Origin of the sequence: Pantoea leporis (assembly GCF_028048155.1) — a bacterium.
In the GTDB taxonomy this organism is placed as follows: Bacteria; Pseudomonadota; Gammaproteobacteria; order Enterobacterales; family Enterobacteriaceae; genus Pantoea; species Pantoea leporis.
Window position 1 is genome coordinate 632,583 of the sequence record NZ_JALMEU010000002.1, and the last position, 57,671, is coordinate 690,253.

Consider the following 57,671-nt stretch of genomic DNA (forward strand, 5'->3'; position numbering starts at 1 on the left):
CCCTCTCCCGCAGGCGGGAGAGGGAATAATTAGGTGGAGAGAATGGTTAGGTGGGCGCAATCGGCTCCCTCTCCCGCGCGTGGGAGAGGGCTGGGGTGAGGGATAAACCTCACCAACTTACAACGAATAACGCGCCATCGGCGCCACAGCCTTAATCACACCATTACCCTTCATATACTCACCAAACGCCTGATAGCGCGTACGATCAAACGCCGCACTGTGCGCGGCAAAATATGGCAGCGTGGCCTGCCACGCCTCGTGATTGAGCGGCGTATTCAGCTCGGGATATTTTTCGATAAACGCCTGCCACGCTTCCTGCGGGTGAGCGCGTAGCCACGCCACGCCGGCATCCAGGCCACGTAAAAACGCCGGAATGCGCTTGTCCTGCGCGGCAGTTTTCTGGTTTGCCAGGATGATCAACTCATCATAAGCAGGCACGCCGTAATCTTCCGGCTTGAACACCGTTGGCTTTGCGCCTTTGTCTTTCAGATCCAGCAGCTCATAGTTGCGAAAGATGGTCATCGCGCCATCAATCTTGTGCGTTAGCAACGCGGAGGTGCCATCCATATTCAGGTTGATAAGCTTCACCGAGTCGGCATCAACGCCCTGCACTTTTAGCATATTGCGGATCGCCACGTCTTCGGTGCCCGGCACCGCGTAGCCGATGGTTTTGCCAGCGAAATCCTTCAGCGAGTGAATATCGTCTGACACCGTGGTCAGCGTATTCAGCGGCTGATTAATCAACGTGCCGACGCGGATTACTGGCACCTCTTTATCCACCAGCGTGTAGAGCTGCGGCTGGTAGCTGACGGCGAGATCGACTTTGCCCGCCGCCAGCAGCAGCGGCACGGACGCCGAATCGGCGGGCGCGATCATCTCCACATCCAGCCCCTCTTTCTTAAACGCGCCGCTGTGCTGGGCAGCAAAAATCGCCGCGTGATTGGGGTTGATAAACCAGTCAAGCAGCAGGCGAACTTTCTCCGCCGCCTGCACGTTAGCGGTCGCCAGCAGCAGCAACGCGGTCAATGCCATTCGTAGGGTTTTCACGGTATTTCCTTATGTAGATTGCCAGAGGATTTTCTTGCGCATCAGCGCCACGCTGCCCGAAAGCAGCAGCGCCAGAACCAATAACAGCAGCAGCGCCGCGAAGCTGGTGGCGGTTTCGAGTCGTGCGTTGGATTGCATCATCAGATAGCCGAGCCCTTCGCTGGCGCCGACCCATTCGCCAATCACCACGCCAATCGGGGCCAACACCACCGCCATCTGCAGGCCGGAGAAAAACTGCGGTAACGCGGCAGGCCAGCGCACGCGCCAGAAGATGCGGAAACGCGACGACGTGGAGGTTTGCGCCAGCTCCAGCCAACCGACCGGCGTACGGCACAGCCCATCAAACAGTGACAAGCACAGCGGGAAGAACAGGATCAAAGCCGCTACCACCACTTTTGAGGCGATGCCAAAGCCGAGCCACAGCACCAGCAGCGGCGCGAGGGCAAACACCGGGATTGCCTGGCTGGCGGTGACCAGCGGAAACAGCACGCGACGCAGCAGCGTACTGGCGGCCATCAGCACCGCCAGCGTCACGCCCGCGCCGACGCCCAGCAACAGCGCCAGCACAATTTCCGCCAGCGTATAGAGCGCGTGATGCCACAGCAGTTGACGATGCAGCCACAGCGCCTCCAGCACCGCCTGTGGCGCGGGCAGCAGGAAACTCGGCACGCCGCTGTGACGCGCCAGTAACCAGCCGCACAGCAGCACCACGATCAGGTAGATCGCGCTAAACACTGTTTTCATGGGTATTCAGTCGGGAGAAGAGTTGCGCCTGCGCCTGCAGGACGTCGGGATGATCAAACGGACGCGGCGCGTCACCGCCAGCAACCGGCCAGCTTTCGATAGCCAGCGGCTGGCCTTGCAGCAGCAGAATGTCATCGGCCATGCGGCACGCTTCCAGCGGATCGTGCGTCACCAGCAGCACAGTTTTGCCCCGCAGTAATCCGGCGGTCAGCGTTTGCAAACTGAGTTTGGTCATCACATCCAGCGTGGCGAAGGGTTCATCCATCAGCACCACGTCGCGCTGCGCATAAAGCGTGCGTGCCAGCGCCACGCGTTGCCGCATGCCGCCGGAGAGTTGATGCGGGGGTGCATGCGCCACGTCGCTGAGTTTTACCTGCTCGAGCAGCGCTAGCGCACGTGGGCTATCCGGCTTGTCGCCGCTGAGCCGCGCCGACAGCATCACGTTGTCGAGCACTGTCAGCCACGGATACAGCAGATCCTGCTGGCCCATCCACGCCACGTTGCCGCTTACGCGCTGCACCGCGCCCTGCTGCGGCTGAAGTAAGCCGGCCACCAACCGCAGCAGCGTACTTTTGCCGATGCCGCTGCGTCCCAGCATTACCGTGGTTTTGCCACCGCGCAGGTGCAGATTCAGCCGCTGACACAGCGGTTTATCGCCCCAGCTAAAGCTCACATCGTTGAACAGAATGTCCTGATTCATGGACGATTGGCCGCCAGAATCGCCAGCTGGTGAAATCCGCGCTGCGCCAGCGCGTTAGCGGCCTGCGCGGCACGGATGCCGCTGGCGCACACCAGCACGATGCGCTGCTGGGCGGGCGGCTGCCACGCGGCGATCGCCTGCGGCAAGATGCGCTCAACGCCATCCGCCACGCTGACCGGCGCTTCTTCACAGCTGCGCAGTTCGACAATGCAGTCATCGACGGCCAGCATTTGCAGGTCGATAAACGGCACCGCATGTTCCGGCTCTTCAGCATCATCAAAGCGGAACTGGCGGAAGTGCCAGTTCACAAAATCGCAATTCACCAGACAACCGAGCGGTGAAGGCTGTAATTCCAGCAGTACGCTGAGCGCCATCTGCGCCTGCATCGCGCCGAGCGCTGCCACCGCCGGGCCCATCACGCCTGCGGTGTTGCAGTTCGCTGCCGAGGACGGCAAGCGTGGGAACAGCGCGCGATAGCTCGGCGCGCCGCCACAGAATCCGCCGACGTAACCATGCCGCCCCAGCACCGAGGCGCTGATCAGCGGCATGCCCGCTTGCATGCAAGCATCGGAAAGTTGGTAGGTGACGGCAAAGTTATCGGCGGCATCGATCACCAGATCGCATCCCGCCAGCGCCTGCTGCAGATTGCTGGCGCTCAGCGACTGCTGCAGCGCCTCGATTTGCACCTGCGGATTGCGCTGCTGCAAGGCGTGCTGCGCGCGCAGCACTTTGGGCTGGTCAATATCCTGCTCAGTAAACAACGTTTGCCGATGCAGGTTATGCAGCGCCACCACATCGTCGTCATACAGCCGAATATAGCCGACCCCCGCGCCCACCAGCTGCGGCAGGAGCGTGGCGCCTAATCCGCCCGCGCCCGCCACCAGCACACGCGCGTTAAGTAACTTTTGCTGCCCAGCTTCGCCGATTTCCGCCAGCATCATCTGGCGTTGATAACGTTGCATAGTTGCCGTCCTTAACTCAGATTTGCAAGACCGAAGATCGGCGTGGACGCGGCTGCCATATCGCGCTTCTCCATCAGTCCGGCAGCGCGCGCGGCTTGTCCGGCTTCAATCGCCAGCCGGAAGGCGTTGGCCATGCCGATTGGATCGCCGGCTTTGGCGACGGCGGTGTTGAGCAAAATGCCATCGAAGCCCATTTCCATCGCCTGCGCCGCCTGCGACGGCGCGCCAATGCCCGCATCAATGATTAGCGGGATGTCGCTGAACCACGCGCGCATGGCGCGCAGGCCATCGATGTTGCGCAAACCCTGGCCGGAACCAATCGGCGCGCCCCACGGCATCAACAGTTCGCAACCCGCTGCCAGCAGCTTTTCGCCGACGATCAGATCTTCGGTGGTGTACGGAAACACCTGAAAACCCTCTGCGCTGAGGATGCGCGCGGCTTCCACCAGCGCGAAAGGATCGGGCTGCAGCGTGTCGGCATGGCCGATTACTTCCAGTTTGATCCACGCGGTGTTGAACAGTTCGCGCGCCATGTGCGCGGTGGTGACGGCCTCTTTTACCGTGTGACAACCGGCGGTATTCGGTAACACGCGGATATTGAGGCTGGTCAGCAGTTCGCGGAATGCCGCGCCTGCCGCGCCTTCGCGCCGCAAACTGACGGTGATGATGTCGGTGCCGGAGGCGGCAATCGCCTGCTGCAAAATAGCGGGTGAAGGATAACCGGCAGTGCCGAGCAGGAAGCGTGATTGCGGTTCAAAATCGTAAAACATCGCTTAACCTCCCTGCATCGGTGACAGCACTTCGAGCTGGCAACCTTCATCCAGCCGCTGCGTGTCGTACTGACTTTTTGGCACAAACGCACCGTTATAGGCGGTGGCGACGCAGGCCACATCAATTTGCTGCTCGATCAGCAATTCGCTCAGGTTTGTTGCCTGCGTGCTGATGGCGCGACCGTTAAGCTGAATATTCATTGTTGAGTTCCCCAGAAATGCGTTGCATCAGCTGCTCTGCCAGCATTGGCGCCAGCAGAAAACCGTGGCGATACATGCCGTTGAGATAAAAGGTGTGATTGTGATAGTCGATTTCCGGCAGATTCGCCGGATAGGCCGGACGCAGCCCGCTGCCGCTCTCAATCACGCGCGCTTCGGCTAAGGCGGGATGGATGGCATAGGCGGCGCTAAGTAACTCCATCATGGCGCGCGCGCTGATGGCGCTGGCATCGTCGCTCTCAATCATGGTGGCGCCGAGCATAAAGTGGCCGCCGCGACGCGGCACCAGATAGCAGGGAAAACGCGGATGCAGCAGACGAATCGGGCGGGAAAACTGCACTTCATCGCTGTGCAAAATCAGCATCTCGCCGCGCACCGCACGCAGGCGCGGCAGTTGCGGCGCGGCGTGGATGCCGCGACAATCGATAATTTGGCCGCTCGGCGCGTGATTGCTGAATGACACGCCGCGCGCGATCAGCGCGTCACGCATCTCCTGCAACGCCAGACGCGGATCGAGATGCGCTTCCCCGGCGAAAAACAGACCGCGCGCAAAGCGCCCTTCCAGCGCCGGTTCAATGTTGGCGGGATCGACCCATTGATGCTGCTCGGTCATGCGGGCGAAACGGTTGAGTTCCTGGCTGTCGCGCGGCGGCGCAACCACCAACGTGCCCTGATGCTCGACGCTGCTGACGCGCTGTTGCCACCACGCGGCGGCGTGTTGCCCAAGAGTGATAACATCGCGCGGCGCGCTTTCGGCTTCACACCAGGGCGCCAGCATGCCGCCAGCAAACCACGATGCCGGGCGGCGCGCGTCATCGCCCATCACCTCAACGTCTTCACCGCGTTCCGCCAGCAAAGTGGCTACGCATAGGCCCGCCACGCCGCAGCCAAGCACGCTCCAGCGGCTCACAGCGCCGGTTCCAGGATGTTCAAACAGGGGGAATTCACATCGGCCTCTCAGTGTTAGCTGAGACCCGCAGATACAGGAGAAGGGAAATGGCGCATCCATCGAGCTTGCCTGAGCGCCAGACAGCCAAATGAAAAAGACTGTCAGTCTTCCTACGCCAGTATCAACTGGGTCAGGTTCAAAGGGTCGCTAAACCGCGCAGTGCGCTATTAGCCTCTCAGTCTCTTTGGTGAGACTCCCCCGACGCGTCTATTTGTATTGCAGCCGATGGTCGCCGTCAAGCGCGGAATAACCGGATGCTTTACGTGGCATTTAGCATCACGGCATTTATCGCTACTTAGGCTTTGTGGATCACAAACGTAACATATGGTATACAAACACATTATTTTATGCGCAAGAACAGATTACAGGTGATGTCGGAATAACCATGAACAATATTAAAATTGCATTTATTAAAGCCGGCTGGCACAAAGAAATTGTCCATAATGCCCTGGTGGGTTTTGAAAAAGAATTAGCCGATCAATCCGTAGAAGCGGAATTAAAAGTGCTGGAAGTGCCTGGCGCATTTGAAATGCCGCTGCTGGCTAAGCGTCTGGCCGAAACCGGCAAATACGATGCGATCGTATGCGCTGCGCTGGTGGTTGACGGCGGTATCTATCGCCATGATTTCGTTGCCGCTGCGGTAGTTGATGGCTTGATGAATGTGCAGCTGACCACCAACGTACCGGTATTTTCCGTTTCATTAACGCCACATAATTTCCAGCCGGTTGATGTGATTGAAAACTTCTATACCGAGCATTTTATTAAGAAAGGCAAAGAAGCGGCGCGCGCGGTGTTAGCGATCCATAATTTGTCGATTGATTGATGCATTAAAAAGGGAGCACCTCTTCAGGCGCTCCCTTTTTATTTATGATGTCCTTCAACGGCTCATTTTCAGAATAGTGCTAATCATCTCGTAAAATAGTCTAACGAGTAAAGTATCATCTATTCGTCATTAACGCTGTGGATGATTCACTTCCAGCGGACGCAAATCAAACACTAGCACTTCCGCATCATCACCGTTAGCGAACTGCAGCGCGCTTTCGTTGCGAACGCGTGCACCGTCGCCCTCTTTGAACTTCACGCCGTTCACTTCGATGCTGCCGCGAGCCACGTGAATATAGGCGTAACGATCGGCATCCAACGCGAAGGTTTGCTGCTCGACACCGTCGAACAGTCCGGCATAAACGCGAATATCCTGACGCACGCTGAGTGAACCGTTATCCCCTTCCGGCGAAATAATCAGGCGCAGCTGACCGCGTTTGTCACGTTCCGCCACTGAAATCTGCTGATAACCGGGAGGCGAATTACGTTCGCCAGGCACAATCCAGATCTGCAGGAAGTGCACGTTGTCCGTTTTCGAGTGGTTAAACTCGCTGTGCGTGACGCCGCTGCCGGCGCTCATTAGCTGCACATCACCCGGCACAATCACCGAACCGGTGCCCATGGAATCTTTATGCTCCAGCGCGCCTTCCAGCACGTAGGAGATGATCTCCATGTTGTTGTGCGGATGCGCACCAAAACCGCGACCCGGTGCAACGCGGTCATCATTGATCACCAGCAAATCTGAGAAGCCGGTTTGTTTTGGATCCCAGTAACTGGCGAAAGAGAACGTATGATGCGAATTCAACCAACCGTGGTCACCCACTCCGCGTTGTTCTGACAGGCGTTGTTCAATCATGGTCTGCTCCTCAAATTTGCTGTTGGGGGGCGATTGCCCTTCCCGTTGCAAACAAGTATACGTAAACTGATTTGCCTAACAATGCGTCAAAATGACAATGACTGTCACCGATAAGTGGACAATATGCAGATTGAAGATCTCCGTATTTATGTAGCCGTCATCAAAGCCGGCAACTTCACCGCTGCCGCCGAACAGCTGATGCTGTCGAAGCAGTATGTCAGCCGCCGCATCGCCGCGCTGGAGGAGTCACTTGGCGCGCGGCTGCTGAATCGCAACACGCGGAAGTTGTCGGTAACCGATAACGGCCAGCTGTTTGCGCAGCACGCGCAGCGCATTCTGGATGATGTGCAGGAAGCCGAGCTAGCGGTATCGGGGCGTCGTCAGGTGCTGCAGGGCAGCTTCCGCCTGAGCGTGCCGATGTCGTTTGGTATCAGCCATTTGTCGCCGTTTATTGCCGAGTTTCTCAGCCAGCATCCGGGGTTGCAGTTTCAGGTTGAACTGGCGGATCGGCATGTCGATATGGTGGGTGAAGGATTTGATATGGCGATTCGCATCGGTACGCTGCCAGATTCGAGTTTGATCGCCAGGCGACTGGGCGAGTTCCGCCGCGTGATCTGCGGCAGCCCGTCCTACCTGCAGGGCGCAGGCGCACCGCGAACGCCGGAGGAGCTGAGCGAGCATTTGTGTCTGCGCTACGGGCGCGAAAGCCAGACCGGCTGGGAACTGTTTAACGGCGACCAGCGCAAAGTGATTAGCGTGCATGGGCCGATGGTGAGTAATAACGGGGAAATGCTGCGCGACGCAGCAGTGGCCGGATTGGGTCTGATTATGCTGCCAGAGTTTATTGTGGCGCCAGCGCTGGCGAGCGGTGAGCTGGTGAAGGTGCTGGAAGAGTGGCAGCCGACCTCGCTCCATCTCAATGCGCTCTATCCGCAGCACCGTCAGCGCAGTGAGATCAATCGGGTGTTTATGACATTTTTGCAGCAGAAGTTGGCGTAAAAATTAAGTCCCCGTTGCGGCGCGATCTAATGCGCATATCAAGGGCGGCAATGTGCCCATCCCGGCAATACGTAATATATCGCGCCGCTACGGTAGGTAGGGTGTTAATGACTTTCGTGTGCAAAGGTAATCGATTTACGGCGCGCATCGCGCATCGCCACCGCATGGATCAGCAGACCCAACACCGCCAGAATCGCGCCTACCCAACCGGTGGATTGCCATCCCAGACCAGCGGAAATGGTCACGCCGCCCAGCCATGCACCGAGCGCGTTAGCGAGGTTAAACGCCGAATGGTTCATTGCCGCCGCCATGGTTTGCGCATCACCGGCAACATCCATCAAACGGATCTGCAACACCGCCGCCAGCGCTACCATGGTGCCCACCAGCATGACGTTGATGGCACCTGCCAGCGCATAATGCGCGGCAAACACGAAGGCGCTGAGCACCAAAAATGACCAGATCAGCAAAATGCGGATGGTCTTTTCAATGCCGCGATCGGCCAGACGACCGCCGGCGATGTTACCGATGATCATGCCTAGACCAAACAACGCCAGCACCGCCGGGATCCAGCTCACCGGCATCTGCGCCAGTTCGGTCATGGTCGGCTTCACGTAGCTAAACACCGAAAACAAACCGCCGCTGCCCACCGCTCCAATCGCCAGCGTCAGCAGAACCTGTTTGCGCGTCAGCGCCGACAATTCGCGCAGCGGGCTGGCATTTTTATCGCCTGCCACGTTTGGCACCCACAGCCAGATCAGCAGCAAGGTCACCAGCGCCAGACCGCCGACGATGGCAAAGGCATCGCGCCAGCCAAACCATTGGCCGATAGCGGTGACGGCGGGCACGCCGAGTAAGTTGGCAATGGTCAGGCCGAACAGCACCATCGAGACCGCTTGCGCGCGTTTGCGCCGTTCAACCAAACCGGCTGCGACCAGCGCCGCCACGCCGAAGAAGGTGCCATGTGGGAAACCGGCGAGGAAACGCGCCAGCAGCATCGAGTAGTATCCCGGCGCTATGGCGCTCAGCAGGTTGCCGGCGGCAAACAGGCCCATTAGCGTCATCAGGAAATTACGACGTGAAGCGCGCGCGCCCAGCACCGCCAGCAGCGGCGCACCAATCACCACGCCCAGCGCATAGATGCTGATGAGATGCCCGGCCGAGGGGATCGATACGTTGAGACCTTTGGCTGCATCGGGCAGTAGTCCCATAATGACGAATTCGCCGGTACCAATGGCAAAGCCGCCGGTGCCGAGCGCGAACAAAGCTTTTAGCACGCTCTGACGCGGCAGCGATGCCTCATCCGGCAGCTGAGTAAGTTGGGGTTGTACTGATGACATGAGTTTTCCGAACCGCAAGTGAAGAACTCAGTCAGGATCGTGATTGCCTGAAACAATCATCGTCAGGACTGAGCAGAGTGAGCGGCTTATGATAGCGCAAAATCCCGCTTCCGTAGCGGCGCAATTCATTGCGCGATAAATCGCCCCACTACAGAGAGTGCGTATTCTGCAGCGCCAACAGCGCTGCGCCCATCATGCCGCCGTGATGCGCGAACTCACCTGGCACCACCAGACGATGTGCGGTGCGGCGTAATACGTAACCCTGCACCACCTCATCTAACGCCGCGATCAGCGGAGCCACCGATGCCAATCCGCCGCCCACCGCCACGCGCGACGCGCCGGTGATATTGATGGTGTATGCCAGCGGCTGACCGACAATTTGCAGCCATGCCTGAACGGTTTGCTGCGCCAGCGCATCCTGCTGCTGCCAGCATTCGATGATCTCAACGCTGCTCGCCGTGCGGTCATGTAACGTCTGATGCAGATTTTCCAGCCCGCGCGCACCGCCGTAGCTGTCGAGACAGCCCTTTTGCCCGCATGGACACGCCTTTCGCGGCAGCCGCCGCACGACGCCACCAATCTCCACTTCGGTTAACGTGATCGGCCCATGTCCCCATTCGCCGGTCAATCCGTTTTGCCCGGTAATGATGCGGCCATCTGCCACCAATCCGCCGCCAACGCCCGAACCCAGAATCGCGCCAAACACCACTTTGTGACCTTTTCCCGCGCCCGCCAGCGCTTCCGCCAGCGTGAAGCAGTCGGCATCGTTATGCACAATCACCTGGCGTTGCAGCAGCGCGCCCAGCTCGTTCGCCAAACTGTGCTGGTGAAACGCAGGGATATTGCTGGCAAATATCTCGCCAGTTTCGGGTGCCACAATGCCCGCGGTGGAGATCGCTACCGCACTGCTGGCGGTAAACTGCAGGTGATGCTGGGCTATCATGCGACGTACCAGCGCGGTGAAATCGTCCCAGCTGGTAGCCGGAATTTTATGCTGATCGAGCAGGATTAATTGATCCTGCGCATTCATCACGCCTAGCTTGATAAAAGAGCCGCCCAGATCGAGGCAAATCACCGCAGATTGTCTTCTCATAAACGTTTATCCATCACATCACGCAAACCGTCGCCCAGCACATTGAAGCCCAGCACGGTAATCAAAATCGCCAATCCGGGGAAGAGTGACACATAAATATTCAGGCCGAGGAAGTTGCGCCCATCGCTCATCATGGTGCCCCACTCCGGCATCGGTGGCTGCACGCCTAAACCGAGGAAGGACAAACTGGCGGCGGACAGCACCACCGCGCCCGCCGTCAGCGTGGATTGCACAATCAGCGGTCCAATTGAGTTGCGCAGAATGTAGTGCGTAATGATGCGCGGATAGCGCACCCCGAGCATATGCGCCGCTTCGATGTACTCCATGTTCTTCAGGCCCAGCGTCAGGTTGCGGCTCAGACGCGCATACACCGGAATCGAAAACAGCGAAATGGCGATCAGCATATTGGTCAGTCCTTCGCCGAGCACGCTAACGATCAAAATCGCCAGCACGATGCCGGGAAAGGCGAAGATGATATCCATTACCCACATGATCAGCGCATCCATCTTGCGTCCCGCTAAGCCGGAAATGATGCCGAGCGGAATACCGATCACCATGGAGATTGCGACGCTAAGGCTCACTTCAAACAGCGTGATACGCGCGCCGTAAATCACGCGTGAAAAAATATCGCGGCCATAATCGTCGGTGCCAAACCAGTGCGTGGTCGACGGCGCTTGCAAGGTGTTGAGCAGATCCTGCTCCACCGGGTCCCAATGGGTAATTAGCGGGGCCAGCGCGGCGGCGAGCACCACCAGCAGCACTAACGCACCGCCGATGGCAATGGACGGATTTGCCAGTAAAGTGCTGATCAGGTGTCGGCTGCGCGAACGCGGCGGCAGCACGGAAGTATCAATGCTGTTCATCAGTCGAACCTTATTTTTGGATTGAGCAAGCCAATCAGGATTTCGCCCACCAGATTCATCAGCACCACGCCAGTCACGGCCACCAGCGTCACGCCCTGAATCACCGGATAATCGCGGTAGCGCACCGAATCCACCAGTAAGCGGCCAATGCCCGGCCAATTGAACACCGATTCAGTGACCACCGCGCCGCCAATCAGGCTGCCGAAGTTGAGCGCCACAATGGTGACAATCGGGATCAGTGCATTTCGCAGCGCATGCTTCCAGTTAATGCTGGCGGAGGATAATCCCTTGGCTTTGGCGGTACGGATGTAATCCTGACTCAGCACATCCAGCATGCTGGAACGCGTCATGCGGGCGATCATCGCCATCGGCAGGATTGCCAGCGTAACCGTGGGCATGATGTAATTTTTCCACGAATCGGCGCCCAGCAGCGGTAACCAGCCCAACTCGACGGCGAAGTAATTCATCGCCAGTAGCGCTAGCCAGAAGTTGGCAATCGACGCACCGGCAATGGTCAGCACCATCACGATTTGATCCGGAATCCGCTGGCGATAAATGGCGCCGGTCATGCCCGCCGGAACACCTATCGCAATCGCCAGCAGATACGCCAGCGCCGCCAGCGATAAGGTGTACGGCAAACGCTCGCTGATCTCCGTCATCACCGGACGCTGCGACTGCAACGACAAGCCAAGGTTGCCGTGCAGCGCTTCCGCCGCGAACCTGACGTATTGCAGCGGCAGCGGCTGATCGAGCCCCAGCCGCACGCGCATACTGTCCACCGCTTCCTGCGGTGCTTCCGGTCCCGCCATCAGCCGCGCCGGATCGCCCGGCAGCGCGCGGATGGCGATAAACACGATAATCGACACGCCGAAAATGATTAACGGCAGCGAAAGCACCTTTTTTGCGACGTAAGCTTTCATATCACATCAGCCATGAGGTTATTGCTTCACTGCGTCGCGCACGACGATTTGTCCGCCCGGCTGCATAACCACGCCGCTGATATTTTTACGTGCGGCATAGAGATCGTCCTGATAGAACAGCAGCACCTGCGGCGCTAATCCGCTGATCTGTTTTTGCGCCTGGAAATAGAGATCTTTGCGTTTGGCATCGTCGAGTGTGGATGCGGCGGTATCGATCAGATCATCGGTTTGCTTGTCGCTGAAGAAGCCCAGATTAGCCCCGCCCGGCGCAAAGCTGCTGGTGTGATACAGCGGACGCAATTGCAGATCCGAGCCATATAAACCGGAAGACCAGGACGCCAGCACCGCATCGGTGCCCTGCGCGGCTTTCTCTTTGCCATCAGCAAATGCTGCTTTGGTCCACACGCCGCTCTCCATCTGGCGCACGTTAAGTTTCACGCCGATTTTGCTCCACATGCCCTGCAGCACTTGTGCGGTACGCGCATCCGGCGCCTGCACCGCAATCGACATCGGGAAACCGTCGGCATAGCCCGCCGCTTTCAGCAAATCTTTGGCTTTTTGCAGATCGTACGGATAGTCATGCAAGCTTTTGTCGTAGTTGGGATCGACCGGTGCCAACGCGGAGTTTGCCGGTTGCGCATAACCAAACATGATGGCTTTCACCAGCGCCTGCTGGTCGGTGGCGAAATTCAGCGCCTGACGCACGCGCACATCGCTCAGCGCTTTGCTTTGGGTATTGAGATCGACCCAGAACACCGCCGCGCCCGGCGACTGTTTAAGATTTACGTTGGCGTTGTTTTTTAACATGCCGGCAAACTGCGGCGGCACCGGGTTAATAATATCAACCTGACCCGATTGCAGCGCCATATTCATCACTGAAGGCTCGCTGCTCCACGTCCATTTAATTTCATCCGGACCGGAAGATTTCCCCCAATAGTCGGGATTCTTTTGTTCAAGTACATATTCACCGGATTTGTACTGCACCAGTTTATAAGGCCCGGTGCCGTCGGCTTTATTGTTAATACTGCCCGCCTTGTCCGCTTTTGGGCTTACCATTAATCCTGGGCCGGAGGCTAAAACAGTTAAAAAAGCCGGATTAATTTTTTTCAGCTGAAACGTGACGGTAAGTTCGTCTTTTTTCTTCACGTCCTGAACAAAGGTGCGAATTTTCCCACTACCCGCTAAACCGCGCTGCGTATTTAAATGACGCTGGAAGTTTTCCACTACCGCATCGGCATTAAAGGGCGTGCCGTCGTGGAATTTCACATTGGGTCGCAGGGTAAAGGTCCAGTTAAGTCCGCTGTCATCGGATGTCCAGGATAATGCCAGTGCCGGAATGATTTTGCCGTCATCACCGAGCCGCGTCAGGCCTTCATACATTGGGTCCAGCACCGTACCGGTAAAGGTCGCGGTTTGGTTGCCGGGATCCATGCTGCGCGGCGGTTCGTTCTGCATGATCACCAACTGGCTGGCAAAAACGGAGGCGCTCGCCATCGACGCCAGTAAACAGCCAGCCAGCGTCAGTACCTTGAAATGCTTATTTTTGCTTTCCATGAAGGCCCTCAATGAATCATTGAAATGATCGATGAAATATCCACGCTATATAAGCCACACTCACTAAACAAAAGCCAATAGGTTGGTTCATATAATTTACTTATAATCAGATCTGCATTCAGAAATTTAACTAAATAGCGTTGTATTTGTTTTCTGTCCTTATTATTGTCAGCGCATAGTGCTAACGCTGTGAGAACCTCAATGCTCAATGCCCACCAGCAACAAATTCTGCGCTTACTTATTGCGTCGCATGGCATGAGCCGCACCGTGCTTGCGGAAAAAATGAAATTAAGCAAAGCCGCAATTAGCACGCTGGTGAAAGAGATGCTGCAGGCCGGATTGCTGGAAGAGAGTATTCCGGAATCCAGCGGCCAGGGTCGCCCATCGGTGTTATTAATAATGCGTGCCGACAGCGCCTATTTTCTCGGTGCCTCGCTGCTGAACGAACGCGTGGTATTAGTGCTGATTGATATGCACGGCCGCACGCTGGCCGCCACCCAGATGCCGTTGAATCTCGATCCACCGCAGCTGGCCAAAACCATTGCAGCGGCAATCCCGGATCTGATTGGGCAGAAATCAATTACGCAGGATCAGCTGATTGGCCTGGGCGTGACGCTTTCCGGCTTTGTCGATGAACATCAGGCGATTTGCGTGCAGTCGGCGCTGCTGGGCTGGAAGAACGTGCCGCTGGCGGAACTGCTAAAACAGCAAACCGGGCTGGAAGTGTCGTTAGAGAACGATGCCAAAGCGCTGGCGGTGAGCGAGAAGATTTTCGGCGTGGCAAAAAAGACGCGCAACTTCACCCTGATCTCGCACGGTGACGGCATTGGGTCGGCGCACTTCTTTCAGGGCCAACTACATCGGGGCGCACACGGCGCTGCCGGTGAAATCGCCCACTGCACCATCGAGCCCGGCGGACGTCCCTGCCGCTGCGGCAAACGCGGCTGCCTCGATACGCTGGCCTCGTTAACCGCCATCCGCGAAAGCGTGCGTGATAAAGCGCTAGAGTGTGAATCGATTACCGAATTGGAAGCGCTGGCGGTGAAAGGTAACAGCGCGGCGATTGCCATTTTGCATCAGGCCGGTCATGCGCTGGGCTTATCCATCGCCAATATTATCCAGATGAACGATCCCGAGTTGATTGTGATTGCGCATCAGCCCAATGCGTTTGATGGATTGCTAAAAACCGTGGTGATGCAGGCCATCGACAGCCATGTGCTGCCGTCGATTATCGGCAAAACACCGATCGCCAGCATGGTGATCAACGAAGAGAGCTGGGCCAGAGCCGCAGCAAGTGTGGCGGCGTATCGTTTTATCATTCACTTACCCGACTAGCGGAGGCTGCTATGCGCATTGCTTTTGGTGGCATTCATACTGAGTGCAGTACTTATAATCCGGTGCTGAATTATGCCGACGACTTCCGCATCGTGCGCGGGGATGAACTGACCACCAATCCTTATTTCGCCTTTTTGCAGGATTATGATGCCGAGTTTCTGCCGACCTTCCACGCGCGCGCCATCGCCGGTGGTCCGGTGGCGCGCGTCACCTACGACGATTTTAAGCAGGATTTCCTGACGCGCCTCGCGGCACATTTGCCGGTGGATGGCGTTTATCTCGCGATGCACGGTGCGGTTTATGTTGAAGGTATGGAAGATGCCGAAGGCGACTGGATCAGCGCCACGCGCGAGCTGGTCGGCGCGGAGTGCCCGATCACTGTTAGCTACGACCTGCACGGCAACGTTACGCAACGCATCATCGATGCCATTGATATGTTCTCGACCTATCGCACTGCGCCGCACATTGATGTGGAAGAGACTATGCGCCGCTCGGTATCGATGCTGGTGAAAAGCCTGCAAACCGGCGTCAAACCCGGCGTGGTGTGGGCGCCGATTCCGGTGGTGTTACCCGGTGAACGCACCAGCACCCAAGATGAACCGGCGAAAAGTTTGTATGCGCGTTTGCCCGCGATAAACCAGCTGGAGCACATCTGGGATGCGTCGCTGATGGTCGGTTACGTCTGGGCCGATGAACCGCGCGCTACCGCCGCCGCGATCATGACCGGCACCGATGCCGATGTGCTGGCGGAACAGGCGGCTAAACTGGCGCTGGCTTACTGGCAGGCGCGCGATGAATTCAGTTTTGGCTGCGTCACCGGCAGCATTGAAGAGTGCGTCAGCATGGCCATCGCCAGCGAAACTGCGCCGGTGATTCTGGCTGATTCTGGGGATAATCCCACCGGCGGTGGCGTCGGCGATCGCGCGGATGTGTTGGCGGAACTGATTCGCCAGAGCGCGCAGCAGGTGATCGTCGCAGGTATTACCGATAAACCGGCCACTGACGCGGCCTTTGCTGCTGGCGTTGGCGCAAGCGTAACGCTGACCGTTGGCGCATCACTCGATCCGGCCGGCGGCAAAGTGCAGGCCGAATTTGTGGTGAAACATCTCAGCGATGATGCGCGTTCGCTGGCGAAACAGGCGCTGCTGCAAACCGGCGGCATTACGCTGGTGGTCGCCGACCGTCGCCGTCCTTATCACAACCTGGCGGATTTCGCCCTGCTCGGCCTCGATCCCGCAGCGGCCAAAATCGTGGTAGTGAAGTCCGGTTATCTGTCGCCGGAGCTGGCACCCCTGGCCAATCCCAACCTTATGGCGCTGTCGGAAGGCGTGGTTGATCAATATGTGGAACGCTTAACTCGCAAGCGCAAATTGCAGCCCGCCTATCCGTTCGATACCGATTTCACTTATCTGCCGGTTAGCCACTTATCGGCACGCTTTATGGCAGCGAAATGAACGCGCCCGCTTCAGCAGTCGAACCGGTGCTGCGCATCGAAAATCTGACCGTCGCCTTTCGCGTTGAGGATCACTGGCGCGAGGTGGTCAAGAACCTGTCGCTCACCGTTAATGCCGGTGAAACGCTGGCGATTGTCGGTGAATCCGGTTCGGGGAAAAGCGTCACCTCGATGGCGATCATGCGCTTACTCAACATGCGCCACGCGCGCGTCAGCGGCAAAGTGCTGCTGAACGGCGTCGATCTGCTGACGCTGAGCGAATCCGCCATGCGTGACATTCGCGGCAATGCGGTGGCGATGATTTTTCAGGAGCCGATGACCAGCCTGAATCCGTCGTTCACCATCGGCAATCAAATTGCTGAGGCGCTGATCAATCACCGCAAAATCAGTAAACGCGTCGCGCGTGAAGAGACCATTCGGCTGCTGGAGAAAGTGCGTATTCCCAACGCGGCGAAACGCTTCAATGATTATCCGCACCACTTTTCCGGTGGCATGCGCCAGCGCGTGATGATTGCGATGGCGCTGGCGCTGCGGCCAAAACTGCTGATTGCCGATGAACCGACCACCGCGCTGGACGTCACCATTCAGGGGCAGATTCTTGACCTGATTAAGACGTTGCAGGAAGAGGAAGGCACGGCGGTGCTGTTTATCACCCACGATATGGGCGTGGTGGCAGAGGTGTCGGATCGCACGCTGGTGATGTATCAAGGCGATGTGATGGAAACCGGCACCACCGCCGCGATTTTTTCCGCGCCCGTTGCGGATTACACCCGCACGCTGATTGCGACCGTGCCGCAGCTTGGTGCGATGCGCGGCATTACTGGACCGCGTAAGTTTTCCTTTGACCAGCGCGACGCATCTGAGACCAACGCTGTATCGACATCGCAGCAGCCGCTGCTGTCGGTTAAAAATCTCAGCACCCGCTTCAGCATCCACGAAGGCGTATTCAGCCGCAAAACCGGCGCGGTACATGCGGTGGAGAACATCTCGTTTGATCTAATGCCGGGCGAAACCTTGTCGCTGGTTGGTGAATCGGGCTGTGGAAAATCCACCACCGGACGTTCACTGACGCGCCTCGTCACACCCGACGCGGGTGAAGTGGCCTTTGATGGTTACGACGTACTGAATCTTTCTGTTCATGAGCTGCGCACTTTGCGCCGCGCCATGCAGATGATTTTTCAGGATCCGTTTGCCAGCCTCAATCCGCGCATGTCGGTGCTGGAAGCGCTGACCGAGCCTTTTCTGCAACATCGTTTAGGCAGCAAAACCGAGGCGCGCACGAAAGCCGCCTCGCTGATGGAGCGCGTCGGGTTATCCGCTGACATGATGAAACGCTATCCGCACGAATTTTCCGGCGGCCAGCGCCAGCGTATCTGCATCGCTCGCGCGCTGATGCTCGATCCGAAAATGATCATCGCCGATGAATCGGTGTCGGCGCTGGATGTCACGGTGAAAGCGCAAATCATCAATTTGCTGCTCGACCTGCAACAGAGCCTCGGCTTGTCGTATCTGTTTATTTCCCACGATATGGCGGTGGTTGAGCGCATCAGTCATCGCGTGGCGGTGATGCTGCTGGGTGAAATCGTCGAGATCGGCCCGCGCGCGGCAATATTTGAAAATCCGCAGCATGATTACACGCGTAAATTGCTGTCGTCGGTGCCGGTGCCCGATCCGGCGCGCCGTCATGTGAAGCGCCAGATTGACATCAGCGAGCTGAAAAGCCCGGTGCGTGCATTGGGATTTGTGCCCGAAGCGCGACGTTATCGTGAGGTGAGTGAGGGGCATTGGGTAATGGAATAAGCGCTTTTTACAAAGCGTACACGCTGTAGCGGCGCGATTTATTGCGCATGAAGTTTATGCACCAATGCGCGATATATCGCGCCGCTACGATTTGTGCGGCTCTAAACTATCATCCCCAAATCCAACATCTTCCCGCCGCTAAAACTCCAGTCTTCGGGCTGGGTTTGCTGGATGATGATCATTAAATCATTGGGATCGAGATTGAGCCGCTGTTGCAGCCGTTCACTCAACACCCGATAGGTTGCCCGCTTCTGTTCCGCGCTGCGCGGTTTGCCTGCCACGATGTTCAGCAAAACATAGCGATCGCTACGACCACCGCTGAGATAATGGCGATCGTAGATAAAGCGCGGCGCCGCCAGCGATTCAATCACCTGAATGCGTTGCTGCCCGCGGCGGGAAATATGGGCATCGCACTGTGTCAGCACAATGCAGCAGATGGTGCGCAGCAGATGCTGGCGCAGCTTACGCGGCGTGCGGTGGCAGGCTATATTCATCACAGTGAGGTTGGAACGGCTTAGATGCGTTGTGCTAGCGGGTAAAACATCCATTGCTGGCCAGTTTCTGTCCTGCTCGTTAAAGTTAAATACAACCTTCTGCCGCTATTTTTCAGGCAGAAGGTTTTTCACACATTATTCTTTCATGCATAACAAGCAAAATACCGCTCGGCTGTTGGGATAATGCGTGTGGAAATATTGCCAGGCATGATCAGGAGAATAAAATGATCCCATGAACACACGATTATCATAGGCAGGAGCCAGGCGGCAACTATCGCGGTGTAGATTGCAGCACCCTTCTGTATCTGCCTGACTAAAGACATAAAAATCCGTGATGCTTAAGTTCATCCGCTACTCCTCATGGGCAGAGATAAATACTAATTAATAAAAATCTTTAAAATCGCCCGTTGCGGATACTATTTGTACACTTTTTAGTAATCAGCCCAAAATGGGCCATAAAATAATTATAGTCTGCGTGGAGTCGGCTGTCTTTAATTAAAAATAAACTTATTTAAGCCGAACGTAATAAAAGAGTAATTTAATAACTATTATTTAACCCTTTTTGTCGCTGCGCTTAATAGGGCCAACATTTACTGTTAACGGCGGTCATCACTTATAAATTCGCGCTAAGATTTATCTTAAAAAAATGAAATTCATTTCTGGTCAATTAAACTTAAGTAAACTTAAATTAAGCCACCGGAGATAATATCATGCTCAGTTATACTATCCGTATCGAATTGAAAGAACCCACCGCTGGCGCGCAAATTGAATTGCTCTATGCGATGCTTGAGAATGGTTTCGCGCGTAGCTTGGTGTGCGAGAAAGGCTACACTTATGTGTTACCCACCAATGAATACGTTTATGTAGGCAGCGAGAATATAAGGAGTTTAACCGACCGGGTGGTGACTTTGGTGAGCGAGTTCAGTGAGGATCCTTCGGTGATGATTACTCAATCCGCCGCAAGGTGCTGGTCAGGTTTACGCGGCGTAAACCTTGCTTAATAGCGAAGATAAACGCCCTCTGCCCACTATGAAGGCGTTTATCCTTTGATTTAAATAAACTTAAAATATAATTAATTAGCCCGGATAAATACCGCGATCTTTACGTGCCAGTAAAATACGTTCGCAGGCAACGATATAAGCGGCAGTGCGCAGCGAGCAGCGCTTTTCGGCGGCCTTGTCCCAAACGTGAACCATGGCTTCGGTCATAATGCGGTCCATACGCTGGTTAATCTCATCTTCGCTCCAGAAGAAACTCGCCATATCCTGCACCCATTCGAAGTAACTCACCGTTACCCCGCCAGCGTTACAGATTACGTCTGGCACCACCTGCACGCCGCGACTCGCGAGCATATCATCTGCATCCGGATAAGTTGGGCCGTTTGCCCCTTCCAGTACCAGTTTGGCACTAATAACTTCTGCGCGCTCGCGGGTAATTTGTCCTTCCAGCGCCGCCGGGATCAGAATATCCATGGCGGTGGTCCAGAACTGCTCTCTGTCGATCTCACGCGCGCCAGGGAAACCGGCAATCTGTTTATGTTCGATCTGCCATGCAGTCAACGCGGCTAAATCAATACCGCCTTCGTTGAATAAGGTTGCGGTGTGATCCTGAATCACCACCACACGCGCACCGGCTTCGGCGAACAGACGCGCGGCTTCGCTACCGACATTACCAAAGCCCTGCAGCGCCACGCGTGCGCCTTCAATGGTGATATTGGAGCGTTGTGCCACTTCCCGACCGGTAATAAATACGCCACGCCCCGTCGCTTTCTCACGCCCTAACGAGCCGCCCAGATGGATCGGTTTACCAGTGACCACCCCGGTAATGGTGGTGCCGTGATTCATGGAGTAGGTATCCATCATCCACGCCATCACTTTGCCATTGGTGCCGACATCGGGTGCGGGAATATCTTTCTGCGGGCCAATAATCAGGCCGATTTCACTGGTGTAGCGGCGGGTTAATCGCTCCAGTTCACCTTCAGACAGCGAGTGCGGATCGACACGGATGCCGCCTTTGGCACCGCCATAAGGCAGGTTAACCGCCGCACACTTGATGGTCATCCAGGCGGATAGCGCCATCACTTCATTCAAATCGACAGCAGGATGGTAACGCACGCCCCCTTTGCCCGGCCCGCGTGAGAGATTGTGCTGTACGCGATAGCCTTCGAAGTGGCGAATCGAGCCGTCATCCATCTGCACCGGGATGTCGACAATCAGTGCTCTTTTGGGGTGACGCAGGGTTTCTATCCAGCGAGACAATTCACCAAGATGAGGCGCAACACGGTCAATTTGGCTCAGGTAGGTAGTCCAGGGAGATGTACTGCTTTCAGAAGCGTAAGATAACTTTTCCATGAGAAGCCTGTAGGTTCAGAGTTATTTATATTGAAAAGACGTGGAAAGGTAATGCATTGCACTAGACGGAAAGTAATTTAACACCTTTTCAGACAAGCGGGTCAGGCCAAATAAGAGGGGTTTAACTTTTTCGACACAAAAATGCCTGAATAAATGAATAACTAAGCATTAAAAAAGAGCCACATATGGCGCATATCCATGCATTGATTATGCACTTAATTGCATAAATTTTGATTTTATCCCTATTTTTCAGTTCTTTGATGGTCATCAAAAAGTGAATAAACTGTTATTTTTCCGCATTGACTTTGTTAACACACGCCACCACGATGAGTAAAACCCAGCTGGAAACCTCCATCATGAATTAGCGTTTTATTAATTTCGTTTTTCTTTCATCTATTTAAACGTGCCTCTTTAAGGTTTAACCCATATTTGCCATTAATGCTTGCGGGCAGGCATCGTCATGCGTCTTTTCGCCAGACTGAAGGAATCATTGTGTCTAACAAACCTACACAAGGGCAGATTCAGCCTGCTCGGGCTCACGACGCCCCGCAAAAACTGCAGCGAGGGCTGAGCGAACGCCATATTCAGATGATCGCGCTGGGCGGATCGATCGGTACCGGGCTGTTTATGGGCGCGGGACGCAATATTGCGGTAGCCGGAACCTCGATATTAATCATCTACCTATTGGTGGGTTTTTTTAGCTATATGGTGATGCGGGCAATGGGGGAAGTGCTGCTTAGTCGGCTCGACTATCGCTCGTTTGCCGATTTTGTCAGTGATTATCTCGGCCCCAAAGCCAGCTTCTTTCTCGGTTGGTCGTACTGGCTAAGTTGGGTGGTGACCTGCATCGCCGATGTGGTGGTATGCGGCGCGTATATGCAGTATTGGTTCCCGGAAATGTCGGCGTGGATACCCGCGTTATTTACCCTCGGTATTTTGTGTCTGTTTAACATGTTGTCGGTGAAGGCTTTTGGTGAAGCTGAATTCTGGTTTGCGCTGATCAAAGTGATCACCATCATCGCGCTGATCATCACCGGCGGATGGATGGTATTTACCGGCTGGACCTCGCCGGATGGCGTTAAAGCCTCGGTGCACAACCTCACCGATCCTGCGGTGTTCATGCCGCATGGCATCACCGGTTTTCTGGCTGGTTTTCAGATCGCGATTTTCTCTTACACCGGCATTGAGCTGCTCGGCACCATGACGGCAGAAACGCGCGAACCCGAGAAAATTTTGCCGCGCGCGATCAACTCTCTGCCGCTGCGGATTGTGATTTTCTACTTGCTCTCGATGATGGTGATCATCGCGGTGACGTCCTGGCAAGGGGTATCGCCGGATACCAGCCCGTTCGTGACGCTGTTTGCCAAAGCCGGCTTGCCTGCGGCGGCAGCGATCATTAATTTCGTCGCACTCACCTCGGCGATGTCTTCCGCCAATAGCGGCGTCTACTCCAGCACCCGCATGTTATACGGCTTATCGATCGAGAAGCATGCGCACTGGCAGTTTCGTATTCTTTCACGCACCACGCGTATCCCGCTGCGAAGCCTGATGTTCTCCTGCTTCTGCATGCTGAGCGGCACCTTGCTGCTGTTCCTGGTGCCGAATGTGACAACACTGTTCACCATCGTTTCGACGCTGGCCGCCATTCTGGTGATCTATTGCTGGGGTATGATTCTGGTCTCTTATCTGGTGTACCGCCGGCAGCGTCCGGATCTGCATCAAAAATCCAAATTTAAGATGCCCGGCGGCAGGATGATGGCGTGGGCGACGCTGATGTTCTTCCTGTTTTCGGTAGTGATCATGATATTTGATTCCGACACGCTCGCCGCGCTAGCCGCTTCGCCGGTGTGGTTCATTGCGCTGTGGCTGTGCTGGAAGATGAAGGAGAAGCGGAAAACGACAGTGAAGGTAGCGGCATGATCAGGCCGCTACTTCATCAACACGTTAAACTGTGGATTGAACTCGTCGAAAATCGGCAGCGCGGCGGCACCCAGCGCGGCGGTATCGCTGCCGGTCATACCGATCTTTACGCGTGTTCCGGTGAGGTACCGACCGCGCACCGACTGATAGAGCGGCGGCAGTCGACGCATGATTTTATCCAGCAGCACCGCAGGCATCATGCCGCCGATTATCACGCTTTCGGCATCGAAGATGCATTCCAGCAGGTTAATCGCCTGACGCAGCGGCGTTAACACGGTATCGATCCATTTATCGAACAGCGCCGGATCGACTTCCAGCAAATCTTCCGGCAAAGCGGTCATCGGATCGAGCCCGCAAAACTCGTACGCCGCCTGCAGTGAAACATAGCGTTCTAAACAGCCGTGGTTGCCGCAGTAACATTCGCGTCCGCCCGGCTCCACCACCACATGCCCGACTTCGCCGGCGTTATGCGCATGGCCGCTATAGACGTGGCCATCCATGATGATGCCAGCGCCCAAACCGGTGCCGATGTAGAGATAGACAAACGAATTGAGCTGACGCGCGACGCCATGAAAGCGCTCACCAATTGCTGCCACCGTGGCATCGTTTTCCAACGTCACCGGCACGCCGCTCATCGCGGCGAGTTTGGCTTCGATGTCCACCTGTTCCCAGCCGTGCAGCGTGGTCGGCCCCATTGAAGAGATGCCCTCAACACCAAACGGACCGGGCATCACCACGCCAATGCCCAGCACTTTCTGCCAGCGATCGCCCAGCTGCGTTTTAATTTCGCTGAGCACATCGGCGATGCGCGCTAATGTGGCATCCGGCTGGGGTTTTTGTACCAGAATCAGGCGGCGGAAATGAATTTCGCCGGTGAGATCCACCAGCACAATCAGCAACGTTTGATGATCAAGATGGATGCCGATCGAAAAGGCGCTGGCGGGATTAAGCGTCACCGGAATTGCCGGTTGCCCGCGTCCTTGTTTGCGCGGCGCGCGACTGGTGAGCAGTTCGGCCTGCTCCAGCTCCGCCACAATATTCGACACGGTTTGCGGCGTCAGCGCCGTGAGACGAGCCAGCTCGGCGCGGGTCAATTCGCCGTGCAGGCGAATGGCTTCAATGATCACGCGGCGATTGTGCGCCCGTGCGTGTTCCAGATTGGTTCCCGACGTTTTCACCTTGCTCCCTTCCCTTTCGTCACCTGCGCTGCGAATAGCCGCATCAATATCCCTGATCGCACACACATTTTACAACCCTTTCGGGCAGGTGAATGGTTGAGGCGGGGATGTCGATAATTCTAACTCTTGGTGACCATCCCAACGGTTATTTGATAAAAAGCCAACCCGCCACGGCTACCAGGCCGGTTAACAACGATGCGAAAACCGCGCCTGTTACGAATGAATGAGTTGTCGTCTGAAATAATTAATGAACGGGCATGGCTCTGTATTTGTATTTGGTTAATCCCAGCAGTGGATGTTGCTGGTACAGCTATTTTTCCGTTTAATAGCCCACTTCATAATTTAAACATATCCATCCGGGGAGCTTGCAGGAGACAGAGTTGAAGCAAAACGCTTCTGCCGCCCCTAAGTCTTGACCGCTCCACCCTTGCAGTTCAGAGCCGTCACGCTAAATTAATGTTTTATCAGCATGTCAGTATGTTTCTATGGATAAAATCGTCGATATCTTCCTTCGCCTGCTCTACTAAGCCTTTAGATGGCAGGGTTAAGATCTGCTCACTATAACCAAACAGCATTGCATCCAACTGGCGCGCTACGCGGTGCACATCAACACTTCGGAACGACTGCTCGTCCATGCCTGTCTGAATAATGTTTGCCAGCACCTCATGCCACTCATCCAGAAAGGTTTGCATCAGACTCGCGTAAGCTTCGTCATGAGTAGAGAGTAACCATAAGGAACCATATAATTTACGGGTCGGGTCGGGGGCATCGGTAATCATCCCGTTAATAAATTCCTGCAATTTTTGCCTGGCGGATAAAGGCTGAATGATGAAACGAAATTCCTTGATTTCTGCATTGATAAAACTTGTTACTGCCGCGAGACTCAGCGACTGCCAGTCTTTAAAATAATGGTAAATATGGCTTCGTGACAGGCCCAGATACTCTGTCACATCTCGCGTTTTAACCTTATCAATACCCTTCTCTGTAAATAACTCAATAACCGCATTGAGAATTTTCTCTTTCATTAGCTCAGATTTAGCGTTCATCTCTTACCTCAGTTGACTTTGAGCAGTTGCTCAAATAACATATAACATTATTGAGCACTTGCTCTATTTTAACAGAAGTACCACTCATGAACACTGAAAATATAAAGGCTATCTCCCCGACCACAAGCGCCTCCGGCACGCTGAAATCACTGGCTAACCGCTACCGCAAAAAGCTGTTCTTTACTTTTTTATTGGTCGTTGCCGAAAACGTCACTTATCTGTTGTATCCGATCCTGGCTGGCGTCTCCATAAACGCCATCATGTCCGGGCAGACGATAAATGCGATGCTCTATGGCGTATTGATCTTATTTATCTGGTGCTTGGGTGCAGCGCGCAGAAGCGTTGATACCCGCACTTTTGCCAGGATTTATGCGGCCCTGGCCGTATCCGTGATTAAGACTCAACGTAAAAATAACTTAAATCATTCAACCGTTGCAGCACGGGTTGTGTTGTCGAGAGAGTTTGTTGATTTTTTTGAACTGCATTTTCCTATGCTCATCACTTCGCTGTTTTCGATGATGGGTGCCGCAGTGATGTTGCTGATTATCGAATTCTGGGCGGGTATTGCCTGTTTGGTCATCCTGGCTTTACTGGCCTGTTTCCTGCCTGGTTTTGCCCGTAAAAATGAAGTGCTCTATAACAAACTCAATAATCGGCTGGAAAAAGAGGTTGATTTTGTTAGCAGGGCGACATCGTTATCTTTACAGCGACATTACTCCACGCTCGCCAGATTACGCATACGCCTCTCCGATCGCGAGGCAATGGGATATCTGTCAATCGGCGTGCTTGTCGCCATGCTATTTAGTCTGACCATTATCTGGATGACGCAGACAACGGGGATCAGTGCCGGGCACATTTATTCGGTCATGACCTATATGTGGATGTTCGCTACCAGCCTGGATAATGGCCCTCAACTGCTGGAGAAATACTCCCAGCTGAGTGATATCGGCCGCCGCGTCCATACGGAACAAATCTGATCCTAACGCACACTGCAAATTTTACTGCTTAATTCCCGGATATTCCGATGCCGCAATTTTTTATTGAAAGGCCTGTTTTTGCATGGGTTATCGCCCTGTTTATTGTACTGGCAGGCATAATTGCTATTCCGCAGTTGCCCGTGGCGCAGTACCCCGCTGTGGCTCCTCCGAGCGTCAGCATTACGGTGACCTATCCCGGCGCCACGCCAGCAACGATGAATGAGTCGGTAATCTCGTTGATCGAGAGAGAAATCTCCAGCGTTGACGACATCCTCTACTTCGAGTCTTCAAGTGATACGTCAGGCACTGCCAGCATTACAGTGACCTTTAAACCCGGAACGGACATCAAGCTCGCTCAGGTTGATGTGCAGAACAAAATCAAGGTGGTTGAATCCCGGCTGCCGCTGACCGTACGTCAGAACGGTCTGAACGTGGAGGCGGCCAACGCGGGATTTCTGATGATCGTCGGGTTGCGCTCGCCCTCGGGTCGATTCAGCGAACAGGACCTGAGCGACTATTTTGCGCGTAACGTTTCTGAGGAACTACGCCGCGTGCCAGGCGTTGGCAAAGTACAGCTGTTCGGCGCTGAGAAAGCAATGCGCGTATGGCTGGACCCGGTCAAACTATTTAACTATAAGCTCTCGGTCAGCGACGTTACCACCGCGCTAAGCCAGCAGAACGCCCAGGTCTCGCCGGGCAGAATCGGCGATGAACCGGCGCAGCCCGGACAAGCTGTGACCTACCCGCTTAACGTACGAGGGCAGCTCAGTTCTGAGGAAGAGTTCCGCAACATTACGCTTAAGGCGCTAAGTAACGGTTCGCGCGTCCGGCTGGCTGACGTGGCGCGCGTGGAACAGGGTCTACAGAGCTACGCGTACGCGATTCGTGAAAACGGCCATGCGGCTACTGCCGCAGCGATCCAGCTGATGCCGGGTGCCAATGCCGTCAGCACAGCGGAGGGCGTGCGTTCTCGGCTAAATGAACTCTCAACGGTGCTGCCGCAGGGCATGGCGTTCTCGGTGCCGTTTGATACCGCGCCGTTTGTGAAGCTGTCGATTGAGAAAGTCATCCACACTTTTATTGAAGCCATGGTGCTGGTATTCCTGGTGATGCTGCTATTTCTGCAGAATCTGCGCTACACCTTTATTCCGGCAATTGTCGCGCCGGTGGCGCTGCTCGGCACTTTTACCGTAATGCTGATGAGCGGGTTTTCCATTAATGTGCTGACCATGTTTGGCATGGTGCTGGCTATCGGCATCATTGTTGACGATGCGATTGTGGTAGTGGAGAGCGTTGAGCGCCTGATGGCTGAAAAAGGCCTGTCGCCAAAAGAAGCAACACATGAGTCAATGCGCGAGATTACACCAGCGATTATCGGTATTACGCTGGTGCTTACCGCCGTATTTATTCCCATGGGATTCGCCACCGGCTCGGTTGGCGTCATCTATCGGCAGTTCACACTTTCGATGGCTGTTTCCATTTTGGTCTCGGCTTTTCTTGCGCTGACGATGACCCCTGCACTGTGTGCTTCCCTGCTGAAGCCGATTGCGCAGCACGGCGAAGAAAAGAAAGGCTTCGCAGGGGTGTTTAACCGCCGCTTCAGTGCCCTAACGACAAGCTATGAGCGGGCATTGCACGTCACGCTGCGCCGTGGTGGCCGCGTCATGCTGATTTATGCCATGCTGAGTGCGGTGATTTTTGCTGCCTATCTGGCGCTGCCTTCATCCTTTATCCCTGAAGACGATCAGGGCTACTTTATGACGTCGATCCAGTTGCCGTCAGATGCCACACAAGAAAGAACCCGTCATGTGGTTGATCGGCTTGAAAAAACGATCATGGAAAGGCCCGGCATTGCCAGTAATATCTCCATCTTTGGCTTTGGTTTTTCCGGATCCGGTCCGAACACCGCGATGGCCTTTACCACCCTGAAAGAATGGGGCGAACGGCAAGGCGCGACCGCTGATGGTGAAGCAAAATTTGTCCAGACGAGGATGAATGACGATCCCGCCGCCACGGTAATGAGCCTGATGCCGCCCGCGATTTCTGATATGGGGACTTCATCGGGTTTTGACCTCTACCTCGAAGATCGTGCCGGCCGCGGTTTTACAGCATTGTTGCAGACAGCCTCAGAGCTAACGGAGAAAGCCAATAACAGTGGCGTGGTCAGTGATGTCTACATTGAGGGTTTACCTGCGGGTGTAAGTGCCACTCTTGAGGTAGATAGAGAAAAAGCGCAGGCAATGGGCGTCAGCTTTGACGACATTAATCAGATGCTGTCAGTCGCGATTGGCTCAAACTACGTCAATGACTACGTAGATAACGGGCGAGTACAACAGGTTATTGTGCAGGCGGACTCCCGTTACCGTATGCAGCTGGCAGATTTACTCAAGCTTTACGTCAGGAATGCCTCGGGTGAGATGGTGCCGCTGTCGGCCTTTATCTCGACGGACTGGACCCAGTCGCCGCAGCAGCTCAGTCGTTATCAGGGCTATCCGGCGATTAAAATCACTGGCAGCGCCGCTGCTGGCTACTCCAGCGGGGCAGCGATGGCTGAAATGGACCGACTTGCCGCTTCTCTTCCAGCAGGCTATTACGCCGAGTGGACTGGCACCTCGCTGCAGGAACGTAGCTCAGCGGCTCAAATGCCGCTGTTGATCGCCTTATCCGTTCTTATTGTTTTCCTGGTGCTTGCCGCGCTGTATGAGAGCTGGTCAGTACCGCTTTCAGTAATACTTGTCGTTCCGCTGGGTATGGCTGGCGCTCTACTGGCGGTATTTCTCGCAGGTATGTCTAACGATGTTTTTTTCAAAGTCGGTATGATCACACTAATCGGACTTTCAACCAAAAACGCCATCCTCATTGTAGAGTTTGCGCGACAACTTTATGCGCAGGGTGAGCCGCTGCTTGAGGCAACGAAGCAAGCAGCCCGACTACGCCTGCGGCCAATTATCATGACGTCACTGGCTTTTACTCTTGGTGTGGTTCCCCTGATGATGGCAAACGGTGCCAGTAAGAGCACCCAGAATGCGATTGGCACAGGCGTGTTCGGCGGGATGCTTAGCGGTACGCTGCTGGCCATCTTCTTTGTGCCCGTATTTTTTGTGATTATCACATCGGCTGTGCAAAAGCTTAGCGGCTTGCTGAAAAGGGTAAATAAAGGCTGAATGCTAAGCCCAGGCAATCCTGAGTTGATTGCATTGCCATCCATCGACAATGTTAATAAACCCTGCTTTAAACGCGAAGACCCACTTTTCGCTCATAGTGGACGCTGTCATGCACAGCGTCCACTATGGCAGGAGCGGACATTGTTGGCATCGTGATTATTGTTCACTGAGCAGTTCATATTTCGGTAATACCCGGCCATCGTCACTGACAACGTATTTAGCGCCATCTCAGCGACCCATCCTTAACAGGAAGAGCCACAGAGTAAGCTTGCCTAAGGCTGTTTTCACACGGAGTCGAACGAAAAGAATTCAAACAATGCGGGGCCCAGATTAAATAAGAGCCCCAATGTAAATGAAAATATTAAACCTGGAACGCTTCAACCATGCCTCGTAACGCATGTGCCTGAGCAGAAAGCTCTTGCGACGCAGAGGAGGACTCTTCAACCAACGCAGCATTGTTCTGCGTTACGCCATCCATTTGGCTGACGGCAATGCTGACCTGTGAAATTCCCTGCATTTGTTCAGAAGAAGCCAGAGATATCTCGTCCATCGCATCCGCAAGCTCACCTACCATGCTGACGATTTTCATGATGCTCTGCCCGGTTCCTGTCGCCACGTTCACACCACTTTCCACCTGCCCTACGGCCTGCTCAATGAGTTGTTTGATATCCCGTGCAGCAGTCGCACTTCGTTGTGCTAACGTTCTGACTTCACCGGCAACCACGGCAAATCCCCTTCCTTCTTCACCGGCGCGAGCAGCTTCAACGGCGGCATTGAGTGCAAGAATATTGGTCTGGAAGGCAATGCTTTCAATGACGGAAGTAATATCCCTCACTTTTGTCGCGCTGAGAGAAATCTCGTTCATCGTATCCGACATTTTCTGCACATCCGCCTCGCCAGCTCGCGCCAGCTCTGCTGTCCCACGTGCAACTTGTGCCGTCTGCTGTGCACCTGCAGTATTACTTTTCACCGTTGCCGTGAGTTGCTCCATACTCGCGGCCGTTTCCTGAAGCGCAGCGGCCTGCTGTTCAGTACGCGATGAAAGTTCAGTGTTGCCTTTTGATATCTCATCAGCGGCTAAAGCAACGGATCCAGACGAGTCTTTAATTTGTGATACCAGTCCACGTAGACTCTCCTGCATACGATCTAACGATGCCAGTAGGCTGTGCTTATCGTTACGGCGCAAGGTTATTGAGGTTGTCAGATTCCCCGCGGCGATGGCTGCCGCCAGTGCCTGTGCCTGGGCGGGCTCGCCGCCTAGCTGACGCATCAGTACACGTACGATTAAATAACCGGTCACCACAGAAATAATCACCGAGAGCGCCGCCATTATTAATAAAATAAACGCTGTACGTGTCGTGGATGCACTATTCTCAGCCATCGTATCCTTGCTGAGTGTCATTTCGATGTTTGTTAGCGCATCCAGCGATCCCATTAATGCCTGTTGCGCCGGTCGCGCAGTTTTCATGAGGTAAAGCGTTGCTTCTTGCTGACGGTTATCGAGTCCCATTTGACCTGCGATCATTAACGTCTCCATCGCGGCGCTCTCAGAGGCAACGACTTTTTCAAGAGCCTCCTTCCCGTGAGAGGAAACATTGATCCTCATGCTATCCACCAGCTCACGGCGCTTCTCGATATAATTTTTCTGCTGCGAGATTAATCTTTGCCATTCAGGCTGCATTTCTACGGGATCGCTCAGTAAAGCCAGGTTGCGAACGGCAATGGCCATATCTCGAGCAATTCCCCGCATATCCTGAACCAGCGTAAAGCGCTTCATCTTGTTATTGACCGTATCTTCCATCCCATCCCGCGCCTGCCATAATGCGTTCAGAGCAATCCCCGTGCACAATACGAAAAGAATAATGAGCAGACTGAAACCCGCAGCCAGACGTGTAGATATTTTCATTTATAATTCTCTTAAAGTTCAAGATGCTTTGCCGAAGAAAAGGAATTATAGACAGTGAAATTAACCCTGCCTGCGCGACAAATTAATAAGGGCTTCACTCAAATTCATCACGCACGGAAAATATAAGAACTGCTTGAGTTATCACGGATTACTTAAGTTAAATTTGGCATTTTTAAATGCTTTGGATTAATTTAACTCCGTAAATAACTCAATTTAAATTAACCTTTATTTTAGGGAAAATATTTTATATTTTTTTAGTTACATTATTTTAAAAACGAAGCGTGTTTTAAAAACACGCTTACTTCGAGAAAATTTAACTTATGTTACGCTCTTACCATTACTCAGATTGGATTGAAAAGGAAACGACAGCTTCCTGTAATACCAGCAAACGCCATAATCATACTGAAAGTCTGGTCTATTTTGCCCTAACCGTGGTAACGGCGACCGGCATGCCCTCCTCTGGCCAACTTCATCACATACTTGAAGATCATGCTAAATGGAAAAGAAGTTGAGCGCCGAAGAGAGCATGTGAAACGGGCTGGCTTAATCTCACATTGGCAGCGTATCAGGTTGGAAAAATTGATATGACCCATCACGTCGTGCTTTAGCCTGATACATCGCTGTATCGGCATTTTCAAATAAGGTTTTTACCGTTTTTGTCCCAAATCGTGCCAGGCTGATGCCAATCGATGCGCCGATCTTTACTTCTACGCCATTGATAGCAAAAGGATCTTTCAGGCCGTCTATGAGGCGCAGTGCAATACCGGCTGCAGCATCATGACTACTGCACGTTGCTGCCACGACAAACTCGTCTCCTCCCTGGCGTGCTAACGAGTCGCCCTGGCGCATGCAACTTTGTAGCCGTTCGCTTACCTGCTGCAGCAACATATCCCCTGTTGCGTGCCCCATCGAATCGTTAACTGCTTTGAATCCATTCAGATCGATAAACAGGACAGTCGTATACGCAGGATCTTCTACGTGCGTAAGCATGGATTGCACTTTGTCGTTGATCCAGGCTCGGTTTGGCAGTCCGGTTAAGGTGTCGCGGGTCGCGAGCAGCTCAAGCATCAACATCTTTTCTTTATCCCGGGTGATGTCACGCGAAACCAGCACTGCTCCGATATTTTTACCTGTAGAGGGATCGCTTACGCCACAGGCCTTAGTGCCAAGTGTAATGTAGTGACCGTTACGATGCCGCTTGCGCACCTCGACGACGTCTGGTAACTCAGCACCGTTGAAGATATTTGCCAGAACTGCCGCAGCAGGCTTTTGATCGTCGATATGCAGGAAATCCACCACCAGCTGGCCCACCATTTCATCGGCTGACCAGCCTATCATTTCGCTATACGAAGGAGAGATCGAAACGTACCGACCATCCGCATCACAGTGGGCGATCAGATCAGTACTGTTTTCTATCAACAGACGATATTCTGTCGCCGTACGCAGCGCGTCCTGAAGGGCTTTGCGCTGTCCGGTAACATCTAAAACGAAGCCGCTAAACTGTGTATGAGAATCACCTGGTTGGCATGCCGGCAGACCTGAAACAATCACATGGCGCATCGTTCCATCCAGACACTTGATCGGCACCTCTATATTAAATGGCGTCTTAAACTCTAATGCCGCTGTCAGCTGCATCGCGATTTTTGCATCTTCCTCTACCAGCGCAAGGCTAAGCCACTCACCAAGCGTTATGCCTTTGAGTAGTGGCAATAAGCCTTCAGGGCTTTCCTGGCTGGCAATGCAAATGCCCCGTGCATCCGTCGACCAAACGGCAGAAAGTGTGGGTTTGATCGCGATATTCATGCTGGTGATTCCGTTGTTTGCCGATGATGCTGAACACATTTATTTCTGCTGCTAAAACCCATCAGGTGCTAAAAAAGTGCCTGATAATGATAACATCAAGTTTTCCATCGCAGAGCTGCCAGAGCCTGTTATGAGGCATCTTAGGGCCGCAAAAGCTGATCTCTATTTATCGGCTGATGAGTTCAGGATCTTTAGTGACCCGCATTAAACATCGCCGACCTCGACACGGCGTTTCGCTTCGTGCTTTTTATCGAGCAGGTATTATCCAGCGACATCTGATGCTCATGCCATACGCGTGGGCGCGACTGAAAATGCCTGGGCAATATTCACCGCTCCGTCTTCAGTCGGGCAATTATAGGTGAGTATTGAGTAATCACACTTTGCTTTCTTCTCATCGCTCTCAGAGCTGTAAACACATGACCTGCTTCGCGGTTAAAGTGGATCGTACAGTGCGCATGTCGGCTTTGTGCTGTGAGTTCAACTGATAGATGCAACACATTGGTTAAAACGCTCTGCGGGTGATTCATAGTCTAGCGTTTTTCTTGGCCTCTCGTTGAGCTGCCTGGCAACACTGTCTAGTCTTTGCTGGCTGTGAACCGATAAGTCAGTTCCTTTTGGAAAATACTGCCTGAGCAATCTGTTTGTATTTTCATTGGAGCCGCGTTGCCAGGGAGATTGAGGATCGCAGAAGTAAACCTGGATATCTGTGGCTACAGTAAACCGGGTGTGGCTGGTCATTTCAGCGCCCCGGTCCCATGTTAATGTTTTATAAAGCTCAGCAGGTAATTCCCGGGCTTGTTTGATGAGTGCAGATATAACCGTTATGGTCTTGTTGTCCCTGATCTTGGCCAGCATAACAAAACGGGAATGACGTTCTACGAGGGTGACGATATAGGAGTTTTTAGAGCCCTGGATCAGGTCACCTTCCCAGTGACCGGGTATGGCTCTGTCAGCGGCTTCAGGCGGTCTTTCGCTGATAGAGATCGTATCCCGGATTGACCCTAATCCTTTCCCTTTAAGCGATGATGTTCTGGATCTACGCACGACTCTTCCGCTTCTGAGGCATTGCTGCAGTTCTTTTTTTAATGCACCCCGGGTTTGTATAAAAAGCGTTTTATATATCGTTTCGTGTGACACATGCATTTCCTGATTATCCGGATAACAGCGTTTCAGCCAACCGGTGATTTGTTCCGGCGACCAGTCCTGATGCATCTTCTCTGCGATGATTTTACACAGTGTTGGTCTTTCAATTAGCTTGCAAGGTTTTGGTCTCAGAGCATTTTCCCACGCAGCAGTATCCGCTTTTGATGCACGGTATTGTTTTGCACCACCGTGCCTCTTGATCTCCCGGCTAATCGTTGGGGGGGCTCTCGAGAGTTTGTTTGCGATCGCCCTGATGCTGATTTTTGCTACCAGCGCTCTGGATATTTCCTCTCTTTCATAAAGTGAAAGCGCTAACGGATGACGCTTTCGGACAGGGGGGCGGTATCCAGCAGTCTGGTGGATAGTGGGCATAATAGAAGAATGATATCTGTCGAACATTCTGGCGATATCATGCAAGGAATCACCTTGCTTATATCTGTCCCAGATAATCGCTTTCTGTTCCGGCGTGTAGTTAATACGCGTTCTTCGTTTCATGGCAACGTCCCCCTTCGATTAAGGATAGCGTTGCATCGACCCATTGAACTCACAGCTCATAGCGGACCTGACATACCGGTCCGCTTGATGCCAGAAACCGACACAACTATTATTTTAGTGCCCACGCCTAAAACTATCTTTTGGCTACAATCCGCATTTCCACAAGGGCACTCTCAGGAATGAACTCTGACACGCCTATAGCTGACCAAGCTGGATATGGCGCCTTTACATACTCATCTTTTACTCTGGAAAAAACGTCGATATGTTTTTTGAGGTCAATGTGAAAAGTGGTCATCTCAAGTATGTGTTCATAGTTTAAACCAGCGGCATTTAAATAAACGCCAAGCTTATAAAAGGCATCATGAAATTGTTCTTCAGGATGCTTACTTATAGGTTTATCTCTTCGTGCTGCGGTAACACCGGAAAGATATACTGTGCCATCTGCTTCGATAACGGGGGAAAAGTGCCAATCATCGAAATAGTGTTGAAATTCTTCAGGGACGATAGATTTTTTCATAATTTCATCACCAGTTGATGAGTTAATAAATGTCAGCATTTACAACATTAAATGCTCTCAGCGCTCAGGATGTTCAACCTATCCACCCATTGCTCATTGCTCATTGCTCATTGCTCATTGCTCATTGCTCATTGCTCAATGCTCATTGCTCATTGCTCATTGCTCATTGAGCATAGAAGATATTGCCATGCGCGCATGTCCTTATCGTGCCAGTAGTGGACGACTATGATGTCACGATTTATTCATTAATACCGAATAAACCTCTGATACGATAAAACAAATAATCTGCCTGAAGTACGTGCAAAACAAAGAATTATCGTTGTGCATACTTCCTGCAGAAACTGCGCAGCCTGTCAGGAAACTAAAAATAAAAAAAAGTTCTCAGCTTGCTGCCTAATTATATGGCGCTTACCGTCAGCTGAGAACTGTCGCGTTACCTTTGAGATAAGCCATCCGGAGTCATGGAGCGATCAAAGGAGCGCCGAATTAGCCTGATACTTAACCCTGTCCCTACAGCCAGGCAGATAGCCATCGTCAGAAGCGCGACGATAAAAGCATGGGTAATGATTGCGACGCTGTTACCGTTCCCCAGCATGCTGTAAAAAATGCCGCCGATAACCGCGACACTTAGCGCAGTGCTAATTTGTAATGTCGAGCTGGTTACGCCAGCAATCATACCTGAAAACTGTGGCGCGACCCGGCCTGTCACCATCCGCACCAGAGTTGGCATTGCCAGCCCCTGCCCCAGCCCAGTCAGGAAAAGTAGCATGGCGAGCGGCAGCATCGCGGGAGAGTGACCGGGCATCGTCGTAGCGATCAATCCTGCCATACCTGCCAAACCTGCGGTTTCACATCCCATTCCGATGGCGCTAAGGTAATTTCCGGCATACTGCCTCAGATACGGTGTCAGTAACGGACCAATGAGAAATCCGACACCAAAGGGTAGAAAAAGCGTGCCTGCAACCAAGGCATTTAAATGTAAGGCACTCTGCAGATAGACAGAAAACAGAAGAAAGAACGCGCCGATTGAATAAAACAATAAAACAATCATAAGTCCCTGGCCTAGCCCTGGCGCACGTAACACGCTCGGGTTGAGCAGTGGCGATCCCCCTTTGCGACTGAGGTTGTGCTCATATCGCCATAACAGTGAGGCCAGCAGCGGGAAAGCAGAAAATAACAGCCACGTCCACCAGGGCCACCCCGCCTCACGCCCTTCGATTAGCGGCACAATCAGTGTACTCAGCGTTAATGTGGCCAGCAGTGTGCCAACGGGGTCAAGTCGCTGAGCAGCTCGCGGCCGTTTTTCTTGCAGCAGTGGCAGGCCAAAGAGAATCACCAGCAGCGTCACAGGCAGATTAATGAGAAAAATTGTCCGCCATCCAAGGTGGAAGAGATCGGCTGATATCAGAATGCCGCCCAGAACCTGTCCAATAACGGAGGCCAGACCAAACACGGCTCCATATATACTGAGCGCTAAGGGTCGCTCCGCTTCGGGGAAAATGGACTGCACGGCGGCGAGCGCCTGAGGAGCCATAATGGCGGCCGTGGCGCCCTGTAATATGCGTCCAGCAATCAGTATCCAGGATGACCAGGCAAAACCACACAGCAATGATGCCGCGGTAAAACCAATCAGCCCAAGAAAAAACATTTTTCCCCGACCATAAATATCGCCCAGACGACCTCCGGTGATTAATGTCACGGCATACACAGCGGCGTACGATGAAATGACCAGCTGTTCTGCTGAGGAAGATGTGCTCAATTCATTATGAATAGCAGGCAGTGCCACATTAACGATAAAAAAATCGAGCGGTGGCAAAAATGCACCTACCAATAAAATGACAAACATAGCCCAACGGCGTGGCTCGGCTTGCAGGATGCTATGTGCCGACATAGATCACTCCTTATGGAACGGTACGGTCCCTGTTAGGGATGTGTGGTCATCGCAGAATGCGCAGTTGACCAATCAGTGTAGGTGACGCCGCCTCCGGGAAGCGCAACACCGCTCCGATCAGCGCATGCCGCCGGAAGCCAAAATAATCTCCCCAGTGATCCATCTGGCCTCATCGGAGGCGAGAAATGAGACGATTGGGGCGACGTCCTCCACCTGACCTATACGGCCAAGCGGCGTTTGCTCTTCATTCCAGGTTTGGAAGTCCGAGCCTATAGCGCCTGCGCTATGGCTTCCTTCCGTTTCGATCAGGCCCGGGTTGACCGCATTCACGCGAATTCCCCTGGGACCGAGCTCAAGTGAAAGCACACCGGTAATGGCATCAATCGCCCCCTTAGCACCGCTGTAGATGGCACTTTCAGCAATAAAGACTCGGGTGACGAATGAACTGATATTGATGATGCTGCTGCCGTGACCCAGGTGCGGTGCGGCCGCGGCGCTTACTAACAAGGGTCCAAGCACATTGATATCAAATTGCCTGCGGTACAGCGCTTCAGTGCTCTCTTCAATTTTGGCGAACTGGTAAACACCGGCGTTGTTCACCACGATGTCGAGCCGCCCGAAAAGAGCAATGCTGGTATTAATTAGTGCCTCGACCTCAGTCTGACTGGTGACATCCGCTGCGACTGCCACAGCCTCACCCTTGGTGGCTTTAATATCGACAACAACCTTTTCAGCAGCGTCTCTATCTGAGACGTAATTGACGATAACCCTGGCGCCATCAGCTGCCAGCTGACGGGATATACCTGCTCCGATACCTTTTGAACCTCCGGTAACCAGAGCAACTTTGTCTTTTAATTTATGCATAATCTCAGCTTCCTGTTCGTGTCACCTGAGGCGACGAATTAAAGAAGCCATGGTGATGCCTGCAAAGTTGTTTGAGAACTGACACTTTTGTATATTGGATGTTCATTTTTGAACGGTGGAATCGAAGCATGGATTGGGGGGATGTTCAGGTATTGCTTGCGGTCATGCGTAACGGCTCTTTCGGGAAAGCAGCCCTGAGTCTGGGCGTAAGTCATCCTACAGTAGGACGCCGTATCAAGGCGCTTGAGGATGAAGCGCAGCAGGCGCTGTTTCGCCGGACAACGGAGGGATTGGTGCTGACAGATGCCGGAGACGGGATCATGAAGCTAGCAGAAGCGATGGAAAATTCCGCGCTTGCCATGGAACGTCGTCTGGCAGGCAATCACGATCGCCTTGAAGGAATACTGAGAATATCATCAGCAGAATGGTTCACTAACTATGTGCTGGCCCCCGTGCTGAGTGAATTGACACGTCGTCATCCGGCGATTGTGCCGGAAATTATTGCAGGTTACCGCCTGCTCGATCTGTCGCGTCGTGATGCCGACATCGCGTTTCGCATCGTACCTTTTACCGATCCGAATATTGTTCAGCGCCGTTTGATGCGTGTGCCCTACGCACTTTATGGCACGCCACAGAATGCACAGGCACTGCTCACAGCCCCCTCTTCGGTGGGGCTGATCCTGATGAATACTGGGCAGTCACATTTTCCTGACGTCTCATGGCTTCTTGATCATTTCCCGCAGTCAAAACCTGCCTTTAAAAGCACAAGCCGCGCGGTTCAGGCGCAGATGTGTCTGCGGGGGATGGGCGTAGCCGTGCTGCCACGGCCTTTGGGTGATGCCACCACCGGGCTGCAGCGTATTGAAATGCCTGACATTCCGCCTTCAAGAGACATCTGGGTCGGCTACCATCAGGATCTTCGTCATATGGATCGCCTGCGCGCATTGCTGGATATCGCAGATAGTATGCTGGCTTCACAACAGGAATAGCCTGACGTGGCGGGGCATCCTGGTGAAACCAGCGTGCAAAAGCGCTTCAGGTATGTTTGTGCGTTTCCTCACGAACACTCATCTGAGCAAAGACATGGCTAACTTACGACGAATTGATAATAATCAAAATGTCGACCAGATGGATTCTCCTACATGCCGGGTTATCAAGTTCGCCCTAAGCAGCCCGTTAAATACTGACAGTCACACCATTTTTCTGAACACTCAGTAGGCAGCTTTGTCTTTACGCCCATTCTTAATGGTCAGCGTGATGGCTGAAATCAGGAAATAGAGAACACCAAAAGCGGCGTAGGGTGCAACCGTGGTGACATCCAGAGCAGCATTACTACTCGCCTGTTTAAACATAAACACACCCGCCAATGCAGATTGTGCTCCACTCAAGACCATAGCCCATTGTCCATTTGAATTTTTCCAGCGACGGATGGAAGCAGAAAGCTGCAATACACCAGAAAAAATCGCCCATATTCCAAAGACTTTAATGGTTGTATTAATGCTGATAGAAAGAGCCCAGATAATAGCCGCTGCGACCACCAGGCTAACGATAAAGTTAAATTTTTGGGGTGGGTTTAGTGCTAAGCCCCCTGACTGTCTTGCATCAAGATAATTGGCGAATGCGTCCCATGTAGGATACAAAACAAGCAGAATGGCACCAACTATGGGATTGTGTTTGCCAATGAATAGCGCAAGTGCAATCCAGACAATTGAACCTGCAGCACGGATATAATAATAAGCTTGAAGCCATTGATTTTGAATGTAGGTAGATGTAGCGAAATTGGATTTCATTATGATTCTCCGAAATAGGTTGGACTTCACAGAATATTCCAGACGATTGATGGCCGAATTAGAGTCGGCAATTAATCAGTCGTAGGATTAACAAAATGTGTAAAGCTTATAAAAACACGCTTTTTAAGGAAAAACAGAGCGTATAAAAATGTTGCTCGATAAAAAAACGACACTGTGTCAAAAAATTAATCTTAATTTTTTATACAGTCTTGGATTAACGATATAGGTTTAGGTCGCAAGCATTCTGGCGGTAACCTGTTCTGTCTAACCTACGTAGTCTGCGTAAACGCAAGGGCTGCCTTATGTAACCTGACACAGAGCTCCGGACTAAGTCAGGAAAAATCCCGATAAAAAAGTAGGTTAAAGGCGCCATCACAGCAACCGGAATCGTTTGCTGACATTCATATTTGAAATCGGTATTAAGTGAATAACTGCAGGGATCTCTGCGTACTTCAGGATGTTTTTTGTTCATTATCACACACGAATCAGAAAAGGATTCAGGAACATATTCCGCCTTACTGACGTCAGCTATCTCCCTGCAAAAACCGCCAGTTACGCTACGTTGTCTAAGGTGTTCACAATACTGTTTTCCTGAAAAAGAAACTGACCTGAATGGCTGTAATAACATCTTCCTGCTAGCGAGTAGTTGAGCAACCAGCGAGTCGATGTCTGCCAGGTGAGGTGGCATACTGATCGATTGCTTTAATACGGCTGACTCATTCAATCCAGAATTTCCGGAGAGTTTGAGCTGAGTCTGTAAAAAGGGCTGAAAACCTGACGCAGTGGTAACAGAAGATCGGGAATTCATTCTTTCTATGTTTAATGCTGCCAGGTCCGGCATTGAATGCAAAGCGCGGATAGTGTTCATTAATAATTTCTCCATCAAAGTAAAGTCACATTGAAATAGCCTCAATCAAAGTCTTCGCTGGCTATATCACTTCCTCCAAATCATGCTTACATTAGTACGGACAAACACTGCATTACATACCTACTAGAAGATAGGCTGAGTTACTACAATGCCACTTGCAGTTATTCTTTCTATGATCCGGATATTTCATTCAACATCACGAAATCCAGTCAACTAAATCGCTCTAATGTTTAAATATCTAACCGGTACAAAGACTGCCCATCAACTATTTCAGCCCGAGTAGCCGAACACTTGAAGAGTTCGGCTAGTAACGTTTTATTGTCTGAGTTACTTCAGCTGGTTTTCGTTAATCTTTTAATCACTGGCTCGACAATTTGCTGAAATACATCAGCGTTATTAAAGGCACGCGAAGATATAATTGCACCATGCACCGTAGCCATCAGCGATTTGGCCTCTGTAGCTGCACTTTCCCGTAGAATAAAAACGCCATTTTTTTCACCTCTGCTCAGTACATCAGTGAGCCAGTTAGTGAGATCGTTGAAATGCCCACTGACTTCCTTAGCCACTTCTTTAGGTAAAATCGTTAATTCAACAGCCAGCATCACGCAAATGCAGAAAGGAGAATTGTTCTCACGGATGCAGGTCGCCCAGAAATTCACGTAGCTGTTAATTTCACCTAATGCATCACCGGAGAAATGCTGGCTGGTTGCCGCCATTCCTGCTTGTGCCTGCTGTCGATAATCACTCACGACTGCCTGAACCAGATCCGCTTTGCCAGGGAAATGGTGGTGAATACTCGACTTACGAATCTGCACCCGCTCGGCTAAATCAGCATAACTGAAGCTGTTATAACCGCCTGCTGTCAGCAGAATTCTGGTGTGGTGCATAATCTCTTCGGCTTTCTGTGAACGTTCTGTACTCATGCTTGCTCCAGCAGCAACGGTAAAATAACTGCGAATCGATAAACGGCCACGAACCTACTCAGCGTCAGCCGGATTGTCAAGCGCACCGCGCGTCAAGCGTTTGCGTTTATATGCACCCGCCATACTGCTGAATACGCCATCGCGCAGAATCAAAGCGTGGTACAAAGCTGCGGCAAGATGCAACATAACAGTGATGAAAAGCGCCATGGCTACCAGGCTGTGGAGCGGACGTAAAATGGCATAAGCGTTGTTGCTGATCGGAACAATGGGCGGCAGCACAAAATGACCCAGTGTGACGGGATACCCCGCCGCCGACAGCATCGCCCAACCGATCAGGGGCTGAGCCAGCATCATGGCATACAGTGCCCAATGAGACAGATGCGCTAAGAATTTCTGCCAGGCAGGCAGCGTGGCTGGAAGTGCTGGCTTAGCAGTGCTGAATCTCAGCCAAAGCCGCACAATGACCAGCATTAAAATCATCAAACCCAGCGGCTTATGAATCGCAACCAGCAGGCCGTGCAATGATGAAACCGTGGATACCATTGCGACACCAATAAATAACATGGCCATAATAGCCGCAGCCATCACCCAGTGAAGTACGCGCAGTGCCGGGTGAAAAGTGTTGTTATGTTTCATCAGTGGGCTCCGGCCTGTTCATGAGTGCGTGCATTATAGGATTTAGCGTAAGCGGATGAGCGGGCATTAAGAAGCGGGTCATCCGAAGCCGTAATACCCTCAGGTAAAATCAGCGGGTCATAGTTAATGTCGTTACAAACGCCCTGCTGTTGTGCAGTTGTCTTATTAATTGTCAGCGTTCCGGCATTGATCACCTGACGATCGGCAGGCCATCCAATCGATGCGTCATTGCCTTTATCACCAGAGCCCGCCACTGTAACCATCAGATCCCATTTCTGCGGCCCGTTCGCTAGCCGCTGCTGTAAATCACGCTGCAAGAAATTGGCGTCGTTTTTCTCATTTTCATCCATCGCCTGATAATCAGCGTGCGGCACCATACTCCAGCGCACCAGGTGGGAATGGCCCTCTTTATCAATGAAATTAAAGGCATTCAGACTGTTAAATTGATCGCGGACCCAGCTGGAAGAGGGAACATATTGCTTTGCCCAGGCAAAGAAAGGTTTGATCTCTGGATGCTGACGTACAAAAGCCTGCATTCTGGCTGGATCAGGTTTACCGGTTTTTGTATCCGGTAGCGTGGCGGTTTGCAGGTCATAGAAGCCCTGCACGCTTTGTACCGGAAAAAAAGGCATTGCATTCATGCCTGTGCGCCACTGTTCACCATTTTTCTGATAGAAAGCCAGCGCCATACTGCGTATCGGTACTGCATAATCAGGCGCATTCGGATTTCCGCCTGCGATAGCTAAACGGCCCACCACGGGCGTAACGCCTGAGGCAAACAGTGCCGCACGTGACAAGGCGCTGGCGTTACCGTTGGCAGAAAAATCCCCCAGGATACAGACGCCCTTTGCATGATTACGGCGATAACCCGGGTGATTGCCATTAGATTTTTCTAAGGCAGTAATCAGCTTATCCGATGTCAGCCTGCCAGTATCCAGCCACCCGCCCGCCCACACGAACAAGGCGATCACCAGTAATGGGATCACAATTATTATCGCCAAGCGCACTATTTTATGACCGACAGAAAGAAAAGGTTTATTCATGAAAACACTCAACATTGCAGAATTTAGTTCACTGTTCATCCGGGCGTAATCATTAAGATTTTGCTTTTAATAACTGGATGACATTCAGAAGTCATGTAAGACGCTCTATAAATCTACTAGTAGGTAGGCTGCGCTGTCAAACAATTATTCCTCCTTTCATAAGTCGCTGTCACCTCCATGTCATACCGGCTTGTTCACATTCTGGAGTGGCCCCGTTCCCGCAAACAATTGCTGTCCTTACAATGAGGGCTCTGCTCCTCACTCATAGCAGACCTCAAGACATTGCAAACTGGAGCCTCTTTTGCCACGGTTGTGGCAATCAGAAGGCAGGCAAGCCTGCCTTATTTTCACTTTAATGGGATTCAACAGCCTGCGGAGTGACAACGTCGCGTGACCGCAGCGTGATACGTACCGGCGCAGATTTATACGATGGCGTACCGCTCTCCTTGTCGATGTAATCCAGCGGGATCAGGACGTTAGCCTCCGGATAATAGGCTCCAATCGATCCTTGTGAAATGGCATAGCGAATCACCGTCATGGATTCCAGACGCATACGGTATCCCGGCACTGCTGACTCCAGATCCACAACATCCCCGTGCTCAAGCCCCAGACGTTCCAGATCAAAGTCACACATAAACAGGACGTCACGGCGGCCAAATACTCCGCGGTAGCGATCATCCATGGCGTAAATCGTCGTGTTGTATTGATCGTGACTGCGAAGCGTAATCAGGCGTAGCACGTCGTCGCCCGGCACCGTCAAGTCTTCATGCGTGCCTTGATAAAGCGAAAACATCGCTTTACCGCTCGGGGTCGGCCAGATGCGATCCCGCGGCGGCAGTGGCATCTGAAAACCACCGGGTTGGCGAATGCGGGCATTGTAATCATCGAATCCGGGTATGGTTTTTTCGATCAGGTCGCGGATGAGATCGTAATCGGCTATCAACTCATTCCAGTTAACCCGCGTTCTCGGCAGAGCCGCGCTGGCCATCCCGGCAACAATGGCCGGTTCAGAACGCAGCAGCGGCGACGCTGGCTTCAACTTTCCGGAAGAGGCGTGCACCATCGACATGGAATCTTCGACAGTGATCGACTGGCGATTGCCAGACTGCTCATCCAGTTCGGTACGGCCGAGGCACGGCAACAGCAGTGTCTCTTTCCCGGTCAGAAGATGAGTACGGTTCAACTTGGTCGCGATGTGAACACTGAGTTCAAGTTCACGCATCGCCGGAAAGGTCACGTCTGAATCGGGCAGCGCCACGGCAAAATTTCCTCCGAGGCAAATGAGCGCCTTCGACTGCTTATCGACTATCGCTTTCATCGCCTGCACCGCATCATGACCATGATGCGACGGTGGTGTAAATCCAAACACGTTTTCCAGCTTATTGAGAAAATCGGACGACGGTTTCTCAGTTATCCCCACGGTACGGTTACCCTGAACGTTGGAGTGGCCTCGTAACGGACAAACGCCTGCGCCGGGTTTACCTATATTGCCTCGCATTAGCAGCAGATTGACCAACAGGCGCACATTATCCGTACCGCGGTTGTGCTGTGTAATGCCCATACCATACGTCAGGATAGTGGCATTCGATTTGACGTAAGCTTCAGCGACGCGCCTGAGATCTGCCTGCTTCAGGCCAGAGTCTTGCTCGATTAATGCCCAGGATGTGGCTTCGATGTCCGCCGCGAAGCGCTCAAACCCTTCTGTGTGCTCGCGGATAAAGGCATGATCCAGTGCCGTACCGGTTTCAGCCTCAATCGCCAGCACCGCTTTGGCGATACCTTTAAGCGCAGCCGAATCGCCACCGGCACGGACCAAATAATACGTTGACGCGATATCGGTTGAGCTGTTGGTTGCCATCTCCATGACATTCTGCGGGTCGGCAAAACGCTCAAGCGCGCGTTCGCGCAGCGGATTAAACACGATAATCGGTACGTTACGGCGCGCCAGCTCGTGCAGCGTTCCCATCATGCGCGGATGATTGGTTCCTGGATTATGACCCATTGAGAGAATAAGCTCTGCGCTATCGAAATCGTCCAGTGATACGGTGCCCTTACCAATCCCAATCGACTGAGGCAAACCTACGCTGGTTGCCTCGTGGCACATATTTGAACAATCAGGAAAATTGTTAGTGCCATACTCCCGGGCAAAAAGCTGGAACAAATAGGCCGCCTCGTTTGATGCGCGACCGGAGGTATAGAACTCAACCTCATCTGGCGGCAGTGCAGCTAACTTATTGGCAATACGCGTAAAAGCCTCTTCCCAGCTCACTTCGATGAAGGTGTCGGTTGCTGCATCATAGCGCAGCGGCGTGGTTAACCTGCCGTATCCCTCCAGCTCATAATCGGAACGCTGTAGCAGCGACGTAATAGTGTTTTCGGCAAGAAATGCCGGCGTAACGCGCTTGGTGGTCGCTTCCCATGTGACCGCCTTAGCGCCATTTTCACAGAACTGGAAGGTTGAACCATGATCCTTATCCGGCCAGGCACATCCGGGGCAATCAAACCCATCGGGCTGATTAGTGCGCATCAGCGTAGGCGGCGCTTTTAAGGTATCCATTTGGTTTTTAACGGCTATTGCGGTTGCCTTAAGTGCTCCCCAGCCGCCTGCCGGGCCATCATAGGGGTGTACGCCTGGTACTGTGCGATGATTTTTTTTGCTCATACAAATTCGGCTCACGTGAATGTAATTTATGATGCTGCAGCCCCTGCGGAGGTTGCTTAACGTAACAGCGATATGTGCAGGTGTTACCTGAGCCTGAATATCCCTTCATCCACTGATGTTATGGATAGTTTGAAGGTAGCAAAAAAAAACAGATCTCCCACGCTGGTTATCAATTGGTTACTTTTTAAATTCATTCCTCTATGTGGCTAGCAAAGAGTAACGACCGGAATTTCGATCTATCCACTCAGTGGAAGTGTATTGCCGCTTAAGGAAGGCGTACCTGACTGATTATTCTGGAACGTAAAGAGTGTCCCATCGGGAAAGCAGCCATTTGTACTTTCTTTAACGAAATAATTATCTAATGACGATACATTTATTTCATCGTGCAAACGTTTTACTTTTTCCAGCTAACTGTCACAATAAAAAAGCTACATAAATAGCGCGCTATTATAAAGCACGCAATATACATAAATGATAAAAATTCTTATTTATAGTGACAACACCGGGGAAAACCTTATGCACACACGCTTTTGTTGGGCAGGTTTACGACGCGCCGCAAGTTATCGCGGGCATGTATAAGCAGCACTTCGCTACCACAAGGTCCGTTCGCCACCCTCACGGGGGTGGTTTACGGTTGACCGGCACTAACGTTTTGGGCGAGAAGTGGGGGTTGTCTCAAGCCACGCGCGCACGCTCTCCAGATCTGGCCCGACTTCGCGCAGGGCCTGACTCAGTCGGTCTTGTGTGGTGCTTAACTTCAGAGTCCAGAACGTGATTTGCCACTGCTCGCGTATCTCTACCTGACTGAGGTCTGCGGGAATACGCCGCTGAATGTATTGACGGTTTTTCATTATTTTTATCCTTTTCTGTTTTATGTAGGAACGCCCGGCATGAGGCTTGCCAGCGCAATACATTCCCTATATTGAACAATCACCCTGGATAAAATAGAGGAATATTCCTGCTGTTGAGGTGGGGATAAAAAAGGAGAGTAATCCTGGCGAGGCCAGCGATTTATTCTGACATGTGTTAACAATATCTATTTCATTAAACTAAAAAATAATTATTTTCATTTCTTCTTAATAAGCCTCTGATAAATGAGAAAATTAAAACACTGCATCCAGGTCAAGTTAACGTGATGTTTAGAGGCGGGTGAGCGATACACCCAAATTCACTCCATCCCGTATTTAAGGAGTTTTCTTTGAGAAATCAACTTTTAGAGCGGCCCGTGGCCGTACAGCATAATATTCGTGATCTCAGGCTTGCCGCTGGCCTTTCACAACAGAGTGCCGCTGAGCGTTTCGATCTTAGCCTGCGTGTTTGGCAGTCGAAAGAGTCTGCGAAGAATCCAGGGCAGCTCAGCCAGGGCGAATATGAATTGTTATTGTTGCTGGCTGGTCAACATCCTTACTTTGCACTGGTGTCGCACCAAAAAAAGTAAGCTGCCTTGTCCGTGTCATTCGATAAAGATCAAGCACTGCGATGGCCTCACGCGTTTTGCACAAAAGAGACTGAGTATTTCATTTCGATGGTCAGGCACTGCATCAATGTCACAGAGTTAGCCGTATCACTGGCTAATCAAACTGAGTAGATGCATCACCGTCCTTGAGGGGTTGTTGCGCCGCCAGGCAAAGGCGATATCGGTAAACAGGGTGTTATTCTCTATTTCGCAAAACGTAACATGCGGGTTGTTCACACAGCACATGGACTCTGGTACCAACGCGATGCCGCAACCTGCTCCGACCATGCCGAGAGACGAGGTGATTTGGGGAGCCTGAATAAATCGTGTTGTGGTGAACCCCGCGCGCAGACAGGTGCTGACGATGAGCTCATACAGGCTGGGTGCGACTTCACGCGGAAACATAATCAATGTTTCGTCCACCAACTGCGCTAATGCAATGGTGCCAGAGGAGCTACATGCATGGCCCGCAGGTAACGCAATCATCATTCTTTCGGTAGCGATGACTTTCAAATTGAACGCTTTGCTGCTTTCACACGGCAAACGAATAAACGCCGCATCAAGCAACCCATCCCGCAGATCCTGCATCAGCAAAGCCATATTCTCTTCCCTGGCAATGAGTTCCATTGCCGGATAACGCGTTCTAAAACGCTGAAGAAGGTCAAACACGGGTGCCCCGAAAGCGACAGAACTGGCAAACCCGAGCGACATCTGTCCGCTTATGCCCCGCGCCATACCACGGGCTTTCTCAAGCGCATGGTCGGCCAGCTGCACAATCTCAGTGGCGTCATTTAGGAATGCCCTTCCCGCATCGGTGAGTTCAACGCCGCGCGTCAGGCGTTTCAGTAATGGTGTCCCAATCTCATGTTCCAGTCGCTGTATTTGCTGGCTCAGCGGTGGCTGAGAAATGCCAAGCATTTCTGCAGCACGAGTGAAATGTAGCGTCTCGGCGACAGCAACAAAATAACGCAGATGGCGAAGTTCCATATCAAAAACGTCTCAAAGTTTACAGGTTTCGCTATTGGATTCGGTAAGCCAAAAAGCCCACCATGATATTAACACGGCTTAACTATTGGTTTGCGAGGTGGCAAATGTGTAATTTTGTATCTGCCTGTTCATGTGAGGAACAGCTGAAAGAAACCGTCTTTAAACTCAATGGTGATTCACCAGAAAAGGTTATCTATCAGACCTCACTGATGAGCGCGCTGCTGAGCGGTGTTTATGACGGATCCACCACGGTGTCCGATCTGTTAAAGAAAGGCGATTTTGGCCTGGGTACGTTCAACCAGTTGGATGGAGAACTCATTGCCTTCGACAGCAAGGTCTATCAGTTACGCTCCGATGGCAGCGCCAATCCTGCCCAGCCCGAGCAACAAACGCCGTTTGCTGTGATGACTTTTTTCAAACCTGAAAATCGCTACCGCTTTACCGAAACCGCCACGCGAGAAAAGGTTCATCAGGTTATCGACAGCAAAATCACTTCAGATAACCAATTCTGTGCCATGCGTATCAGTGGTCGCTTTCATGCCGTACGGACTCGAACCGTTCCCTGCCAATGTCGCCCTTATCGCTCGATGCCGGAAGTGCTGGGCGATCAGCCAACCTTCGCATTTAAAGAGACGCAGGGTGAACTGATTGGCTTCCGTACGCCGCAGTACATGCAGGGAATCAACGTGGCGGGTTATCACGAGCACTTTATTACGGATGACCGGCAAGGCGGTGGGCACATCCTCGATTATGTGCTGAAGGAGGGAACGCTAACCTTTGGCTCCATCAACAAGCTTGTCATTGATCTACCCCGGGATACCGAATTTCTTCAGGCAGAGCTCACGCCGCACAATCTTGATGAAGCCATTCGCGCCGTCGAAAGCTAACAATAGGGGGCAATATGAAAACGTTAAAAACCCACACTCACTGGAACAGCGGCGCCGATCTCGTGGTCGCGCAGCTTGAAGCACAAGGCGTAAACCACGTGTTTGGCATCCCCGGAGCCAAAATCGACAAAGTGTTTGATTCATTAGTGGATTCTCCCATTCAACTCATCCCTGTCAGGCATGAGGCAAATGCTGCCTTTATGGCCGCAGCGGTAGGCCGACTTACGGGACATGCCGGTGTTGCACTTGTGACATCCGGACCAGGTTGCTCGAATCTGGTTACCGGCATGGCAACCGCCACCAGCGAAGGCGATCCGGTGGTGGCCATTGGCGGAGCGGTGAAACGGTCGGATAGCGCCAAACAGGTTCACCAGAGCCTGGATACCGTGTCGATGTTTCGTCCGGTAACGAAATATGCTGTTGAGGTCACCGCCCCCTCCGCGCTGACCGAATGTGTCTCTAACGCATTTCGTTATGCAGAAAACGGACGCGGTGGAGGTGCCTTTATCAGCCTGCCGCAGGATATTGTTGATCAGCCGGTTTCCGGCAGCCCTTTGCAAAACAGTGGACACGTTAAGTTGGGCGCGGCCCCCGATGCCCTAATTGAGGCTGTCAGCCAGGAAATCAGCCGGGCAAAAAATCCGGTTATCCTGCTGGGCCTGATGGCCAGCCAACCAGAAAACAGCGCCGCAATCCATGAACTGCTGTCAAAAAGCCAGATCCCCGTTACCAGTACTTACCAGGCTGCAGGCGCAGTCAGACAGGAGCACTTCTCAAGGTTTGCCGGACGGGTTGGATTATTTAACAACCAGGCAGGAGACCGGTTATTACAGCAGGCGGACCTGATCATCACTATCGGTTATAGCCCGGTTGAGTATGAGCCGGCAATGTGGAACAGCGGCAAAGCCATCCTGGTACATATTGATGTGCTACCGGCTGATACGGATAACCGCTACCAGCCCGACGCTGAACTGGTAGGCGACATTGCGCAGACCGTATGCAAGATTGCCGCCCGTATCCTCTCACCATTAACGCTAAGTCACGCTGCGGCCGCTGTACTGGAAGACCGCCAGCAGCAACGGCAATTACTGGCGATGCAAGGTGCCAGCTTAAATCAATTTGCGCTGCATCCCCTGCGCATCGTGCATGCGATGCAAGACATCATTAACTCTGACATCAGCCTTACCGTTGATATGGGAAGCTTTCATATCTGGATAGCGCGCTATCTGTATAGCTTCCGTGCGCGCCAAATCATGATCTCTAATGGTCAACAGACCATGGGTGTCGCCCTACCTTGGGCTATTGGTGCCTGGCTGGTTGATCCTTCACGCAAGGTGGTATCAGTGTCCGGGGACGGCGGATTTTTGCAATCAAGCATGGAACTGGAAACTGCCGTCAGGCTGAAGGCCAATATCCTGCACATCATTTGGGTTGATAACGCCTACAACATGGTCGCCATGCAGGAAGAGAAAAAGTATCAGCGAATTTCAGGCGTCAGTTTCGGTCCGGTGGATTTTAAAGCCTATGCCGAAGCCTTTGGCGCAGCCGGCTTCTCCGTTAACAGTGCGGCAGAACTTGAGCCAACATTGCGCAAAGCAATGGATGTCAGCGGCCCCGCTGTGGTCGCAATTCCGGTCGACTACAGCGATAACCCGCTACTGATGAGTCAGTTACACCTGAGTCAAATTCTCTAATTGAAAGGATATGATTATGAAAAACAGAGTTGCGTTTGTAACCGGCGCCGGACAGGGCATTGGTGCAGCCATTGCCTTACGCCTGGCAAAAGACGGCTTTTCCGTAGCCATCGCGGATTTCAATCTTGAAACGGCGCAGCATGTCGCTGATGAGATTGTCACATCAGGAGGAAAGGCTATCGCGCTGCAGGTTGATGTCACCCAACGCGATAACGTTTTTCACGCCGTTGAAGAAGCGCGCCATGCGCTGGGTGATTTCAACGTCATCGTGAACAACGCCGGTATTGCGCCATCAACACCGATTACCGATATCACCGAGGAGATCGTTGATAAGGTTTATAACGTCAACGTTAAGGGTGTGATTTGGGGGATGCAGGCGGCGATCAGCGCTTTTTCCGCGGAGAAGCACGGTGGCAAAATCATTAATGCCTGCTCTCAGGCAGGACATGTTGGCAATCCGGAGCTGGCAGTTTATAGCTCCAGCAAATTTGCCGTTCGCGGGCTGACGCAGACAGCGGCTAAAGATCTTGCGTCGAAAGGCATTACGGTCAATGCCTACTGTCCGGGTATTGTCAAAACCCCCATGTGGGAATCGATAGACAGGCAAATTTCACAAGCGGCGGGTAAACCGGCTGGCTTTGGGACGCAGGAATTTGCAAAACGTATTACTTTGGGCCGGCTATCTGAACCGGAAGATGTGGCCGCATGCGTCGCATTTCTGGCGGGAACGGATTCCGACTACATGACCGGGCAATCGCTACTGATCGACGGCGGAATGGTATTCAACTGATTCGCGGATCGTGCTTACCCATACTGCCGTGTGGGTAAGCTATTAATCATGCACTTTTGCCCGCCTGTCTCCGCCCAGCGCCTACCTTCCTGGGATTTTTCAGGACTGATGCAGCCGGATACCGTGATTGGTGCAGTCCGAAAGTAGCCACCTAAACAAGGTTGGTCAAATAGCAACCCACATATATCGGGTTTCGCCCATAGTGGACATGCATTCTCTAAAGGTAGATTTGTGCCATTACCGGACATACTGAGCAGAAGGCCAAAAAGGAAGCTTTCAGGACATATAGCAAGGGAGCAGGGATGAAAGAATTAACCCAGTATATTTAATGTTTAAATTATGATAGTTTCTCAATTAAAGGGGGCTGTCCCCCCTTTAATTACTTGTACCACTCAGTCAGAATTTGGTTACTAACTTCATCCGAGAGATTGTACCAATAAGCTGAGTTATTGGTTGCGTCTACAACAATAAGCTTATCATCACTATCCATGACCGCCCTTACAATTTTGGCTGCATCCTCGGCAGAGTAACTACAGTTAACATACCAGTTCGATTCAGTTGGTACAGCCCAATTCCCTAGAGATTTAATTGCATCATACACAGCTGCATAATCTTTCGTTTTAATGAGGTCGTAAGTAATAAATAAATTATTAGCCATAAATCATCTCCCAAAGGACAAAGAAAAAAGCGCCCCTGAAGGCGCTCATATATTAATGGTCTTTAAGCCATGCCTGTACTTTCTTAGCCGAATGACCTACGGCCTGTACGGCTTGAACAAGTTTGGCCTCGCTAACTCCAAACTTTTCAGCCCAATCACGTCTCTCGTAATCCTGTTTGATACTTATTAAATCATTGTCAGGGGTACCGATTTTGCTCTTATCATCAGCCATATTACTGATTCCTCGTGATACAGGCTTATGCCTGCCCATTAGTTATATGACTCCCGTGCCGCTTCGTAAACGATCAATAATCAAACAATTGACACTAATCATAAAACCAGTTAAAGGCTTTGACTCTACCTTGGATAGATGACGCCAACCCCTTTATATTGTTGTCGGTAACTCACTAACATTGAACTCATGCTGGTGAGTGAAAGGCCACATAAATGCTCAACATTAAAGCCGCCCTCAGCAGCGTTCGCGGAGCAATATACCGCAGCGCGCACGCGCCCGATTCTATGACAGTGATTAATACGGCAGACGTAAGGCGCTGTCACAACACAGCGGCGGTATTTATAGTTCCAAAGGAAGACGCGGACAGCGGCCACGTCAGTGCGGCGCAGTTCCAGCCGCCCAGAACCATTCAACAGAAAGCGATACACATCTTCGAATACAGCAGCATTTGTAATCCGTCCCGTCCGTGGCATGTTGCCGAGGTGTTCTAGATAGCCCCGCATCGCTTTTTCAATAGTTGGTCTGTCCGTGTAACCATAATTCAAAGTCTCAATCGTCAGACGCAACCCGCTTACAGGCTTCCCATTCAATCCTCACGCTACGAGCAACCCTATCCGCTGCCACGTTTTCAAGTGTCAGTAAGTTCTTTGTAAGATCTCATACAGCCTTGGGCTGGGTGAGGCGCATGGGGGAAGTTGAAGCCTTATCCGTTGAGGTAAATCGAACCTTAAGCGTGCAATTTTTCAAGCCGGGCGCTATTTTATTTTTGAAAACAATTAGCACGCCACCCCAAGGACAATTCATGATCGAGTTTATCGCAGAGCATATAAACACAGTAAGCACACTTATCTCCGCTTTGGCAGCATTGCTAACAGCAGTTGCTACATTTTTCTTGTGGAGAGTAACAAGGCTATTAGCAGACGAGACAAAAAGGATGGTTGACGCATCAGTTCAACCTCATGTCGTTGTGACTCTTGAACCAAATTCTTGGGCTGCTTTTTATTTTGATATCAATATTGCTAATACCGGAAATGCCCCAGCCTATGATATTGAAATCGGATTTAATCCCCCACTGGTAAATTCAGAACATAGAAAAAATAGAGGCATACCATTTAGCAAGGTTAGCGTATTGAAAAACGGCCATTCCCTCAACAGCAGTCTTTGCAAGTATGAACAGATTAAAGATCAAGTTTATTCTGTCAGTATTAGTTGGTCTAAACAGCCGGGCTCAACTGAAAGAGAGCGGAATGAGTATTCTTATGATATGGCTTCTTTCGAGGGGATTAGCTACTTAGGAGCAAGGAGTCCAATGATACAGATAGCCGAGCAGGTGAAAAAGATTAGAGAAGACTGGAGGCCGATTTCCCAAGGAGGCAAAAAAATTAAAACAGACAACTATAATTAAAGTGACAGAGCCGAGGAACAACGAGCACATGAAGAGTGGTATCAGACCAATGGAAAGGAATGGGAAGAAAGAAAAGCAAAAAAGATAACTAATGCAATTGACCTGCTCCCCATAAATTAGCATACCACAACCTCAGGTCCGCTCTTCGCTCATACGGGACACTCATAATCACATCTCCTAACCCAATGGAGATTGAACATGACAACATCCCCCTGGAACAAAAGCCGCATTATCGGCCAGAAACGGCCTCTTCAGATCTCTCATATCTGGGGAATTCGTATCCGTCTTGAGCTGGAAGGAAAAGTTCGTGATCTGGCTCTTTTTAACATGGCTCTGGATAGTAAACTTCGGGGCTGTGATTTGGTTAAGCTAAAAGTTTCTGATATAGCCTATGGGCACTCTGTTTCGGGCAGAGCGACAGTGCTGCAGCAGAAAACGGGCAGCCCTGTTCAGTTTGAACTGACTAAGTGAACCAGAGAGGCTGTAGCCGCGTGGATCAAAATGGCTCAACTAAGTAATAGCGACTATCTCTTCCAGTCCCGCGTTGGTTCTTCAAGACACATCTCAACCAGACAATATAACCGTATTTTTCATGGATGGATTGGGAAGCTTGGTCTCGATGAGACGCTCTACAGTACGCACTCAATGCGCAGAACCAAACCATATCTTATCTATAAAAAAACGAAGAACCTTCGGGTAATCCAGTTACTTTTGGGGCACAAAAAACTCGAAAGCACAGTACGTTACCTTGGCATTGAAGTAGATGATGCTCTGGAAATATCGGAGTCAATTGAAGTCTAGCCTGTGAGGGCTGCAACAGCAGCCCTGTGCCAGAAGCGAATACGTCAGGTTCAAAAATGGGTAGGTAAGCGTTTTAACTTATTCGTCCGGGATACATACCCGGATACGGTGCCCGTCAGGATCAAGCGCAACGAACGTCTTGCCAAAAACAGCATGTTTGGGCTCCTGTTCTATCTGCACACCGCTCTCTGACCATTGCTGATAAAGCACATCAACCTCCTGAATATCTTTCACCATAAAACTCAATTCAGTTCGGCTACCTTCACCGCAGGATACAAAGTCACTCGCTGTCGTTGACCATAGTCCAAGGTTCAGGCCGTTATTAAAGGAAAAAGCCACCCACGTCGGAAGCATCACGTCTGGTTCTGTATTGAATAGCTTCTGGTAAAATCCACTGCTCACAATCGGGTTATCAACATAAAGAATGATCAGGTTAGGTATCATGAGTCTCTCACGCCAAAAAGAATGAGACTTCACTATTGCAGGGAGCATTGACAGAACATGTCAGCATCAGGACCGAAACGAGCAGAACGCCTTCTCAATCTTCTGCAGATTTTTTATCAGCATCGCTATCCGATAAGTGGCCACAGGCTGGCTGAAGAACTTTCAATCAGTCTTCGTACACTTTACCGTGATATTGGCGCACTACGCGCTCAGGGTGCCGACATTCAGGGAGAGGCTGGCACAGGATATATCCTTTCCCGGAGCCATCATTTACCGCCGGTGATGTTTACCCCCGAACAGCTTGATGCACTGGCGCTCGGTTTACGCTGGGTAGCCACATATGGTGATAAGGGGATTGCTAAAGCAGCTTCAGAAGTAACGGGGAAAGTCCGCCACGGTCTTCCGCCACAGTTACAGACATTGTTTGATGACTCGACATTATTGGTGGGAAAGAGACAGGAAGCTCATCACAACTTTGAAAACCTGAGCGTTGTTCGAAGCGCCATCAGGTGGAGACGTAAAATCCGTGCAGGTTATACAGACACACTCGGTAATATGAGTGAAAGAACGATATGGCCTTTCGCGCTGGGTTACTTCTCCGGCGCTATTGTGCTTGCTGCATGGTGTGAAGAACGTAACGACTTCCGTCATTTCGACGTAACGCGATTAAAATCTCTTCAGCACCTGCAGGAAGGATATCCTCATTCCCGGCATAGTTTACTCCGTATATGGCGTAATGCAGGTCTGGATAACATTGTTCCCACGCGTAGCTGAAATGGATATGATTGCTCCAGAAAATCCAAGTCTGTCTTATCTATAAAATATATCCGCTCTTCGCTCATAGTAGATCTCCAGCTCAATCAGCCTGTCCGCTTTGTACCAAAAGCGGACGTTGCTATGTCCTCATGGCTGGCACATTAGCAGGCCTCATTACATCTGCGATTCACTATGTTCCAATAGTTTTTTTGCAGAAGCATTAGTCGCTCTTAGCTGCTCTTCCAGATTAATACCCTGTAGTTTTCCATCTGCTTTGATAATGCGGCCGTCGACAATGACCGTCTCTACATTTTCCGGTTGAGCTGAGTAGACGATGAGGGCTGCCGGGTCGCCACCGCCAAATCCTGCCATATTCAGCGTGTTGGGATTAATTATCTGAATGTCTGCCCGCTTACCCTCTTCAAGGGTGCCGGTTAATTCCCCCAGCCCTATCGATTCAGCAGAGCGACGCGTTGCTAACGCCAGAAGCTGGCGCGCGTCTGGAAGCGTTTCATCTTTTGCTTTACCACTTTCAGTAAGCGCGGCTGTGCGGAGCGTTTCAAACATGTTAGCCCCGCCAGACAATGCATTACCATCTATGCCCAGCCCCTGCCTTTCAACGTCCTGAAAGTGATTAAGCAGGGTCAGCCCATAACCAACTCGTTGCTCGCTGACCGGTGTTAATACCAGCCCACCCCCCGATTTTTGCAGAGCATTTAACTGCTGCGGGAGCGCATCGCTTGCGTGTATCACTGTCAGCGATGGCGATAAATACTGACGGTCTATAAGTGCATCGAACATTGCGCGGGCATCGCCGCTGACATGCACCTGAATGGGCAAATTGTGTTGAACAGCAAACCTGTATTCTTTATCCCGCATGGCCCAGTTCTGCTGGCTGGATAAGTCCCTGGGGATCCGCCAGCCCAGCCCGAGTTGAACACGATCCGTTGACTGCTTTTTGAGTTCAGCCAAGTGCGTCAAATCAATCATTCTTTTTGTGGTTTTATCGGGACCACCGTAATACATGATGGCGCGAATGCCGCTTTTTTCGAGCGCTCTGAAGCCAGCATCACCCCATGCAGGGCCATGAATGTTATCAAAGAAGTCGCCAGTAGTCGTGATTCCAGATTGTAACAGTTCAAGCGAACCAGAATAAATTGCCAGCCAAATATCATCCGGCTGCATCTTCTTTGCTAACTTGTTACTGACAGGGAAAAACTTTCCCTGTTTATTTCTGAACTGGCCACGCATGGTGGTGACCCATAAATGATTATGCGCATCGACGAACCCCGGCATTACATATTTACCTCGGGCGTCAATTATCTTTGCGTCGGCGGCGACAAGATTTTTTCCGATCTGTACTATCTGGTTATTGCGGATCAGGATGTCGGTCGAGGGCTGATCCTGTCCGTTGGCTGTCATGGGTAACAGGTAACCCTGGCGGATAAGTAGAGTATTCTGAGG

Annotated in this window: 51 protein-coding genes, 1 pseudogene and 1 riboswitch (1 of these 53 only partly in view); of the genes and pseudogenes, 17 read left to right on the forward strand and 35 right to left on the reverse strand. The window is 52.2% G+C overall.

Annotation, left to right across the window (positions count from 1 at the left end; all coding sequences use genetic code 11):
• Positions 1 to 117: 117 nt before the first annotated feature.
• From MWH02_RS10175 to MWH02_RS10205, 7 genes are read right to left on the reverse strand one after another with little or no spacing between them, the layout of a single operon-like run.
• Complete coding sequence (locus tag MWH02_RS10175; protein ID WP_271460529.1) at positions 118 to 1,047, reverse strand: ABC transporter substrate-binding protein; 930 nt, start codon at positions 1,045 to 1,047, stop codon at positions 118 to 120.
• Positions 1,048 to 1,056: 9 nt separating this feature from the next.
• Positions 1,057 to 1,791: an ABC transporter permease gene (locus MWH02_RS10180; protein ID WP_110866727.1), complete on the reverse strand. Its 735-nt coding sequence runs from the start codon at positions 1,789 to 1,791 to the stop codon at positions 1,057 to 1,059.
• Positions 1,775 to 2,491: an ABC transporter ATP-binding protein gene (locus MWH02_RS10185; protein ID WP_271460530.1), complete on the reverse strand. Its 717-nt coding sequence runs from the start codon at positions 2,489 to 2,491 to the stop codon at positions 1,775 to 1,777. Before MWH02_RS10185 ends, MWH02_RS10180 begins: the two co-directional genes overlap by 17 nt.
• Positions 2,488 to 3,453, reverse strand: a complete 966-nt coding sequence (locus MWH02_RS10190; RefSeq protein WP_271460531.1) for a HesA/MoeB/ThiF family protein — start codon at positions 3,451 to 3,453, stop codon at positions 2,488 to 2,490. The genes MWH02_RS10185 and MWH02_RS10190 overlap by 4 nt, the downstream gene beginning before the upstream one ends.
• Before the next feature lie 11 nt (positions 3,454 to 3,464).
• A complete protein-coding gene (locus MWH02_RS10195) occupies positions 3,465 to 4,223 on the reverse strand; it encodes a thiazole synthase (protein ID WP_271460532.1) in 759 nt (252 codons plus the stop codon).
• 3 nt (positions 4,224 to 4,226) lie between these two features.
• Positions 4,227 to 4,424, reverse strand: coding sequence for a sulfur carrier protein ThiS (gene thiS / locus MWH02_RS10200; protein ID WP_192234581.1), 198 nt, complete (start codon positions 4,422 to 4,424; stop codon positions 4,227 to 4,229).
• Positions 4,408 to 5,352, reverse strand: a complete 945-nt coding sequence (locus MWH02_RS10205; protein ID WP_110866722.1) for an FAD-dependent oxidoreductase — start codon at positions 5,350 to 5,352, stop codon at positions 4,408 to 4,410. Before MWH02_RS10205 ends, thiS begins: the two co-directional genes overlap by 17 nt.
• Positions 5,353 to 5,481: 129 nt before the next feature.
• Positions 5,482 to 5,601, reverse strand: a riboswitch (TPP riboswitch).
• Between the two features lie 175 nt (positions 5,602 to 5,776).
• Here MWH02_RS10205 and MWH02_RS10210 point away from each other — a divergent pair.
• Complete coding sequence (locus tag MWH02_RS10210) at positions 5,777 to 6,214, forward strand: 6,7-dimethyl-8-ribityllumazine synthase (protein ID WP_101761750.1); 438 nt, start codon at positions 5,777 to 5,779, stop codon at positions 6,212 to 6,214.
• A gap of 129 nt (positions 6,215 to 6,343) precedes the next feature.
• Here MWH02_RS10210 and MWH02_RS10215 read toward each other — a convergent pair whose 3' ends face one another.
• A complete protein-coding gene (locus MWH02_RS10215) occupies positions 6,344 to 7,069 on the reverse strand; it encodes a pirin family protein (RefSeq protein ID WP_222234265.1) in 726 nt (241 codons plus the stop codon).
• Between the two features lie 123 nt (positions 7,070 to 7,192).
• On the opposite strand from MWH02_RS10215, the gene MWH02_RS10220 reads away from it, so the two are divergent.
• Entirely contained in the window at positions 7,193 to 8,068 is an 876-nt protein-coding gene (locus tag MWH02_RS10220; RefSeq protein WP_192234573.1) for a LysR family transcriptional regulator, read from the forward strand.
• A gap of 104 nt (positions 8,069 to 8,172) precedes the next feature.
• On the opposite strand, the gene MWH02_RS10225 is transcribed toward MWH02_RS10220, so the two are convergent.
• The 5 genes from MWH02_RS10225 to MWH02_RS10245 form a co-directional block, all read right to left on the reverse strand.
• Positions 8,173 to 9,405, reverse strand: coding sequence for an MFS transporter (locus MWH02_RS10225; RefSeq protein ID WP_101761051.1), 1,233 nt, complete (start codon positions 9,403 to 9,405; stop codon positions 8,173 to 8,175).
• 148 nt (positions 9,406 to 9,553) lie between these two features.
• On the reverse strand, positions 9,554 to 10,498 hold the full coding sequence (locus MWH02_RS10230; RefSeq protein WP_271460533.1) for an ROK family protein: 945 nt from the start codon (positions 10,496 to 10,498) through the stop codon (positions 9,554 to 9,556).
• Positions 10,495 to 11,361, reverse strand: a complete 867-nt coding sequence (locus MWH02_RS10235) for an ABC transporter permease (protein ID WP_271460534.1) — start codon at positions 11,359 to 11,361, stop codon at positions 10,495 to 10,497. Before MWH02_RS10235 ends, MWH02_RS10230 begins: the two co-directional genes overlap by 4 nt.
• A complete protein-coding gene (locus MWH02_RS10240; protein ID WP_101761054.1) occupies positions 11,361 to 12,281 on the reverse strand; it encodes an ABC transporter permease in 921 nt (306 codons plus the stop codon). Before MWH02_RS10240 ends, MWH02_RS10235 begins: the two co-directional genes overlap by 1 nt.
• A gap of 18 nt (positions 12,282 to 12,299) precedes the next feature.
• Positions 12,300 to 13,835 (reverse strand): ABC transporter substrate-binding protein, encoded by a 1,536-nt coding sequence (locus MWH02_RS10245; RefSeq protein WP_271460535.1) that lies wholly within the window; start codon positions 13,833 to 13,835, stop codon positions 12,300 to 12,302.
• A gap of 201 nt (positions 13,836 to 14,036) precedes the next feature.
• Here MWH02_RS10245 and MWH02_RS10250 point away from each other — a divergent pair, with 201 nt between their 5' ends.
• Genes MWH02_RS10250 through MWH02_RS10260 form a run of 3 tightly spaced genes read left to right on the forward strand, consistent with a single transcriptional unit; the run spans position 14,037 to position 18,423 of the window.
• On the forward strand, positions 14,037 to 15,170 hold the full coding sequence (locus MWH02_RS10250) for an ROK family transcriptional regulator (protein ID WP_271460536.1): 1,134 nt from the start codon (positions 14,037 to 14,039) through the stop codon (positions 15,168 to 15,170).
• Positions 15,171 to 15,181: 11 nt separating this feature from the next.
• Complete coding sequence (locus MWH02_RS10255) at positions 15,182 to 16,624, forward strand: M81 family metallopeptidase (RefSeq protein WP_271460537.1); 1,443 nt, start codon at positions 15,182 to 15,184, stop codon at positions 16,622 to 16,624.
• Positions 16,621 to 18,423: an ABC transporter ATP-binding protein gene (locus MWH02_RS10260; RefSeq protein WP_271460538.1), complete on the forward strand. Its 1,803-nt coding sequence runs from the start codon at positions 16,621 to 16,623 to the stop codon at positions 18,421 to 18,423. The genes MWH02_RS10255 and MWH02_RS10260 overlap by 4 nt, the downstream gene beginning before the upstream one ends.
• Before the next feature lie 101 nt (positions 18,424 to 18,524).
• On the opposite strand, the gene MWH02_RS10265 is transcribed toward MWH02_RS10260, so the two are convergent.
• A complete protein-coding gene (locus tag MWH02_RS10265) occupies positions 18,525 to 18,971 on the reverse strand; it encodes a tautomerase family protein (RefSeq protein ID WP_271460539.1) in 447 nt (148 codons plus the stop codon).
• 81 nt (positions 18,972 to 19,052) lie between these two features.
• On the reverse strand, positions 19,053 to 19,265 hold the full coding sequence (locus MWH02_RS10270; protein ID WP_101761059.1) for a hypothetical protein: 213 nt from the start codon (positions 19,263 to 19,265) through the stop codon (positions 19,053 to 19,055).
• 362 nt (positions 19,266 to 19,627) lie between these two features.
• Here MWH02_RS10270 and MWH02_RS10275 point away from each other — a divergent pair, with 362 nt between their 5' ends.
• Positions 19,628 to 19,918 carry a hypothetical protein gene (locus MWH02_RS10275; protein ID WP_101761060.1) on the forward strand — a complete coding sequence of 97 codons (291 nt, stop codon included), beginning with the start codon at positions 19,628 to 19,630 and terminating at the stop codon, positions 19,916 to 19,918.
• A 75-nt stretch (positions 19,919 to 19,993) separates the two neighbouring features.
• Here MWH02_RS10275 and MWH02_RS10280 read toward each other — a convergent pair whose 3' ends face one another.
• Positions 19,994 to 21,268: a Glu/Leu/Phe/Val family dehydrogenase gene (locus MWH02_RS10280; protein WP_101761061.1), complete on the reverse strand. Its 1,275-nt coding sequence runs from the start codon at positions 21,266 to 21,268 to the stop codon at positions 19,994 to 19,996.
• 492 nt (positions 21,269 to 21,760) lie between these two features.
• Between MWH02_RS10280 and MWH02_RS10285 the strand changes: the two genes are divergently transcribed.
• On the forward strand, positions 21,761 to 23,188 hold the full coding sequence (locus MWH02_RS10285) for an amino acid permease (RefSeq protein ID WP_271460540.1): 1,428 nt from the start codon (positions 21,761 to 21,763) through the stop codon (positions 23,186 to 23,188).
• Between the two features lie 8 nt (positions 23,189 to 23,196).
• Here MWH02_RS10285 and MWH02_RS10290 read toward each other — a convergent pair whose 3' ends face one another.
• Positions 23,197 to 24,366 carry an ROK family transcriptional regulator gene (locus MWH02_RS10290; RefSeq protein WP_110866709.1) on the reverse strand — a complete coding sequence of 390 codons (1,170 nt, stop codon included), beginning with the start codon at positions 24,364 to 24,366 and terminating at the stop codon, positions 23,197 to 23,199.
• A 464-nt stretch (positions 24,367 to 24,830) separates the two neighbouring features.
• Positions 24,831 to 25,412 carry a TetR/AcrR family transcriptional regulator gene (locus MWH02_RS10295; RefSeq protein WP_271460541.1) on the reverse strand — a complete coding sequence of 194 codons (582 nt, stop codon included), beginning with the start codon at positions 25,410 to 25,412 and terminating at the stop codon, positions 24,831 to 24,833.
• 86 nt (positions 25,413 to 25,498) lie between these two features.
• On the opposite strand from MWH02_RS10295, the gene MWH02_RS10300 reads away from it, so the two are divergent.
• Positions 25,499 to 26,389 carry an ABC transporter six-transmembrane domain-containing protein gene (locus MWH02_RS10300; RefSeq protein WP_192234556.1) on the forward strand — a complete coding sequence of 297 codons (891 nt, stop codon included), beginning with the start codon at positions 25,499 to 25,501 and terminating at the stop codon, positions 26,387 to 26,389.
• Positions 26,390 to 26,436: 47 nt separating this feature from the next.
• Positions 26,437 to 29,553 carry a multidrug efflux RND transporter permease subunit gene (locus MWH02_RS10305; protein ID WP_271460542.1) on the forward strand — a complete coding sequence of 1,039 codons (3,117 nt, stop codon included), beginning with the start codon at positions 26,437 to 26,439 and terminating at the stop codon, positions 29,551 to 29,553.
• Positions 29,554 to 29,914: 361 nt separating this feature from the next.
• Here MWH02_RS10305 and MWH02_RS10310 read toward each other — a convergent pair whose 3' ends face one another.
• The 6 genes from MWH02_RS10310 to MWH02_RS10335 form a co-directional block, all read right to left on the reverse strand.
• Entirely contained in the window at positions 29,915 to 31,459 is a 1,545-nt protein-coding gene (locus tag MWH02_RS10310; RefSeq protein WP_271460543.1) for a methyl-accepting chemotaxis protein, read from the reverse strand.
• A 549-nt stretch (positions 31,460 to 32,008) separates the two neighbouring features.
• Entirely contained in the window at positions 32,009 to 33,262 is a 1,254-nt protein-coding gene (locus MWH02_RS10315; protein WP_271460544.1) for a sensor domain-containing diguanylate cyclase, read from the reverse strand.
• A gap of 477 nt (positions 33,263 to 33,739) precedes the next feature.
• Positions 33,740 to 34,900 carry an IS30 family transposase gene (locus tag MWH02_RS10320; RefSeq protein ID WP_271460545.1) on the reverse strand — a complete coding sequence of 387 codons (1,161 nt, stop codon included), beginning with the start codon at positions 34,898 to 34,900 and terminating at the stop codon, positions 33,740 to 33,742.
• A gap of 133 nt (positions 34,901 to 35,033) precedes the next feature.
• Positions 35,034 to 35,417: a Rid family hydrolase gene (locus tag MWH02_RS10325; RefSeq protein ID WP_271460628.1), complete on the reverse strand. Its 384-nt coding sequence runs from the start codon at positions 35,415 to 35,417 to the stop codon at positions 35,034 to 35,036.
• 433 nt (positions 35,418 to 35,850) lie between these two features.
• A complete protein-coding gene (locus tag MWH02_RS10330; RefSeq protein ID WP_110868390.1) occupies positions 35,851 to 37,308 on the reverse strand; it encodes an MFS transporter in 1,458 nt (485 codons plus the stop codon).
• A gap of 117 nt (positions 37,309 to 37,425) precedes the next feature.
• Complete coding sequence (locus MWH02_RS10335; protein WP_271460546.1) at positions 37,426 to 38,172, reverse strand: SDR family NAD(P)-dependent oxidoreductase; 747 nt, start codon at positions 38,170 to 38,172, stop codon at positions 37,426 to 37,428.
• A 128-nt stretch (positions 38,173 to 38,300) separates the two neighbouring features.
• Here MWH02_RS10335 and MWH02_RS10340 point away from each other — a divergent pair, with 128 nt between their 5' ends.
• Complete coding sequence (locus MWH02_RS10340) at positions 38,301 to 39,161, forward strand: LysR family transcriptional regulator (RefSeq protein WP_271460547.1); 861 nt, start codon at positions 38,301 to 38,303, stop codon at positions 39,159 to 39,161.
• Between the two features lie 222 nt (positions 39,162 to 39,383).
• Here the strand turns inward: MWH02_RS10340 and MWH02_RS10345 are convergent, their stop codons facing one another.
• The 6 genes from MWH02_RS10345 to MWH02_RS10370 form a co-directional block, all read right to left on the reverse strand.
• Positions 39,384 to 39,962: a DUF308 domain-containing protein gene (locus MWH02_RS10345; RefSeq protein ID WP_271460548.1), complete on the reverse strand. Its 579-nt coding sequence runs from the start codon at positions 39,960 to 39,962 to the stop codon at positions 39,384 to 39,386.
• 1,200 nt (positions 39,963 to 41,162) lie between these two features.
• Positions 41,163 to 41,753 carry a TetR/AcrR family transcriptional regulator gene (locus MWH02_RS10350; protein WP_101761074.1) on the reverse strand — a complete coding sequence of 197 codons (591 nt, stop codon included), beginning with the start codon at positions 41,751 to 41,753 and terminating at the stop codon, positions 41,163 to 41,165.
• Positions 41,754 to 41,807: 54 nt separating this feature from the next.
• Positions 41,808 to 42,389 carry a cytochrome b gene (locus MWH02_RS10355; RefSeq protein WP_110868387.1) on the reverse strand — a complete coding sequence of 194 codons (582 nt, stop codon included), beginning with the start codon at positions 42,387 to 42,389 and terminating at the stop codon, positions 41,808 to 41,810.
• Positions 42,389 to 43,432 (reverse strand): catalase family peroxidase, encoded by a 1,044-nt coding sequence (locus MWH02_RS10360; protein ID WP_110868386.1) that lies wholly within the window; start codon positions 43,430 to 43,432, stop codon positions 42,389 to 42,391. The genes MWH02_RS10355 and MWH02_RS10360 overlap by 1 nt, the downstream gene beginning before the upstream one ends.
• Before the next feature lie 352 nt (positions 43,433 to 43,784).
• Positions 43,785 to 46,094 (reverse strand): FdhF/YdeP family oxidoreductase, encoded by a 2,310-nt coding sequence (locus MWH02_RS10365; RefSeq protein WP_271460549.1) that lies wholly within the window; start codon positions 46,092 to 46,094, stop codon positions 43,785 to 43,787.
• 644 nt (positions 46,095 to 46,738) lie between these two features.
• Positions 46,739 to 47,008, reverse strand: a complete 270-nt coding sequence (locus MWH02_RS10370; protein ID WP_369415263.1) for a DUF3606 domain-containing protein — start codon at positions 47,006 to 47,008, stop codon at positions 46,739 to 46,741.
• Positions 47,009 to 47,292: 284 nt separating this feature from the next.
• Between MWH02_RS10370 and MWH02_RS10375 the strand changes: the two genes are divergently transcribed.
• A complete protein-coding gene (locus MWH02_RS10375; RefSeq protein WP_137387215.1) occupies positions 47,293 to 47,532 on the forward strand; it encodes a transcriptional regulator in 240 nt (79 codons plus the stop codon).
• A 126-nt stretch (positions 47,533 to 47,658) separates the two neighbouring features.
• On the opposite strand, the gene MWH02_RS10380 is transcribed toward MWH02_RS10375, so the two are convergent.
• The gene (locus MWH02_RS10380) at positions 47,659 to 48,537 is read right to left on the reverse strand and encodes a LysR family transcriptional regulator (RefSeq protein WP_271460551.1); all 879 of its coding nucleotides are present in this window, start codon (positions 48,535 to 48,537) and stop codon (positions 47,659 to 47,661) included.
• 104 nt (positions 48,538 to 48,641) lie between these two features.
• Here MWH02_RS10380 and budA point away from each other — a divergent pair, with 104 nt between their 5' ends.
• Genes budA through MWH02_RS10395 form a run of 3 tightly spaced genes read left to right on the forward strand, consistent with a single transcriptional unit; the run spans position 48,642 to position 51,908 of the window.
• The gene (budA, locus tag MWH02_RS10385) at positions 48,642 to 49,424 is read left to right on the forward strand and encodes an acetolactate decarboxylase (RefSeq protein WP_271460552.1); all 783 of its coding nucleotides are present in this window, start codon (positions 48,642 to 48,644) and stop codon (positions 49,422 to 49,424) included.
• 14 nt (positions 49,425 to 49,438) lie between these two features.
• The gene (gene alsS / locus MWH02_RS10390; RefSeq protein WP_192413392.1) at positions 49,439 to 51,118 is read left to right on the forward strand and encodes an acetolactate synthase AlsS; all 1,680 of its coding nucleotides are present in this window, start codon (positions 49,439 to 49,441) and stop codon (positions 51,116 to 51,118) included.
• Positions 51,119 to 51,134: 16 nt separating this feature from the next.
• On the forward strand, positions 51,135 to 51,908 hold the full coding sequence (locus tag MWH02_RS10395) for a (S)-acetoin forming diacetyl reductase (RefSeq protein WP_271460553.1): 774 nt from the start codon (positions 51,135 to 51,137) through the stop codon (positions 51,906 to 51,908).
• 379 nt (positions 51,909 to 52,287) lie between these two features.
• On the opposite strand, the gene MWH02_RS10400 is transcribed toward MWH02_RS10395, so the two are convergent.
• Both MWH02_RS10400 and MWH02_RS10405 read right to left on the reverse strand, forming a co-directional pair.
• Positions 52,288 to 52,566 carry a hypothetical protein gene (locus MWH02_RS10400; RefSeq protein ID WP_271460554.1) on the reverse strand — a complete coding sequence of 93 codons (279 nt, stop codon included), beginning with the start codon at positions 52,564 to 52,566 and terminating at the stop codon, positions 52,288 to 52,290.
• 52 nt (positions 52,567 to 52,618) lie between these two features.
• Positions 52,619 to 52,798: a DUF3606 domain-containing protein gene (locus MWH02_RS10405; protein WP_271460555.1), complete on the reverse strand. Its 180-nt coding sequence runs from the start codon at positions 52,796 to 52,798 to the stop codon at positions 52,619 to 52,621.
• A gap of 688 nt (positions 52,799 to 53,486) precedes the next feature.
• On the opposite strand from MWH02_RS10405, the gene MWH02_RS10410 reads away from it, so the two are divergent.
• Together MWH02_RS10410 and MWH02_RS10415 are read left to right on the forward strand one after the other, a co-directional pair.
• Positions 53,487 to 54,206 (forward strand): DUF8453 domain-containing protein, encoded by a 720-nt coding sequence (locus MWH02_RS10410; protein ID WP_271460556.1) that lies wholly within the window; start codon positions 53,487 to 53,489, stop codon positions 54,204 to 54,206.
• A gap of 198 nt (positions 54,207 to 54,404) precedes the next feature.
• Positions 54,405 to 55,007, forward strand: a pseudogene (locus MWH02_RS10415) (site-specific integrase).
• 78 nt (positions 55,008 to 55,085) lie between these two features.
• Here MWH02_RS10415 and MWH02_RS10420 read toward each other — a convergent pair.
• Positions 55,086 to 55,451 carry a VOC family protein gene (locus MWH02_RS10420; RefSeq protein WP_271460557.1) on the reverse strand — a complete coding sequence of 122 codons (366 nt, stop codon included), beginning with the start codon at positions 55,449 to 55,451 and terminating at the stop codon, positions 55,086 to 55,088.
• Between the two features lie 57 nt (positions 55,452 to 55,508).
• Between MWH02_RS10420 and MWH02_RS10425 the strand changes: the two genes are divergently transcribed.
• Positions 55,509 to 56,225, forward strand: coding sequence for a helix-turn-helix transcriptional regulator (locus MWH02_RS10425; RefSeq protein WP_271460558.1), 717 nt, complete (start codon positions 55,509 to 55,511; stop codon positions 56,223 to 56,225).
• 156 nt (positions 56,226 to 56,381) lie between these two features.
• Here MWH02_RS10425 and MWH02_RS10430 read toward each other — a convergent pair whose 3' ends face one another.
• Positions 56,382 to 57,671, reverse strand: partial view of an amidohydrolase family protein gene (locus MWH02_RS10430; RefSeq protein WP_271460559.1) — the 3' portion only. Its footprint extends 66 nt past the window's final position; only the last 1,290 of its 1,356 coding nucleotides appear in the window; its start codon lies off the right edge, out of view — the gene reads right to left on this strand; it ends in the stop codon at positions 56,382 to 56,384.

Excerpts from the sequence above, each read along its gene's own strand:
- MWH02_RS10180 (WP_110866727.1), bottom strand. The coding sequence starts at position 1,791 with ATGAAAACAGTGTTTAGCGCGATCTACCTGATCGTGGTGCTGCTGTGC.
- MWH02_RS10185 (WP_271460530.1), bottom strand. The coding sequence starts at position 2,491 with ATGAATCAGGACATTCTGTTCAACGATGTGAGCTTTAGCTGGGGCGAT.
- MWH02_RS10190 (WP_271460531.1), bottom strand. The coding sequence starts at position 3,453 with ATGCAACGTTATCAACGCCAGATGATGCTGGCGGAAATCGGCGAAGCT.
- MWH02_RS10195 (WP_271460532.1), bottom strand. The coding sequence starts at position 4,223 with ATGTTTTACGATTTTGAACCGCAATCACGCTTCCTGCTCGGCACTGCC.
- thiS (WP_192234581.1), bottom strand. The coding sequence starts at position 4,424 with ATGAATATTCAGCTTAACGGTCGCGCCATCAGCACGCAGGCAACAAAC.
- MWH02_RS10210 (WP_101761750.1), top strand. The coding sequence starts at position 5,777 with ATGAACAATATTAAAATTGCATTTATTAAAGCCGGCTGGCACAAAGAA.
- MWH02_RS10215 (WP_222234265.1), bottom strand. The coding sequence starts at position 7,069 with ATGATTGAACAACGCCTGTCAGAACAACGCGGAGTGGGTGACCACGGT.
- MWH02_RS10220 (WP_192234573.1), top strand. The coding sequence starts at position 7,193 with ATGCAGATTGAAGATCTCCGTATTTATGTAGCCGTCATCAAAGCCGGC.
- MWH02_RS10225 (WP_101761051.1), bottom strand. The coding sequence starts at position 9,405 with ATGTCATCAGTACAACCCCAACTTACTCAGCTGCCGGATGAGGCATCG.
- MWH02_RS10230 (WP_271460533.1), bottom strand. The coding sequence starts at position 10,498 with ATGAGAAGACAATCTGCGGTGATTTGCCTCGATCTGGGCGGCTCTTTT.
- MWH02_RS10235 (WP_271460534.1), bottom strand. The coding sequence starts at position 11,361 with ATGAACAGCATTGATACTTCCGTGCTGCCGCCGCGTTCGCGCAGCCGA.
- MWH02_RS10240 (WP_101761054.1), bottom strand. The coding sequence starts at position 12,281 with ATGAAAGCTTACGTCGCAAAAAAGGTGCTTTCGCTGCCGTTAATCATT.
- MWH02_RS10245 (WP_271460535.1), bottom strand. The coding sequence starts at position 13,835 with ATGGAAAGCAAAAATAAGCATTTCAAGGTACTGACGCTGGCTGGCTGT.
- MWH02_RS10250 (WP_271460536.1), top strand. The coding sequence starts at position 14,037 with ATGCTCAATGCCCACCAGCAACAAATTCTGCGCTTACTTATTGCGTCG.
- MWH02_RS10255 (WP_271460537.1), top strand. The coding sequence starts at position 15,182 with ATGCGCATTGCTTTTGGTGGCATTCATACTGAGTGCAGTACTTATAAT.
- MWH02_RS10260 (WP_271460538.1), top strand. The coding sequence starts at position 16,621 with ATGAACGCGCCCGCTTCAGCAGTCGAACCGGTGCTGCGCATCGAAAAT.
- MWH02_RS10265 (WP_271460539.1), bottom strand. The coding sequence starts at position 18,971 with ATGGATGTTTTACCCGCTAGCACAACGCATCTAAGCCGTTCCAACCTC.
- MWH02_RS10270 (WP_101761059.1), bottom strand. The coding sequence starts at position 19,265 with ATGAACTTAAGCATCACGGATTTTTATGTCTTTAGTCAGGCAGATACA.
- MWH02_RS10275 (WP_101761060.1), top strand. The coding sequence starts at position 19,628 with ATGCTCAGTTATACTATCCGTATCGAATTGAAAGAACCCACCGCTGGC.
- MWH02_RS10280 (WP_101761061.1), bottom strand. The coding sequence starts at position 21,268 with ATGGAAAAGTTATCTTACGCTTCTGAAAGCAGTACATCTCCCTGGACT.
- MWH02_RS10295 (WP_271460541.1), bottom strand. The coding sequence starts at position 25,412 with ATGAACGCTAAATCTGAGCTAATGAAAGAGAAAATTCTCAATGCGGTT.
- MWH02_RS10300 (WP_192234556.1), top strand. The coding sequence starts at position 25,499 with ATGAACACTGAAAATATAAAGGCTATCTCCCCGACCACAAGCGCCTCC.
- MWH02_RS10305 (WP_271460542.1), top strand. The coding sequence starts at position 26,437 with ATGCCGCAATTTTTTATTGAAAGGCCTGTTTTTGCATGGGTTATCGCC.
- MWH02_RS10310 (WP_271460543.1), bottom strand. The coding sequence starts at position 31,459 with ATGAAAATATCTACACGTCTGGCTGCGGGTTTCAGTCTGCTCATTATT.
- MWH02_RS10315 (WP_271460544.1), bottom strand. The coding sequence starts at position 33,262 with ATGAATATCGCGATCAAACCCACACTTTCTGCCGTTTGGTCGACGGAT.
- MWH02_RS10320 (WP_271460545.1), bottom strand. The coding sequence starts at position 34,900 with ATGAAACGAAGAACGCGTATTAACTACACGCCGGAACAGAAAGCGATT.
- MWH02_RS10325 (WP_271460628.1), bottom strand. The coding sequence starts at position 35,417 with ATGAAAAAATCTATCGTCCCTGAAGAATTTCAACACTATTTCGATGAT.
- MWH02_RS10330 (WP_110868390.1), bottom strand. The coding sequence starts at position 37,308 with ATGTCGGCACATAGCATCCTGCAAGCCGAGCCACGCCGTTGGGCTATG.
- MWH02_RS10335 (WP_271460546.1), bottom strand. The coding sequence starts at position 38,172 with ATGCATAAATTAAAAGACAAAGTTGCTCTGGTTACCGGAGGTTCAAAA.
- MWH02_RS10340 (WP_271460547.1), top strand. The coding sequence starts at position 38,301 with ATGGATTGGGGGGATGTTCAGGTATTGCTTGCGGTCATGCGTAACGGC.
- MWH02_RS10345 (WP_271460548.1), bottom strand. The coding sequence starts at position 39,962 with ATGAAATCCAATTTCGCTACATCTACCTACATTCAAAATCAATGGCTT.
- MWH02_RS10350 (WP_101761074.1), bottom strand. The coding sequence starts at position 41,753 with ATGAGTACAGAACGTTCACAGAAAGCCGAAGAGATTATGCACCACACC.
- MWH02_RS10355 (WP_110868387.1), bottom strand. The coding sequence starts at position 42,389 with ATGAAACATAACAACACTTTTCACCCGGCACTGCGCGTACTTCACTGG.
- MWH02_RS10360 (WP_110868386.1), bottom strand. The coding sequence starts at position 43,432 with ATGAATAAACCTTTTCTTTCTGTCGGTCATAAAATAGTGCGCTTGGCG.
- MWH02_RS10365 (WP_271460549.1), bottom strand. The coding sequence starts at position 46,094 with ATGAGCAAAAAAAATCATCGCACAGTACCAGGCGTACACCCCTATGAT.
- MWH02_RS10370 (WP_369415263.1), bottom strand. The coding sequence starts at position 47,008 with ATGTATTGCGCTGGCAAGCCTCATGCCGGGCGTTCCTACATAAAACAG.
- MWH02_RS10380 (WP_271460551.1), bottom strand. The coding sequence starts at position 48,537 with ATGGAACTTCGCCATCTGCGTTATTTTGTTGCTGTCGCCGAGACGCTA.
- budA (WP_271460552.1), top strand. The coding sequence starts at position 48,642 with ATGTGTAATTTTGTATCTGCCTGTTCATGTGAGGAACAGCTGAAAGAA.
- alsS (WP_192413392.1), top strand. The coding sequence starts at position 49,439 with ATGAAAACGTTAAAAACCCACACTCACTGGAACAGCGGCGCCGATCTC.
- MWH02_RS10395 (WP_271460553.1), top strand. The coding sequence starts at position 51,135 with ATGAAAAACAGAGTTGCGTTTGTAACCGGCGCCGGACAGGGCATTGGT.
- MWH02_RS10400 (WP_271460554.1), bottom strand. The coding sequence starts at position 52,566 with ATGGCTAATAATTTATTTATTACTTACGACCTCATTAAAACGAAAGAT.
- MWH02_RS10405 (WP_271460555.1), bottom strand. The coding sequence starts at position 52,798 with ATGGCTGATGATAAGAGCAAAATCGGTACCCCTGACAATGATTTAATA.
- MWH02_RS10410 (WP_271460556.1), top strand. The coding sequence starts at position 53,487 with ATGGGGGAAGTTGAAGCCTTATCCGTTGAGGTAAATCGAACCTTAAGC.
- MWH02_RS10420 (WP_271460557.1), bottom strand. The coding sequence starts at position 55,451 with ATGATACCTAACCTGATCATTCTTTATGTTGATAACCCGATTGTGAGC.
- MWH02_RS10425 (WP_271460558.1), top strand. The coding sequence starts at position 55,509 with ATGTCAGCATCAGGACCGAAACGAGCAGAACGCCTTCTCAATCTTCTG.